The organism is Ochrobactrum chromiisoli, from assembly GCF_026241335.1.
Taxonomy (GTDB): Bacteria; Pseudomonadota; Alphaproteobacteria; order Rhizobiales; family Rhizobiaceae; genus Brucella; species Brucella chromiisoli.
Window position 1 is genome coordinate 1 of record NZ_JAPHAV010000006.1, and the last position, 56,291, is coordinate 56,291.

Genomic DNA, 56,291 nt, shown 5'->3' on the forward strand with positions numbered 1-56,291 from the left:
CCTTTTCTTCTGGCGCAGCGTCGATCTGGTCATACGCTTTGAAATCGCCGAAGTACTTGGTGATTGCTGCGGTCAGCGACGTTTTACCATGGTCAACGTGACCAATCGTGCCGATGTTTACGTGTGGTTTGTTACGTTCAAACTTGCTTTTTGCCATCGCCGTTGTTCTCTTTGTTCTAGAACCGCTCGAGCGCCAGCACAAAAATCAATCTGATTTTCAGGCCGACATTTATGCCAAAACGGAACGGCGAACCGCCCGTCGATGATTCCTTACACGCCTATCCGCTCTTGAAAAACTGGAGCGGGTAACGGGAATCGAACCCGTGTATTCAGCTTGGAAGGCTGCTGCTCTACCATTGAGCTATACCCGCATACTCTAAACTCTGATCCGAAAGTGGTGGAGGAAGTTGGATTTGAACCAACGTAGGCTTAGCCAACGGATTTACAGTCCGTCCCCTTTAACCGCTCGGGCATTCCTCCTAATATCACTATCAGCAGAGTCGAGTAACTAGGCATTTTCTGCAGAATGTCTGGTGTGCTGTGGAAGCGTTCCGTCGTTCTGCGAGGGCGCTTATGCCGATATGAACCGCTCCTGTCAACAGGATAAAATTGAAAAGAATGCATATCCTTCCAATAGTTGCAGGTGCCAGTGGCTGAGTGTACGGCAGAATTCCCGGAAATGCGCGCTTATCGGCACTTGGACAAGAAAAAATCTGACTTCATTTAGTTCTGATCAAGCTATCTTCGCCGCTGTGGACAGGATATAAGCAGCCCATGAACGATCAAAATTCTTCCCGTACCCCAAAAGATTCTCATTATGCGCGCCTGCGTCGCGAGCATCGCGACCAAAAAGCGGCTCATGAAGGCAAGGCGCCGCACAAGCCGCAGCGTGCGCCGATTCCTGCAGGTCGCGTTGCAGAAGGAACAGTCCGTCTTTACGGTCTGCACACCGTACGCGCAGCAGTAGAGAATCCCGCGCGCAAGATTTTGCGCATGCGCGCCACACGCAATGGCTTCGCTCGCCTTGAAATAGGTGAAGCGGAGGGCCTGCCCTTCCCTGTTGAAATCGTCGAGCCAAAAGACATCGACAAAGAGACCGGGTCAGATGCTGTGCATCAGGGCGTTATGATCGAAGCGGAACCGCTTCGGCACAAAAAGCTTTCAGAACTGAAAGAAAGCCCGCTTTTGCTGGTGCTTGATCAAGTGACTGACCCTCACAATGTCGGCGCAATCATTCGCTCGGCAGTTGCTTTTGGTGCAGGTGCGCTCATCACCACAAGCCGGCACAGTCCGCAGGAAAGTGGCGTTCTGGCCAAAGCGGCTTCCGGTGCGCTTGAATTGATTCCCCATATCGAAGTGCGCAATCTCGCAGATGCAATCGAAGAGCTGCATTCGCTCGGTTTCATGACCATCGGCCTTGATTCGGAAGGCCCACAGGAGATGGAATCAACACTGACCGGGGATCGCATCGCTCTCGTGCTGGGTGCTGAAGGCAAAGGCCTGCGCCAGAAGACGCGCGAAACAGTCAATGCGTTAGCGCGACTGGACATGCCCGGTGAAATCAAGTCGCTCAACGTTTCTAACGCAGCCGCTATTTCGCTTTATGCAGCGGAGCGTTACCTGCGCACGCACAAAAGCTCTTAAAGCAAACCCTATAATTGTCTGATATTCCGAATCTTGAGCGTTTTATACGCTCCAGATTCGGATCAGCCCTTTGCCCTTAAGCTGTCGCAATATAGCTGCGAATCTCTTCCGCTTCGCGTTCCACATCCTCAATGCGCCGCTTCACAACGTCACCGATTGAGATGATTCCCGCAAGTTTGCCATCTTCTTCCACCGGCATATGGCGAAAGCGGTTATGCGTCATGATCTCCATCACCTGATTGATCGTGTGATGTTCCCGGCATACCTGTACTTTCGACGTCATGAATTCAGAAACAGGTCGCGCTCCAACCTGCTCCTGCTGTGAAGCAATTGCGCGAACCACATCTCGTTCCGAAAGAATGCCTTTGATGTGTCCGGCTTCATCGCAGGCAACAATTGCACCGATTTTATGTTGGGCCAGAATAGCAATGGCGTGCGAAAGCGTGTCGTCCGGTCTGATGACGACAACATCCCTGCCTTTGTTTTCGAGAATCGATCTAACAGTCATGCCAAAATCCCTCCCAAGGTTCAGCAATCAATCACGAGAACACGTCTCATGATTGTAACGCAGCTCCTCCAGTTGCGTTCCAGCAATGGTGCGCTTTGATTGACTGCTTTGCAAGCGAACTAAATGGGGAGGAATCAGCTCAGCGCCTTAAAACGGCATCATAGTTTCGCGGCTTATCAAGCAGCGCGATTCCAAAAAAGCCGGCGATGAAGCCACCAATATGTGCTTCCCACGCAATCCCCGACAAACCGGCTCCACCTGTCGAATAAAGACCTGTGGCAAGATTGATAAGAAACCAGAAACCCACGAAAACCAGCACCGGCTTTAAGGTCAACGTCAAACCCACTGGCAAAACGGGTCCGGCAAACTCCGAACGGCGCCCATGCCCGACCCTGCGGAAACCATAACGCGCTGCAGCGCCCATCATACCGGAAATCGCACCCGAAGCGCCGACAAGCGGCGTAACGCTTTCGGGATAGATCGCATAATGCGTCAATCCGGCGACGACCGATGTGAGAACCCAGAAAGCAAGCATACGTCCGGTGCCGATACGACCAGCAAGCGGTGATCCGAAAGCCGCAAGCCAGATCATATTCACCGCAATATGGGCAAATCCGCCATGCATGAACGAATAACTGATAAGCGTGAATAGCGCCGCAGGATCGGTGAAGCCACCCGCCAGAGAAAACCGTGCCGGAATCAAAGCAAACTGCAACATGAATGCGTAGTTGCGCTGCTCGCTTATAAGATAATTCTGATAGATATAGACAGCGGCACACATACCCATCAGCGCGAGAATCACGCCCGGTATGTTGAATATCGGCTCACCACCGCCCGATCGTCTCGAATCATTCGTATGTTCGCGCATTTCAGGCTGAGGAATACTCATTAACCGCCGCTTTCCAGCTCGCTGCCTATTTTCAAAACAAGCATTCTAGATAAGTGACAATTGGTTAAAAATAAAGGCCGCCGGAGGGTCCCGTACGGCCTTGTCGCAAATGTCTGACATTTACGAGACAAAATCTGGAGATCAGGAAAAAGCCAACCAAGACAATGACTTCTTCTGACAACTCATAGAACCGCTACAAGCGAGTTTTTGCAACAATTACTTCTTGTTAACCTTAACGAGCAAGCACAGTGGATGAACAAAGCGTTAAGCTGGCATCCTTGCTGTTAATACTATTTTAATGCGCGGACCGACGGGCACTGTCCAAAACCAGTTAAACGGCCAGAGAGTAAGCAGCAGCGCATAATGAAAAACCGCAGCACGATGGCAATTTTCAGTGAATGGCAGCGACTGGCCTTACGTCAGAGCGGCAGCCTTCATGCGCCACTGCGCGAATCAATTGAGCCACGCAAGCTGGGACGTCATCTGTCAGACCTGTTTTTTCTTGAAGAAGACCAAACCGGCGAGTTGATATTCCGTCTTGCCGGTACCCGCCTCTGCGCTCTGTTTGGGCGCGAGCTCAAAGCGACACGCTTTCTTACGCTTTGGCCAGAACGAAATCGCCCTGCCCTCAATGAACTTGCGCGAAACGTCAATGCACTGTTGATTCCCGCTTTAAGCCAGAACGACGGTATCAGTCTCTCAGGACGCAGCCTGTCTTTTGAGATGCTGCTCGCTCCCCTCTCGCCAAGTGAGGGCGGAAAATGCAATCTGCTGGGTAGTATTGCCATTCTTGATGATGTCACCTGGGCAGGTGCTGATCCGCTTGTTCTTGGAAATCTCAACAGCGTGGAGCCGCTGGCACCTGATCTCATCGTGAAGCCGGAAATTCGTAAACCCTCCGTCATGACAATGAATGGTGCAGACGGCAGCCGCGGATGGGCACCCCTGCCACAACCGCGCGATATCCCTCGATTGCGGGTTATCCCCGGCGGCAAAGTCTAAAAGGTAAACGCGCACTAAGGTTACGGATTGGCAAACCCTATTTTTGGCCAGTTCAGGCATCAAAACGCCATAAATCATGCTATTATAGGCTCAAATGAGCTGTTTCTGAACAAAACCTTGCCAAACCCTGCGCAGTTTTATTCAAATTAGATTCGCATTTTCGCCTCTGAATTTTCCCACTCTCAAAGTCTTGCAAGCATTCTTGTTTCCAACAGGGAGACAAAAAGAATGACGAAGCAAACAATCATCGCAGCATTGCTGATCCTTCTGGGAACGGCTTTTGCGCAAGCCGCAAGCCCCGCATCAAAATCACACTGGATGCCGACCGGCGAACGCACATCGCAGCCAATCGGCCATTATGAATTTTGTCAGCGCCACGAATCGGAATGCAAAATCACCAGTTCCAACAGCGCGCCACTCACGCTCAATCAAAAGCTGTGGCAGGAAATCGTCGCTGTGAATGCGAGCGTGAACGAGAAAATCGCGCCGCGCACCGATATGGAAGTCTGGGGCCAGGAGGAATATTGGGAATATCCAACCACGGCTGGCGATTGTGACGACTATATGCTTCTTAAGCGGCGCGAGTTGATGGCTCTTGGCATTCCAGCCAACACATTGCTGATGACCGTTGTGCGTCAGCCCAATGGTGAAGGCCACGCTGTTCTGACGGTTAGAACCGACCGCGGCGATTTCATTCTCGACAATCTTGATCAACGTGTGCTTGCCTGGAACGATACCGACTACACATTCCTCAAGCGCCAGTCGACGGCAAACACCGGCACATGGGTGTCGATCAAGGCTGGCAGTGATCTGCTCGTCAGCGGCATCCGCAACTAAATGACCGAACAAAGCTGTGTGAGAGGGACAGGTGTCATTCCCCGTCCCTCTTTGCATGGGATTGATTCTTTTTTACGCCGGCTCCAGCCCGCGCATGAAAGACTGACCTTTTTCGACATAGTGCTGGGCCGAAGCTTTCAGTTTTTCAACGGCAACGAAATCAAGTTCCCGAATAGCCCGTGCTGGTGAGCCGACAATCAGCGAATTATCGGGAAACTCTTTGCCTTCCGTGACAAGCGTACCAGCGCCAATAAGACAATTATTGCCAATCTTCGCACCGTTGAGGATAATCGCCCCCATGCCAATCAGCGTATTGTCACCGATCGTGCAGCCATGCAGGATAGCACGATGCCCGATCGTGCAACCTTGCCCAATCGTCAGCGGAAAACCAATATCGGTATGCATGATGGTGTGTTCCTGCACATTGGTACCGGCACCCACCGTAATTGTTTCATTATCCCCGCGCAAAACAGCCCCGAACCAGAAACCTGCATTCTCGCCGACCACGACTTTGCCGATCAGCGTTGCATCCGGCGCGATCCAGTTGCTGGCACGGTCTGCAAATTCTGGCTTATGTCCGTTATAAACATAAATTGGCATCGGCTTCCCTCCATCACGAAATCTCCCGGCAGAATGCGCTATTTATCCTGAGAACGGAATGCGTGCGTAGAATAAAAAAAGCCCTCTCTGCCAAGCAGAAAGGGCGTCTCATTCAACGGCTACAAATCTCAGAGATCGACGTCGAGAATAGCCATTGAGAAATTATAGGACAGTTCGCCTTCGTCCTCATCCTTGTAGACAAGCCCCAGGAACTCGTCATCCAGATAGACCTCAGCGGAATCATCCTTACGTGGGCGCGCCTTAACCTGAAGGCCGGGATTATTGAAAGTCCGCTTGAAATAGGCGTCGAGTTTCTTGAGTTCTTCGGGTTTCAACCGGCTTCTCCTGCTACTGATTTAAGGCCGGTTTAATGCACCCGCCATTATCCAATGTAAAGCATTAACGCACGCGTCACGAAACGCATGCACGCATAGTTATGATTATGTAAGCATGATATAGGCCACCTCTGCTAAAAAGCCAGAAGGCGGTATTTTTGATCCATGAAGCGGTCAGATACCTTCGCCAAACATATGTTCTCCGAATGCCGCCTCACCCAGCATCTGGTCCATAACGCGGGATGGCTCGGAGCAACCGCTTTCGCCCACCACTTTTGCCGGAACACCGGCAACCGTCGCATTATGCGGAACAGGCTTCAGCACGACCGAACCCGCCGCAATCTTTGAGCAATGCCCCACTTCGATATTGCCAAGAATTTTTGCCCCGGCACCAATCAGAACACCGTGACGAATCTTTGGGTGTCTGTCTCCACTCGCCTTGCCCGTGCCGCCAAGCGTCACGCCATGCAGGATGGACACGTTATCTTCAATAACGGCTGTTTCACCCACCACAAGCCCGGTCGCATGATCAAGGAACAACCCGCTGCCAAATTGGGCGGCTGGATGAATATCGGTCTGGAAAATCGAAGACGAGCGGCTTTGCAGATAATAAGCAAAGTCCTTGCGGCCTTCTTTATAGAGCCAATGCGCCAAACGGTGTGTCTGAATGGCATGAAACCCTTTGAGATAAAGAATAGGGTCCATGAAGCGGCTGTAAGCCGGATCGCGATCATAAACCGCCTGAATATCGACGCGCACAATGTGCGACCACTGCGGATTGGCCTCCAGCATCGCGTCAAAAGTCTGGCGCAGAATATCAGCGCTCAAATCCGCATGACCAAGGCGTTCGGCGATGCGATGCATGACGGCATCTTCCAGCGTCGGCTGATTGAGAATCGTCGCGTAGAGAAACGTTCCAAGCACCGGGTCGTTCTTTGCCGCTTCCTCCGCTTCAGCGCGAATGGAATGCCAGATCGGATCAACTTGCCCCAGCGAAGGTGACAATTTTGCGTTCGAGCGAACGGACATCATGCATACTCCAATTTTGCTGATCGCAGATAGCAGACCACTGTCTTTGCCCTATGCCTGTCCTGCAATGCGCATTCGGCTGTTAACATATCTCAAAACGCTTCGCCTTGACACCGCGTAAATCTGGTTGATACCGTTGGTCAAAACTCAAAGAGGATGATCCTCCAGAAAGGTCAACACGCCTTTCTTATAGACTTTGTCCCCCACCGCCAACATATGATCACGGTCAGGAATGTCGAGCGCCTGACCGTTTGGCAGCATATCGGCCAATTCCTGAGCACTTCCGGCAATGTCATCTGTCGTGCCGACGGCAACAAGGACCGGCTGCATGATGCGTGCAATTGCCTCGGCAGAAACCAGTTCCTTGGAGGTAATGACACAGGCTGCCAGCGCAATACGATCGCTTTTGGTCTGATCCGCAAATTTGCGGAACATCAGCCCCCGCGGATGCGTGATTGTCGATGGATCGTCTGCAAGCAGCGCTTCGCCAATCGGCTCCCAGTCGCCCGCACCCGTCACCATACCAATGCCAAGTCCGCCAAAAACAACGCTGTGAACCCGTTCGGGATGCTCAATTGCCAGAAATGCGCTGATGCGCGCGCCCATGGAATAACCCATCACATGGGCCTTTTCGATGCCAAGATGATCAAGCAATGCGGCCGCATCGCCTGCCATAACGCTTGGCGTATAGTCCGCAGCATCATGGCTTTTGTCCGAAAAACCATGCCCGCGATTGTCAATGGCAATCACGCGATAGCCAGCTTCTGTCAAAGTGCGAAACCAACCCGGTGACACCCAGTTGACGAGGCTTGAGGACGCAAAACCATGAATAAGCAGGATGGGATCGCCCTCTCCGTCCTGACGATAAGCAAGACGCAAGCCATCATGTTCGAAATATTCAATATCGAGCGCGCTCAATTATGCATTCCCTTTGATTTCTCAGACAGCTTGGTTGCCGGCGGATTTAACCGCGACATTCACCACAAATCACTCTGTGGATCGCCCTGTCACCAAGCTTTATACCGGTTCGTTTAACAGTACCGGCCAGAAGTTCAACCACATATGCGGCCGGACCATGCGAAGAAATAATGTCTTCGGAAAACGGCACTGCGTTTTCATGGATAGCCGACACATGGCCGCTATCGTCCAGGAAAACCATGTCCAGCGGTGACGGCGTATTCTGCATCCACATCATCACATCGCGCATTTCACCAAAAACAAACAGCATTGCACGATCTTTAGGAAAATCGGTACGCCACATCAATCCGCGCATCCGCGCCTCATCGGTATCAGCAATTTCCAGCCTGAATGACGCCTTGCCCTGCGCCGTAATGAAAGTCAGCGGCTCTTTATCCAGTGGCAAAAGCATCGGCTTGGTTTCCTGCGCATGGGCGGAAACCGCAAAGAAGATAAATGCGAAAACAAAAAGTATGCGGCCCATATGTCGATTTATCCTGATTGCTCATATTCATGCCCGCTAACAGGCATCAAAAGGTCGTGCTGACGACCTGACGCTAAGATTGAGCGTCGAACATTATCAACGCGCTGCCAGCGCGACAAGCGCAGTCACGGGCTTGTGAAAGAGCATGAAACGGATGAAATCAGTGCGAAACGGGTATAACCGTACCAATATCCGGATGAATTTCGGCCGCCATCAACCCTTTATCGCCATTGCCGAAACGAATGAGGACGACCTGTCCGGGGCGCAGTTCCATCATACCAAAACGACGGAGCGTCTCCATATGAATGAAAATGTCTTCTGTGCCCTCGCCGCGCGTAAGAAAACCGAAGCCTTTGGTACGGTTGAACCACTTCACAATGACGCGCTCAAGACCGCTTGATGGCGTAACCGTCACATGTGTACGCTGCGGCGGCATCTCCGCAGGATGAATTGCGGTGGTTGTATCCATGGAAAGAACACGGAAACATTGCATCCCCCGATCACCGTTACGAACTTCGCAAACTATGCGCGCCCCTTCCAGCGCAGTTTGGAAACCATCACGGCGAAGCGTGGTCACATGCAAGAGAATATCGGAAACACCGGGCTGGTCGGGCACGATAAAACCGTAACCCTTTGCCACATCAAACCATTTAATGCGGCCCGACACTTCAACAAGATCGCCTAGCTCTTCTGAGGAGGCCTGACTGCGAAACTGGTCATTCGACACAGATTTATCTGCCATGCGCTCGCCCCTCCTCTTTGTGTTCCGTTGCGACTCTCACCTGATTCTTGCCCAAAGAATAACACTTCCTTAACCATAGGCGGCAAGTCTAAACTTTTACAGTTTTGAAGATGACCACAGGCTTTGTATATTCATCGTTAATTCCTAAATTTCCAAAATAGAAACCTTACCTGCCAAAAACATATGGCGGCATGGGCGTTCGACAACTTGTTGACTTGTCATTTTCACGCGCCACCTATCCATAAATTGCTTTATGATTGCTCCAACATGCGAAACAGGAGAAGACTATGCGCTATCTGCACACGATGGTCAGAATTAAAGACATCGATGAATCGCTCGACTTTTATGTGAACAAGTTTGGCCTTGAAGAAACACGCCGCACAGAAAATGAGAAAGGCCGATTCACGCTGATCTTTCTTGCCGCGCCGTCGGATAAAGACAAAGCCCAAGCAGAACGCGCACCGGAGCTTGAACTGACCTATAACTGGGACCCTGAAACCTATACGGGCGGCCGCAATTTCGGCCATCTCGCCTATGAGGTCGATAATATCTACGAAACCTGCCAGACGTTGAAAGATGCAGGTGTCACCATCAACCGTCCGCCACGCGACGGGCACATGGCCTTCATCAAATCACCCGATGGTATTTCTATTGAGTTGATTCAGAAGGGCGAACGCCTTGCCCCGCAGGAGCCATGGGCTTCCGCCGAAAATATCGGCAGCTGGTAAGCAAAAAGCCCGGTCTCGCGACCGGGCTTTTTATGTTTATCCGGTGCCTTGAATGGCCGACAGCAGCCAATTCCCACCATCGACACGCGTGAACGTCCAGACTTCTACGCTTTCAACCGGCTCATCAGGATTGCCTTCAACAACCGCGCCCGTATTGCGATCCAGCATGACGTCGATTGCGGAATAGCGCATAGCAACCGTCGCATAATCGACATTGCCTTCGCGCCATGCTTCGGAAACGTCACCCTGAAGCAGCTTCACATCTTTGACTTCATTACGCATACCGCTTGAGGCGATCTCGCCGAGTTCCTCAGCCAGATAAGACATGGCTTCCGGCGTTGCGAGCTTGCGCAGCGCCGCATAATCCTCGCGACCATAGGCGGTCTGGATTTCGGCCAGCATCTGCTCAAAACGATCAAGCTCTTCCTGACCAATTTCCAAAGGCGACTCCTCAACAGCGTTCGCCGCAGGTGTTTCGGCCTGCTTGACTTGAAAAGGATTGACCGATGGTGTGCGTGCACCAAAGCCTGCCTGCGGCGCAGCACTCTTGGCAGCACCGAACGGCTGCGCGCCTGCATTGCCAGCACCCGCTGCCGCCGTCTGACGACGATTGGCAAACATACGCATCACAAACATGGCAATGAGCGCAATGACGGCAACCTGCAACAACAGGCCAAACATACCGGCAAGACCGCCAAGGCCGTTACCGAGCAACATGCCAATCAGACCACCGACAAGAAGGCCACCGAGCATCGAACGGCCAAAATTGCCGAACATACCGCCTGAACGTGCTGCCGCTGCGTTCTGCGTGCCCGCTGCAGCGCCCGGACGATTGGTCTGTTGTGCACCCGTGTTGGGCGTCATCGAACGCTCAACCGGTGCTGCATTGTTTGGCGCAGTGCGTGTCGGCGCCGGTGCCTGATAGGTGCGCGCACCGCGACTACCAAAACCGCCCCCGCCTGCACGGCGAGCCTCGGCGAAATCGACAGCGGCAAAAGAGGCGATCAGCCCAAGGACCATTGCAGCGGTCAGTTTGGTCAGGCGGTTTCCGGAACCCGGCATAAGTATCTCCCAAGTGAAACATCACAGAATATTTTAGTCCGTGATTATATGGGAATTCATCCCCCGTTTTCACAAGAGCGTGAAGGCAAAAAAGTTGAGAAAATTCAAATAGGCACAGCCGCATCCAGAATCTGTATCTGAGGAGTGACTGAACCATTCCAGTGATTGAGCGACAGATTGCCAACAATATGGACGCTTTGACCGATATTATTGAACAAAAACCGCCCCAGATCGCCTTCGGCAGCGCGGAATGCGATAGCATTGACGCGTTTGCCGTCTGCACCGCGCAAGGCAACGCGCACATGGTCCCGTCCCACACCGCGAACATCGGCAAGAATGTGATGTGGGAGAGCCAGAACCGGCTGCGGATGCGCCGAACCGAATGGTCCCGCCTTTTGTAAAGATTCATAAAGCGAGACGGTCGCGCCTGATGCAGCCACCGCACCATCAATGGAAAGGCTCTGATTTTCCCGCAGACGCGCGACAATATCAGCCGATTCCTCCTCAAAATATGCGCGAAGCGCACCAAGTTTGCTGCGTTCAATGGTGATGCCAGCGGCCATGGCATGTCCACCGCCCTTAACCAGCAATCCCCGCTCCACAGCGCCGCGAACGAGTTTACCAAGATCAAGCCCGGAAATGGAGCGTCCAGACCCGGAACCAACACCATTCACATTAAATGAAATGGCAAATGCCGGGCGACGCGCTTTCTCTTTAAGACGTGACGCGAGAAGCCCGACAATACCCGGATGCCAGCGATCACTCGCCGTCACAATCACCGAGGCGCCAGCACCACCGGAAAGTTCAAGCGCGGCCTCCGCCTCCGCCTCAATCAGCATTTCGGCCTCCATCGCCTGCCGTTCCTGATTGAGCCTGTCGAGCTCAACCGCAATCGGATCGGCTGCAACAGGATCATCCAATGTCAACAGACGCGCGCCCAGTCCCGCATCGCCAATACGGCCACCCGCATTGATACGTGGGCCAATCAGATAGCCTAAATGAAAGACATTGAGCGGTTCGCCAATGCGCGAAACACGGCCAAGTGCTGCAAGCCCGGCATTGCTCTGGCTGCGCGCAACCAATAGACCTTTCACAACAAAAGCACGATTAACGCCCTTTAACGGCACGACGTCACAAACAGTAGCAAGTGCCACAAGATCCAGCAGCGAGAGAAGATCCGGCCCGGCTCCTTTGCCGCGCTCACGCAGGATTTTTGTCACCTGAACAAGTGTCAGAAACACCACACCAGCGGCGCAAAGATGCTCTTGCCGCGAAATATCGTCTTCCCGGTTCGGATTGACAATCGCCACCGCGTCGTCCGGCAAATCGCCACCAACCTGATGGTGATCGAGAACCACAACGTCGGCACCCGCTTCTTTCGCGGCAGTGATGGACGGTGCGCTGTTGGTGCCGCAATCCACCGTCACAATCAGTGATGCGCCTTTGCCAACCAATTCGCGCATGGCATCAGGGTTCGGACCATAGCCTTCAAAAATACGATCTGGAATATAGATCGAATGCGCAATGCCATAATGTTTCAGAAACCGCGCCATCAATGCAGATGAACACGCGCCATCGACATCATAATCGCCAAAAATTGCAACGGTTTCGCGTCGCATAATGGCGTCGGCAATCCGGTTGGCGGCCTTATCCATATCGGTCAGCGTAGCAGGATCCGGCATCAAATTGCGCAAGCTCGGATCGATAAATTCCGGCGCACCTTCCACCGTAACTCCGCGGCCTGCAAGCACCCGTGATACCAGATCGGAGATGCCATGATGCTGCGCTATGGCAAGCGCTATGTTGGCCTCACGCGGACCAAGCCGGTCCATCCATTTCTGGCCAGTGACTGATTTGCGGATACCAAGAAAATAGCGTTCTGTTGTCATGCGTTCTTAAAGACACAAAAGGCGGCATTTTTGCAATGCCGCCTTTGTTCATTCCGCCTTGTGTGATCTTAAAACTTTGAAAGATCCTGATGCCTCGCCTTGATTTCACGAACCGTTTGAGAGCTTGAGCGCATAACGATTGTATGTGTCTGAATATAATCTCGCGCAAATCTAACGCCTGACAGCATATTGCCATCGGTGACGCCAGTTGCAGCAAACAACACGTCACCCTTTGCCATTTCTTCCATCGTATAGATTTTCTTCGGGTCGGAAATGCCCATCTTCGCCGCGCGCGCAATCTTTTCATCGGAGTTGAGCTGAAGACGCCCCTGCATCTGACCACCCATACAGCGCAAAGCGGCCGCAGCCAGCACACCTTCCGGCGCACCGCCAATACCGATGTAAATATCGATCCCGGTTTCATCGGGGTTTGTCGTATGCATCACACCAGCAACGTCACCGTCACCGATCAGACGAATAGAAGCGCCCGTTGCACGCACTTCTTCAATCAATCGAGCATGGCGCGGGCGATCCATGATACAGGCCGTGATTTCGTGCGGCTGCACACCCTTGGCCTTGGCAAGCGCCATGATGTTATCCGTCGGCGTCGCATCAAGATCGACAACGCCCTTTGAATAGCCCGGACCAACAGCAATCTTTTCCATGTAAACATCTGGCGCATAGAGCAGATTGCCCTTTTCAGCGATGGCAATAACTGCCAGCGAATTCGGCAGGTTCTTGGCGCAAATCGTTGTGCCTTCCAGCGGATCAAGCGCGATATCGACATCAGGCCCCTGTTTGGTGCCAACTTCCTCACCGATATAAAGCATGGGCGCTTCATCGCGTTCGCCTTCACCGATCACAACCGTACCAGCAATCGGCAGGCGGTTGAGTTCCTGACGCATGGCATCAACCGCTGCCTGATCGGCAGCCATTTCATCGCCACGTCCACGCAGGCGCGCTGCGGCTACGGCTGCGCGCTCAGCCACGCGGACCAGTTCCAGCGTCAGAATACGATCAAGTCCATGAGCCAATCCATGAGGTTGCTGTTCTGCATTCTTAGCCATGTGAACAAAGTCCCGAATTTGAATTACGTTGCTGCGTTCGTATAACGCCAGTGTCGCTTCCTAGTGTCGCTGCCGATAGCGCCATTATGCCAATCTTTTGTCAAAGTCCCTCGCTCTCCGCAAGTGAAAGCGGCACGAGCAACGGAAAGAACGCTAAAAAGATTTAGCACTCAAGCTCTTAATCGATTTAGAGCTTGAGTCCTATCGGAGCGGGGCAAGGACCAGCAAGAGTATGCGCTTATCGACCTTGAGCGGCTTCAAAGAAAATCTCTGGACTATCCACCTCAATCAGCCTTTTTCTGTCAATTACCCAAAAACGATTGCCAACGTTACGCACGAAACTGCGGTCATGCGAGACAATCAGGCTCGCTGTTTCATCACTTAACAATTCCGCTTCCAGTGCTTCCTGGCCATCAATATCCAGATGATTGGTTGGTTCATCCAGAATATAGAAATTCGGCTTGGTCAGGCGCAAAACCAACATGGCAAGACGCGCCTTCTGCCCTCCTGAAAGCCGCGACAACGGCTTGGCCTGTAATTCCAGCGTCATGCCAGCGCCGGCAAGCAAGGATCGGGCGCGCTGGTCGCCAATATCGAAACGCTTCATGATCGTTTCAAAAGGCGTTGAGTTATCCTTAAGCTCGGATAAAGCCTGATCGCTATAACCCAGCACCAGCGACGGCGTCGCCTTGATGCCTGTAAGCGAGTGTTCCGGCTGAATGATTGCTTCGCGAACCAGTGTCGATAACCGCGTTTTGCCCGTGCCATTGGCACCCAGCAGCACGACTCTATCTCCGGGGTTGATCCAAAGCTGATCGGTTTTATAAAGAGAGCGGCCATCGGGCGTCGCAATCTCGGCCCGATCAATCATGATCAGCGCCTTGGCATGGCTGCCCCTTCCGTCGAGCTTGATCGTGCCAGCAGAACGCTCGATATGCGCTGCTTTTGCGCTTTCCTCGATTTTCTCGGCTCGCGCGCGCAGTTGCTTGGTTTTCACCACCAGCAAATCGCTGCCCGAATTGATGCCAATATTGTTAAGCTTCGCCGCCTGTCTTCGCAATTGCTGGACAATTTTCATGTCCTTTTCAAACTGACGCGCATCCGCAGCATCTATTTCATCAAGCGCCACACGCGCCTGACTATAGGGCAAAGCAAAAACAAACGACTTCTCCGCGCGCAGAAAAAGCGTGCGCTTCGTCACCTCATCAAGAAAAGCGCGATCATGGCTGCACACAATGACCGCCACCGAACGCGGAAGTGCAGCAAGCCAGTTTTCCAGCAAGTGCACTTTCTCAAGATCAAGATGGTTGGTCGGCTCGTCCAACAAAAGGACATCAGGCTCGGACACCCATGTGTGCGCCAGAAGCGCAAGTCGCTGCCAGCCACCGCTCAATTGCCGAATGGAGAGTTCACGCAGTTCTGCCGGAACATTGAGATCGTCGAGCACAATGTCGGCGCGCCAGCTTTCATAATCGCGTGCGTCTTCATCCAATCCTCCAAGCACAACGTCATAAAAGGACATGTCCATCAGGTCATCGGCAACATACTGGCTGACATAGCCGATTTTGAGTCCACGCGAGCGGGTAATGACACCGCTGGTCGGCTCCCCCTCTCCCACGATTAATCGTAAAAGACTGGTCTTTCCACGACCATTGGCGGCAACAATTCCTAACCGCTCGCCTTCACCAACGATGAAATCGAGGTTTGCAAAGAGTGTTTCATGAAGCGTAAGCGATAGATTCTGAACAGAAATAAGAGACATGGCAATGAGCCCAATTTTGCCAAGCACAAGTGAGCAGCGTCCAAAGCGCTTTATCGATGTACTTGCAAATGTCCGGCAACAGCATTTGAAGCTGCGCCTTCGGAAAAGGCAGAAAAAGACTTTTGTTTCAGTCTTAATCGGCCCTGCACAATTTACTGTTGCAGGGCAAAATCAGGGCCGTACTGACGATGATGGTCGTGACGTGTCACATCCATATTACAGCCCTCCTTTTCCGTGTTTGTCTCTCAGCCGGACAATTCCGACCGGGGTTTCTTAACAAAATCGTTGCCGCCCTTCAAGAGCGGCAACGTGACCGACGTTTCTCAGCCTGCGCGCTCGATACGGATCATCTGCGGCTTGTTGACAAGGTGATCATCCTTGAGAATGGCATCAAGCGCCTTTTTAACAGCGGCTTCCGTTGTCTCGTGGGTTACAAGAATGACCGTCTTGATGCCATCACTCACGTCACTGTCCATCAAAGGACGCTGAACGATGGATTCAAGCGAAATGTCATTTTCCGCCATGCGCTTGGCAATCGCGGCAAATGCACCAATGCGATCATAAACCGTCAAGCGAATGAAATAACCGCCGGCATGTTTGCGCATTTTTGCGCGCTTATAAGGCTGCAAGGCTTTTGCAGGCGTGCCGAAAACCGGGCCATGCTGGAATCCGGGACGGCTCTTGGCAATATCCGCGAGATCACCGATCACAGCCGAAGCCGTGGCGTTGCCGCCCGCACCCGGACCGGAAAGCAACAGTTCACCCAGAAGGTCGGTTTCGATTGCCACGGCATTGGTCACGCCATGCACCTGCGCAATAACCGATGAGGTGGGAACCATGGTCGGATGCACCCGCTGCTCAACGCCGGTGTCGGTTTTCTGCGCAACGCCAAGCAACTTGATTCGATAGCCAAGCTCGTCGGCAGCACGAATGTCGGCCAGCGATATGTTGCTGATGCCTTCAAGATAAATATCGTCAGCGGCAATGCGCGTGCCAAATGCAAGGCTTGTGAGCAGCGCAAGCTTGTGCGCGGTATCATTGCCCTCGATGTCGAAGGTGGGGTCAGCTTCCGCATAGCCAAGACGCTGGGCATCAGCGAGGCAATCTTCAAACGAGATTCCCTCTTCCCACATCCGGGTGAGGATGTAGTTACAAGTACCGTTCATGATGCCATAAACGCGCGAAACCGTATTGCCGGTCAGTGATTCACGCATCGCCTTGATGACAGGGATACCGCCAGCAACAGCCGCTTCAAAATTAAGAAGCACGCCCTTCTCTTCGGCAATCTCGGCAAGCGCCACGCCATGCTTTGCAAGAAGCGCTTTGTTGGCGGTCACAACGTGATGGCCAGCACGCAATGCAGCTTCAACAGATGCCTTAGCCGGGCCTTCATCGCCACCGATCAACTCGACGAAAACATCAATGCCAGCGCTTTTGGAAAGTTCAACCGGATCGTCAAACCATTCAATCCCACCAAGATCGACGCCACGATCCCGTGTGCGGTCGCGTGCACTGACAGCGGTAACGATAACCTGTTTGCCGCATTGACGAGTGAGCATTTCGGCCTTGTCACGCAGAATACGCAACACCGAAGCACCAACGGTGCCCAATCCGGCAACGCCGATCCGCAATGCATCACTCATTATCTCGACCTTCTGAATTGTTGATTTTGTATGGGAGGGAAACAAGGGCCGACCAGAAGACGCCCCTTGTTATGTTCGGTTAAAATCGCTTAGCGGCGACCTTCAAGCGGAATAACATTATGTAGATTCTCATCCTTTGTGGACAGGAAGCGCTTGATGTTACGCGCAGCCTGACGGATGCGATGTTCGTTCTCGACAAGAGCAATACGAACATATTCATCACCATGTTCGCCAAAGCCTACGCCCGGTGCCACGGCAACATCGGCCATCTCAACCAACAGCTTGGAGAATTCGAGCGAGCCCAGCGCACGAAAGCGCTCTGGAATCGGAACCCATGCAAACATGGTTGCAGCCGGCGGCGGCACATCCCAGCCAGCACGGCCAAAGCTTTCAACCAGCACGTCACGACGCTGCTTATAGACATTGCGGACATATGCAATGTCAGAGCCATCACCATTCAGCGCTGCGGTTGCCGCAACCTGAATAGGTGTGAACGCGCCATAATCCAGATAGGATTTTACGCGGGTCAAGGCTGCAATCAGACGCTCGTTACCCACTGCGAAGCCCATGCGCCAGCCCGGCATCGAGAATGTCTTCGACATCGAGGTAAATTCGACAGCCACATCCATTGCGCCCGGCACTTCAAGAACCGATGGCGGCGGGTTGTTTTCGTCGAAATAGATTTCCGAATAAGCGAGATCGGACAAAATAATGAGATCATTCTTGCGGGCAAAATCGACCACGTCCTTATAGAAATCCAACGTCGCAGTATAAGCCGTCGGATTCGAAGGAAAGTTGAGGATCAGCGCCAGCGGCTTTGGAATGGAGTGCTTTACCGCGCGATCCAGCGCACGAATAAACTCTTCATCCGGCTTAGCAGGAATCGAACGGATCACACCACCCGACATGATAAAGCCAAACGAGTGAATCGGATAGGTTGGGTCCGGACAAAGCACCACATCGCCAGGCGCTGTGATTGCCTGTGCCATGTTGGCGAAGCCTTCCTTGGAACCAAGCGTCGCAACAACCTGTGTATCCGGGTTAAGCTTTACACCAAAACGACGCGCATAATATTGCGCCTGCGCACGGCGAAGACCCGGAATACCCTTCGATGAAGAGTACCGATGCGCGCGCGGACCCTGAACAGCCTCACAAAGCTTATCGACAATGTTCTTAGGCGTCGGCAGATCGGGATTACCCATTCCAAGATCGATAATATCGGCACCGGCCGCTCGCGCCGATGCCTTCAGGCGGTTAACCTGTTCAAAGACATAAGGTGGCAAGCGACGGACTTTATGAAATTCTTCCGACATGATCCTGTTCCAGAAAGGGGTTGAATGAAACGGCGCGTATGCACCGGGTTAGGAGCTATACACCTGTTATCGAATCGGGTCGAGACTTGTTACGCCTCAGCGACGAAGCTTTTATATGTCAATAAAAGCCAATTATTCCCCGGATTCGATCTGCTTGAGGGTCGCGTCTGTTTCTTCCTGCGCCTGCTTACGCAACGCGGCAGCCTGCGCTGGTGTCAGTGTCGCAGAGGAAGAACGCGAAACCGCAAGGCGCGTCCGGTCAGAATCAAGCCCTGACGTGATCTGCGCTTTTTCTTCCGGCGTAATCTGCGTGGTTGCAGCTTTCGGCATACGACCAAAGGTCGGATAGGTATCGGTGCGCTTGGCACCTTCCTGCGGCGTGCCCCGAAATTCCGCCCCACCGGCACAGCCCGCAAGAAACGCCACGGCTGTTGCTGCCAGCATGAAATTGGCAATCTTCCGCGTGTTCTTGGTCATATGTCCGGTCCCAATTCTGATATTCTGCCTGCATCTGGCAATATGCCTGATGCGACACAGATAATATAATGCGAAATGGATAGCACCATCTCAATACGTCATGTCAACATGTGAGTTGAAAATGATAAGACTGGAAGCACTCGAGCGACACCCTCAGTAGCAAGTATAAACAAAAATTACGAATAGTAATATTGCGTTATTTCAATGCAATTTGAAGGTCATTTGCTCCATTCTAAAACATTGAGTGCTTTTCAGTAGTTGCCTTTGGCAGTTAAAAATCCTAAAAATTGGTTACAGTTTATCACTCGTTGATTTGTATCTTAGCGCTTTAAAGCGATGACAAAACTGATCTTTTCGCGATAAGGCGCTGAAAATATTCAAGCATTTCCAGAATGGGTTCGACAGGGCCTTGCATAGGAAGCGCTTAAAACAAAGTGATAGAGCGGTTTGAAAATCCGTCTTGATGGAAACCGCTCTCGTTATCTACCCCGGTCTTGGTGACTGGTTTCTGTGAGTAAATCTGCTTTCTATTGATTAGCGAAACTCACATGGAAGAGCTGGAGCAGACATTGAAACTTGCAGAGCCATCGCAAAAAACGACAAGAAAACTGCTTTGCGGCAGTGTAGCCCTGATTGCGCTTGTTCTGACATCCTGCACCTCTACGGGTAACGGCAATTCACCATTACAAATGACAAACAGCGCCGATGGTTCCATTATTGCGGATACGCTTCAGAGTGCCGCCGATCAGACAATCGCTGCCGAAGCAGCCCAAACAGGCGCAGCAACTCAAACACAAAAGCCGACTGCTGTTGCCGAAGCAAAACCGGTTGAAAACAGCACAAAGGCTGTAGCTTCAGCAACCTCGACAACCGGGACGGCTTCACAGGCACCGGACAGCTCTGTTCAGGTTGCGGCTCTTGCGACAGAAAGCAAACCCTCTTCTCTGTTCAGCATATTCGGCAAAAAGCCAACCGAATCCCCCGCTGAAACCGCCGCTGCAACAGAAGCGAAAAAGCCTGATCAGAAAGCTGAAGAGCAAACTGCAGCCACGCCCGAAGCCAAGCCGGAGGCAAAAGCTGAGGCGGCAGAAGCAAAACAGCCAGAGACACCCAAACCCGCAGAGCCGGAAAAACCAGTTCAGGTGGCGTCGCTCTTTGGCTCAGCAAAGAACGCCAATGCCTATGTCGCGCCCCAAAGCCCGGCGACGGCCGGCCAAGGCAGCATCGCGCGCCTGTTCAACGACGAGGATGCGGGCAACTCAAAAAATAAGAAACTTGCCGTTGTAAGACCTAACACAAAATCAACGCGGGACTATAATTATTCGCTTCCTGGCGTGCGCCCCAATGGCGGCTTTGAAATCAAGCATCGCAAAAGCATCTATGATGATAGCGACATTGATGCCAATGAATATGATGATTATGCATCCGTGCAACTTGCCTCGGCACCCGGATTGGCGCGCCTTGCGCCCAACGGCTTGAAAGTCCAGCGTGAAACGGTCGATGTGGCCTGCCTCAAGCCGCAGCTTGTGACAATGCTCAAGACGATGGAACGTCACTTCCGTCGCCCCGTCATGATCACATCCGGCTATCGCAGCCCGTCCTATAATCGCAAGGTCAATGGTGCACGCAAATCACTGCACATGATCTGCGCTGCTGCCGACATTCAGATTTCCGGTGTTTCAAAACACGAGATTGCACGCTTTGCACGCAACATGCCAGGACGCGGCGGCGTCGGCACCTATTGCCATACCACCGCAGTTCACGTGGACGTCGGCCCTGAACGTGACTGGAACTGGAGCTGCAAGAAATAATCCAAATGTTTAAAGCCGGGATCAGTTCCCGGCTTTTTCTTTAATTTTCATAGTGATAGCTACGTCATCAGCCATATGGCAGACGACAAAACCGGCCCCCGGCGAGTTTTTTTTAGAAAAGTTATATTAAGGGCTTGCGAGTCAGGTTCTTCCTGAATATAAGCCCACTCACACCAGCTACAGGCGCCCATCGTCTAGCGGTTAGGACAGCGCCCTTTCACGGCGCAGACAGGGGTTCGATTCCCCTTGGGCGTACCACTTGCTGGTTTTTCTTTCCAAAATCATGATTGCCAAAAAACCTCGAGCGACGATTTCGTCTGATGCGGTGTATCTCCGCTCTTCTTGGCATGCCCCCTCTATCCCTTTGTTTTCGCATGTTTCCTTTGACAAGCGCAGCCACTGAATTTTTCTTGAATATTTTCTCAAAAAGGACTTGCGTGGCAGAATTTTCCTGCCTATAAGCCGACCCACACCAGCAACAGGCGCCCATCGTCTAGCGGTTAGGACAGCGCCCTTTCACGGCGCAGACAGGGGTTCGATTCCCCTTGGGCGTACCACTTGCTGGTTTTTTATTACCCTAAAAATTGGTATGAATATAAGTGGTACTGCCTCTGGCATGATGTTACGCGTGGTCCGTTCAAACAGAAAACCGGACAGACATCATGGCCAAAACAACAGCAACCGTGTCCACCACGCATGCAAGCCGCTATTTGCAGCAACTATGCAAACATTGGGCGCATAAGTTCACAGTCGAATTTACGCCGGAAAGCGGTCGAATCGATTTGGGCGAGAATCGCGTTGTCATGCTCAATGCCACCGAACAGAATCTCACTGCGACCATAGAGGCTCCGGAAGCAACTCTCGAACAGATGGAAAACGTCGTTTCGAGCCATATTGCGCGCTTTGCGTTCCGCGAGGAGCTGATCTTCAATTGGATGCGGGAATAACTTGCAACGGCGCCCCCATAAACCTAAATCGGTGCATGCTTTTTCCAACGCCCCTTGTGACGGGTCGCCTTGAGCGACGCTATAAAAGATTTCTGGCCGATGTTACGCTTGATGATGGGCGTTTCATCACCGCTTCTGTTCCCAATACCGGTTCGATGCTTGGCCTGACCGCGCCCGGCTCCCGCGTTTGGCTCAGTGTCTCAGACGCTCCGCATCGCAAATATCCGCATACACTCCAGATCGTTGCAGCCGACAATACCCTTGTTGGCGTCAATACTGGCCTGCCAAATAAAATTGCCGAAGAAGCCATCTTGGCAGGCATGATTCCCGATTTGAAAAATTACGGGCTTCTCAAGCGCGAACAGAAATATGGCCGCAACTCACGCATCGATATTCTTCTTGATGAAGGGGACCGCCCCCGCGCCTATGTGGAAGTAAAAAATGTGCACTTCATTCGCACCCCTTCCCTGGCCGAATTTCCCGACACCGTCACTGCGCGCGGTGCAAAACATCTTGATGAACTCATTGATGTTGTATCCGCTGGCCATCGAGGCGTGATGGTGTTTATTATCCAGCGGAGCGATTGCAACAGATTCAGCATCTCCGGCGATCTTGATCCGGCTTATGCACGCGCATTTGAACGCGCACGCGCGGCAGGGGTTGAGGCCTGGGCGATTCGATGCCAAATATCAGATAAAGGCATCCATGCTGGGACTTTGGTGCCAATAGTATATGAGAAAGACGAGTTGAGATGGTGACTTATATTGAGGCGACGAGCGCACCGATGAAATACACGGGGCAAATCAGGCTTTACGGCCCCGAAGCCTTTGAAGGTATGCGCAAGGTCTGCAACCTGACCGCCCGTTGCCTCGACGCGCTCAACGACATCGTCAAGCCAGGTGTGACAACCAATCAGATAGATCGTTTTGTGTTTGAGTTCGGCATGGACCATGGCGCTTTTCCGGCGACACTGAATTATCGCGGTTATACAAAATCGACCTGCACATCCATCAATCATGTGGTTTGCCACGGCATCCCTGACGACAAGCCACTGCGGGAAGGTGAAATTGTCAATATCGACGTTACCTATCTGCTTGATGGCTGGCACGGCGACTCAAGCCGCATGTATGCGGTGGGTGAAATCAAGCGAGCCGCTGAACGCCTTCTGGAAGTAACCTATGAAAGCCTCTTGCGCGGTATTGCTGCGGTCAAGCCCGGTGCGAAGACCGGCGCGATTGGTGCCGCAATCCAAACATATGCAGAAGGTGAACGCTGCTCAGTCGTTCGGGATTTCTGCGGCCACGGCGTCGGTCAGCTTTTTCATGATGCGCCCAATATTCTGCATTATGGCACCCCTAATGAAGGCGTCGAGATCAAGGAAGGCATGATCTTTACGATTGAGCCGATGATCAATCTCGGCAAGCAGGGTGTCAAAGTTCTGGCAGATGGCTGGACTGCGGTTACACGCGACCGTTCGCTGACCGCACAATATGAACATACTGTCGGCGTCACCAACGATGGTTGTGAAATTTTCACACTGTCGCCGAAGAATATATTCGGGCCGCCATCCATGCGGTAAAAAGAGAATGAATTCTGTTTCTGCGGGGGTTCAAACAGAATGGCACCCAAAAATAAGAAACCGGGAAGTTTTGACCTTCCCGGCTTTAATGAAGGTATTCATTTAACGGCTCAGGTTGAAAAGCCGCATCATATGGGGCATCGCGAGCGGCTGCGGCAACGCTTTAAAGCAGCGCCCGATGCACTGGCCGATTACGAACTGCTTGAATTGCTGCTTTTCCGTGTTATCCCGCGCGCAGACACAAAGCCACTCGCGAAGTCTTTGCTCATCCGTTTTGGCTCTCTTGCAGAGGTTCTGGGCGCACCGGAAAAGCTTCTCGCGGAAACGCCGGGAATCGGCCCTTCAATCGCCCTTGAGCTTAAAATCGTTGAAGCTATGGCCAAACGCTCAGCCCGTAGCACCGTGATGGAGCGTGAAGTGCTTGGCTCGTGGAGCCAGGTTATTCAATATTGCACAACGGCCATGGCCTATGAAACGCGTGAGCAATTCCGGGTATTATTTCTCGACAAAAAGAACCGCCTCATTGCCGATGAAGTTCAACAGCAGGGCACCATCGATCACACACCCGTCTATCCGCGCGAGGTCGTAAGGCGCGCACTTGAGTTGTCTGCGTCAGCAATTATCGTTGTTCACAATCATCCGTCCGGCGATCCCACGCCATCGCGTGCCGACATCGAAATGACCAGGATTCTGATTGACGCCGCAAAACCAATCGGCATTGCGCTGCACGACCACATAATCATCGGCAAGCACGGTCATATCAGCATGCGTGGTCTGAAGCTGATCTAAAGCGAACCCGAAAAATGGGAACCAGCTTTCGGAACAGGTTAGGCTTGAAAACAAAAAGAAATGCTTTGGGTATGGTTACCTTTCATTAAGCATGTGAACGAAAACGCATGCTTACATCGACCGACCCGTTCGAATTTTCTTAAATTTAGACACAATCACAGGCGACGAGAGAGGCAGTCCGGGATCCGGGTTTCCGCCCCGCCCCGAAAAGAGTTCAAGCATATTTCCCGGCAGCGTTTTGACGGGAAAACTGGAGTAAAAAATGTTGAAGCGTTTCTATACCGCCGCTGCTTTCGGTGTCGCACTTGTTGCTTTTTCTGGGCCGTCATTTGCGGCCGACATAATGGACAACAACGACTATACCTATAACGAGCCCGCAGCATCGGGATCACACGACTGGTCAGGCAACTATATCGGCGCACAGATCGGCGCCTCCTCGTCGCGGGTTCCGGGTCCATTCACCAACCGCACAGGTTTGCTCGGCGGTGCCGTGATTGGTAAAAACATGCAGAGCGGCAATCTTGTTTTCGGCGGCGAGCTGGAAGGCAATTTTGCGGAAGCCGAACATCGTATCGGCAACGGTGGCAGCCTTCAGCAGTCGTGGAACGGCAACGCCAAAGGCAAGGTCGGCTATGCAATTGACAAGACGCTTATTTATGGCACCGCCGGCTATGGCGTCACGAAGTTCAAGGCAAAAGACGCAACCACCTCGGCACCCGGCTGGCAGGGCGGCGCATTGATCGGCGCAGGTGTTGAGCAGGCTATCTCCGGCCCTATCTCGGTCAAGGCTGAATATGACTTCCAGCGTTTTAACGACGTGAAGTCAAAGGTAAACGGCGTTACGCAATATAACAATCTTAAGAACCATTCGATCAAGGCCGGTGTAAACTACCGCTTCTAAAGCATGTCGCGGAAAAGTGGGAACTGCCTTCGCGTGGAAATCAGTCCGCCGGGCTGATTTCTATTCCCACTGCGAACCATAATATAATTGTCCACACAGCCAGAGCATTTCCTGTTTTGATTGAACCTTCGGAAATGCTCTGGCCGTTTTTTTTACGCATTATCCCACGCAAAACCGCTTCACACTTTTGCTGGAAATGCTCTAGTCTTCGGGGCCGCGGCGGGCATTATCGCCATCATAGCCGCGCCGCCAGTAAGCAACGATCAACTGCTTATCTTTCGGAATATGACGCTCTTTGCGCATATAGGTTCGGATTGCGCGAAAAGCGTTAAATTCGCAGCCTGCCCAAACATAGATATTTTCTTCACCTTCAGGCAATTCAACCGCACGAACAGCGTCCTGCAAAAGCGTTGTCGTTCCGGCTTCCTGGCCGTTGCGATGCAGCCATTGCAGATCAACATCAGCCTTTGACGGAATGCTCTGCTCTTCCGCAGCACTATCAATCTCAACACGGACAACGGCCTTAACGCCTTCTGGAAGGCGTTCCAGAATGCGCCCGATTGCTGGCAGCGCTGTTTCGTCACCGGCCAACAAGTACCACTGTGCATCGTGAGCTGCATCACCGCCACCGGGGCCGGTCATGCCGACAATATCACCCGGCTTGACGCTCATTGCCCAACCGGACCCCGGCGCATCACAATCATCGCCATGGACAACCATATCGATATCAACCCAACCGGCATCCACATCGATCCGGCGAATTGTATAAACACGCGCCACGATCTGCGCTTCACCTTCCGGCCAGACCGGACGGCCGTCCTCCCCCATGAGTGGCCATTGCGGCTGAGCCAATGCTTTTTGCGGGAAAAGTAGACGGATATGAAGGCCATGTTGCGAAAAACGTTTCAGATTTTCACCCTGCAAACGCACACGGCGCATATGCGGCGTTACATTGGAAACCGAAACAACCTTCATTTCGCGGAAATAAGGCAGCAACTCTCCGGCAGCGCCATCACCCACCCAGCGGATCTTCGGCAGAGTATCGTTCTTATCGAGAAATTCCAAAATATGCGAAGCAATCGACAGCTTCATATAGGCAAGGCCGGTATCATCGTCGCTGCGCACATCAACATCAACCGCTTCGTCATTCCAGCGCACATTTGCCTGTCCAAATGTCAAAACGAGCTTAGCGCTGCTTTCGTTACGCTCCACATCACCATGCTCGTCAAAATGATCCAGCAACTGCTTGACGATACGATCGGGGTTGTCGAGTGCGATACGAGCGTTGGCGTTCAGGCTCAATTCGGACATGCCTGTCTCCTCATCAGAAATAACGACCAAGCAGTAACCGAATATAACATGACGATTCAAGTCATCATTTATCTTTGATACCGCAATAAATTGTGACGGGCAGTGCCTGACGCCATGCATCAAAAGAACCAAGTGCGCCCGCATGGGCGACTTGCAACCGCGTCAACTCACCACCATGCTGTTGACGCCAATTGAAAAGCTGCATTTCACTTTGTAATGTAACTGCATTGGCAACAAGACGCCCACCGGGTTTTAACGCTGCCCAGCAGGTTTCAATCACACCTTTGTCTGTCACGCCTCCACCGATGAAAATTGCATCTGGCGGTTCAAGACCCCGCAGCGCTTCAGGCGCATTGCCGTTCACCAGCTGTAAACCAGGTACGCCAAGCGTGCGTGCATTGCGCTCAATGATGCCCTGCCGTGTTTCATCAGCCTCAATAGCAATCGCCCGGCATGATGCATGCACGCGCATCCATTCAATACCAATCGAACCACAACCCGCACCCACATCCCATAAAAGCTCATGCGGCAGCGGCTGCAACCGCGACAGCGTCACGGCGCGGATATCGCGTTTTGTCAGCTGGCCGTCATTCTCAAATGCCTGATCCGGCAAACCGCTGACGGGTGAAAAAACGACGGCACCGCGTGAAGCGATACATTCAATTGCCAGCACATTGAGATCGGCGCAGGTTTCATGTGACCAATCATCAGCATTACAGCTGATAGATTTTTCCTTCGGTCCGCCGAGACGCTCAAGCACCGTCAAGTGGCTTTGGCCAAAACCTTTTTCTTTGAGCAGCGATGCGGCTTTTGCAGGCGTCGTGCCATCATTGCTCAGCACGAGAATTTTCTCGCCGGGCAAGACGTGCGCTGCCAACAGTTCAAACGGGCGCCCGTGAACACTAACCACGCGCACCTCTTGCAACGGCCATGCCATACGGCTTGCGGCAAGCGACAAGGACGAAGGAAAAGGAATGATCTGCATATCCTGTTTCGAGAAATGACGGCTCAGCGATGCGCCCATGCCATAAAACATAGGATCACCGCTCGCCAACACCACAACCTGCCGCCCGCGCTGTGCCTCGATCATCGGAAATGCATTTTCAAAAGGCGACGGCCATGCAATCTGCTCGGCGTTAATACCCTCATTGAGAAACGCCAGATGCCGCTTGCCGCCAAAAATCACATCAGCATTGATAAGCGCGTTGCAGGCATTCTGTCCAAGACCCGCAAGCCCATCTTCACCAATACCAATAATTGTCAGCCAGCGCCTCATAAGCCTTGCTCCTTTTCCTTGTTCGTATGGCGACGCTGTAGCAAGTGCAAGCACGAAGGCGTATAAGACCAATATGTTGAGCCAGCAAAACAGCCAGACTATTGCTACCAGACCCGACCGGCGCAATGCCTGTCCGGGGCTTTCGCGCATGGTGATGAGCAAGGACGGCGCGATTGCCCGCATCAAGCTGAAACTCGGACGGCTCAGTGTGGCACAGGCTCAAGCCATCGCAGACATCGCCGAACGCTTTGAAACGGGTGCAATTGAATTGTCGATTCGCTCCAATATCCAGCTTCGTGGCATTCATCCCGATGTCTGGCCCGATGTGATTACCGCACTTCATGAGGCGGGGCTGGGTGCCAAAAATGCGGCAGCCGATGATGTTCGCAATGTCATGGTCAGCCCGACTACCGGCATTGATCGCGGCCAGATCTGCGATGTGACCGGCCTTGCTACAAATCTGCTCTCCGTCGTGCAGGAAAACAAAACCTATCATGCGCTGTCGTCCAAATTCTCGATCCAGATCGATGGCGGCGAAGATTGCGCGATGGTTTCGCATCCCGGCGACATCTGGCTGTCAGCAATTGATTGCGGCAAAGCCTATGTGTTTGGACTGGCGTCCTCGCCAGACAAACAGGCGCATGGGGCAGTTTCAAGCCAAAATGCCCTGCCCTTCATCGAAGCGCTGTTACAACATTTCCTTGCGGCTCGCCAAAAAGGCATCGCACGGATGAAACACCTCTTCGACATAATGCCGGTTGAAGAATTTCTTCGAACACTTCCATTTGAATTTGATGCACCGCCAAATTGGCAGCGCAAAGCCCCCACCGCGCACGCGCATCTTGGTTTGCATCAACAGATCGGCGGCAAGTTTTATATTGGTGCGATGCCACTGCTTGGTCGCCTGACACCGCAGCAACTACGAGGATTGGCCCGGCTTACAAAACACGCGCTGCACCTCACGCCTTGGCAAGGCATTCTGATACCGCATATTGCGGAAGCGGAAGGGCAGAGCATCCTAGGCAAACTTCACGCGCTGGGCCTCGCGACCGAGCCTACCTCGCCAGCGGCCCGCCTTCGCGCTTGTTCCGGCTCCAAAGGCTGCGCTTCTGCGCTCGCAGATACCCAGGCAGACGGTGAAGCGCTTGCACGCCAATTAAAAAGCGATACCGCGCAGATTCACATCACCGGCTGTGCCAAATCCTGTGCCGCGCTTTCACCCTTGCCTCACACACTTCTTGCGCTCTCCCCAACGCATTACGACCTATTTTTGCAAGACAAGGCTGGACCAGCACGCTTCGGGCGGCTATTGGCGTCAAACATCACCATTGATGAAACAGCAAAGCTGCTGAACAAATAAAAAAGCGGGCGCCATGACAGTTTATATCCGCGACGGGCAAGCCATTTATGACCGCTCCTTCGCCATCATCCGCGCTGAAGCCGATTTGAGCCGCATACCTGCGGATCTCGAAAAGCTTGCCGTGCGCGTGGCACACGCATCTGGCATGGTCGATATCGTTGAAGACATCGTCTTCTCAGAAGGTGCAGGACAGGCCGGACGCGAAGCTCTAGCGAAAGGTGCGCCGATCCTCTGCGATGCGCGCATGGTTGCAGAAGGGATCACCCGTTCACGTCTGCCAGCCAATAATGAAGTGATCTGCACGCTGAACGACCCGTCGGTCCCTGAGCTGGCGAAAGGGATCGGCAACACACGCTCTGCCGCAGCCCTTGATCTCTGGCTCCCGCACCTTGAGGGCAGCGTTGTTGCTATCGGCAACGCGCCAACCGCCCTCTTCCGCCTGTTTGAAATGCTGGATAGTGGTGCGCCCAAGCCCGCTCTTATCATCGGCATGCCGGTTGGCTTTGTCGGTGCAGCTGAATCCAAAGACGAACTGGCTGAAAACAGCCGTGGTGTCCCTTTCGTGATCGTACGCGGACGGCGCGGCGGCAGCGCCATGACCGCAGCCGCCGTTAATGCACTTGCTTCGGAGCACGAATAATGGCCCCAAAAGGCAAGCTCTATGGTCTGGGCGTCGGCCCCGGCGATCCTGAACTCATCACGCTCAAAGCGCTGCGACTGCTCAAATCCGCTCCTGTCGTCGCCTATCACGCAGCCAAGGGCAAAAAGGGCAATGCACTGACGATTGTCGAAACCTATCTGTCATCCGAGCAGACTTTGGTTCCGCTCATCTATCCGGTGACGACCGAAAAACTGCCGGCGCACATGGATTATGAGCAGATCGTGAGCGATTTCTATGTCGAGATCACAACGACGATTGCAAGCCATCTTGATGCAGGCCGTGACGTGGCCGTGATCGCGGAAGGCGATCCGTTCTTCTATGGATCGTTCATGTATATCCATGACCGATTGGCCGAAAAATACGAAACGGAAGTCGTACCTGGCGTTTGCTCTGTTTTGGGCGCTGCTGCCGTGCTCGGCGCGCCTTTGGTCTATCGCAACCAGACCTTGTCGATCCTTTCGGGCGTTATGAGTGCGGAAGAGCTGAAAAACCGCCTCGCAGCTACAGAGGCCGCAGCCATCATGAAACTCGGCAAAAATCTCGACAAGGTACGCGCTGTGCTGACCGAACTTGGGTTGATGGATCGTGCGCTTTATATCGAGCGCGCAACCATGCAGAACCAGCGGATTGCCCCTTTAACCGAGGTCAGCGGCAGCGATTGCCCATATTTTTCGATCATTCTCGTTCCGGGCAGCAAATGGAACGGTGCATGAAGCCTGCAATTTTGATCTTGAGCGAAGCAGCAATCGCCACAGCACGCAACGTGCAGTCAGCACTTGAAAATGCGGAAGTCCTGGGACTTGAAAACCGCGTTACGAGCGCAGACAAGCATTTCACGCATTTTGGCGATACAATCCGCGCACTTTATGAAGAAGGCCGACCTGTTATCGCTTTGTGCGCTTCCGGCATCATTATTCGCGCGCTTGCATCCCTTCTGCAAAACAAGCGCATAGAGCCTCCGGTTCTGGCCGTTGCAGAAGATGGCAGCGCGGTCGTGCCATTGCTTGGCGGGCTGTCAGGCGTCAACGATCTGGCACGCACTATCGCTGATGCGCTGAAGGTCGCCCCCGCCATAACAACGACGGGCGAGTTGCGCTTCGGCATCAACCTGCTTCATCCTCCGGCAGAACTAACACTCGCCAATCCGGACAATGCCAAGACGTTCATGTCCGACCTGCTGGCAGGGCAAAAGCTACAAATCAATGGCAAATCCCGCTGGCTTGCGGCATCAAAGCTGCCGCTTGCTGGCGATGGGCAACTGATAATCAGCATCACGCCTGAAATCCGCACGCCACAGGCCAATGAGCTGATCTATCATCCACGAACGGTTGCGATCGCTATCGAAAAGCCGACCGAAGACCTGACGAGCCTCATCAAGCAAGCCTTCGACAATTCTGACTTGTCTATAGACTCACTGGCTTTGCTTCTCGCTCACGAGAAAGATTGCGCATCGTTACATATTCATCAGGCAGCAAAAACACTGAAAGCGCCATTGCGCTTTGTTGCAAGCGATGCCGATCTCGTGACGGCCTCTATCGAAAACCCTGTTCACCACACAGTGACTGAAACCCTGACGATGGCCGTTGCATCTACTCCTGCCGATGTTCTGTTTATCGGGCGTAAGCGCGGCAAGCTTACTGTTATTGGTCTTGGACCCGGCTCCCGTGATCTGATGACACCAGCGGTCCAGCGTGATCTGGAACAAGCCGAAGACGTGCTCGGTTATGAAACCTATGTCCGCATGGCGGGCCCTTTCCGCGACGATCAACTCATCCATATGACCGACAATCGCGAAGAAATGCAGCGTGCACGCCATGCATTTGAGCTCGCAGTTTCTGGTCGCAATGTGGTTATGGTATCTTCCGGCGATCCGGGCGTATTTGCCATGGCAGCAGCGGTTGTCGAGGCATTGCATGAATCAAACGATCCGGCATGGCATGGTGTTGAATTGGTCATTCAGCCGGGTATTTCCGCAGCAATGGCCGCAGCGTCCCGCATTGGTGCACCGCTCGGACACGATTTCTGCATCATTTCGCTTTCGGACAATCTCAAGCCTTGGGATGTGATTGAGAAGCGTCTGGCGCTGGCAGCGCAAGCCGATCTTGCCATGGCGTTCTACAATCCGATTTCCAAAGCTCGCCCGCATCAGCTGGGCCGCGCACTGGAGATTCTGCGCCAATATCGCGACGCAGAAACGCCGGTCGTGCTTGGTCGTGATATTGGCAGACCCGCAGAAACAACCCGTGTGGTCACTTTGGGCGAACTCACACCCGATGATGTTGACATGCGCACAGTGGTGATTATCGGCTCATCACACACGGTGCGTTTTCCCCGCGCGGAAGGCGGAGAGTGGGTTTACACGCCACGCTGGTACGGCGAAAAACCGGACAAATGAAAAACAAAAAGGCAGGGAAATCCCTACCTTTTTCGCAACTTACAATGATTTATTGAATCAATTCTTCTTCGATTTTTTCGGTGCTGGCGCAGCCGATGCGGCCTTAGCAGCAGCAGCTTCCGCAGCCACCTGATCAGCGCTCTTTGGCGACGTATCAACAACAGAGCGAACGGAACCATTCGCAGAGACCTGACAAACCGCCGTGCGCAGATCAACCTTAAGGTCAACGATTGTACCACCACCAGCTGCCGGACGTGAGTTAACAGCGCTGATAACGCGCTCAGGCAGGAAATACTTGTTCGCAGCAGCGGTAATGCAAGGCTGTGCCAGCGAAGAATCAACTGTCGATGTCGGAATAAAACGCGGCAGGGAAATGCTGGAAGCTGTTACCGGCGCTTCAGACTTGCCGGGAACCGTTGCGTTCTGCGTCGTTGTTGTACAAGCGGCAGCCAATGGAGCCAGCATCGCAATAAAAAACAAACGGGCTCCGTTGCGGGTGCATCCGTACATGATCAACCTCTTATGGTCTGCTGATTGGTTAAAAATTTAATTTTGATAACTATTCGCTTTTAGCCAATTGTCGAGTGGCAGGAAGGCCACAATGCCGGTTTTTCGTTGAGCATCCCCAACGACCTCATCATTGTTTCGTGAATATCCAGTTCAGCATCTCGCGCCAGTCGCTCATGCGGATGGGCGTGCCATGATTGCCACTCTCAAAGCGACGGAACTGTACCGGATAACCCGGTGAGCGTTTGCCGATATCCCGGTAAAATGCTTCCTGCTTATCGATGGCGAAAACCGGATCGCGACTGCCATGGCCGAAAAACACCGGCACCCGCTTTTTGAAAGCTGGCGACTTGAAAAAGCCATCGTCCCACAGCGATCCCAACAGGATAAGGCCTGAGAGCTGATTGCCGGCTTTTTCGTTAGACGCTATGCGCCAGCAAAGCGCCCCGCCCTGCGATCCGCAAGCCAAAACGAGTGGCGCAGATGGCGAAGTCGCTTTCGCGGCTTCGATAAGCCCAGCAATCTGTGCCTCCCCCATTGCCCCAAAGTCCTTGAAGTCTGGCGTCAGATAAAGCCCACCATTCAGAGCTGCCAGATTTTTAATGCGGTTGAAATTGCCGCCAAAGGTAAAATCATTCACGCCCTGCAAACGATTTCCGCCACGCCCGTGCAGATAGATGACGATAAAGGATGCGCCTTCGCGCTTCCCCACAGCCATGGCCTTAACCGGACCTGCGGCCGTTTGAAATGTGACGTCCTTTTGATAGGCACGCGCCTTTAGCGAAACATAGGCATCTTTCACGCGTTTTTCAGGCACGGCATCACGACCGTTGATGTCGCGCATTTCATTGTAATCAATGACTTTGTAATTGCCATTATCCGCACTGCTAAGCACAGAAGGGTAGGCAAAATAATTATCTTTAAACGGCGGAAGCGGCCCTTGCGCGAAGGCAGACGTGTTGAAGGCCAGCAGAAGCCCTGCACATAATCCAACGCGTTTGCGCATTGTACCTCCCAAAGAACCGTTCAAAGTTCCAGCCTGTGATAACGGCGATTGAGATAGATTAGCGCTTCTTCATCACCATTGGAGCGCAATCCCACCACTTCGCCGAATAGCACATGGTGTGTCGAATGATCCTGCACGCTCAAAACCCGGCAATCGAAAACCGCCAATGCGCCTTTCAGCGTCGGCGCGCCTGTTGCAATCACGTCCCACTCGGCAAGCTGAAAGCGTTCATCCTGCGTAAGACCGATACGGCCTGAAAATGCGTCAGCAAGCTGCTGGTGTGTTCCCGCCAGCGTATTGACCGCAAAAACACCATTTTCCATGAAAATCTGGTTTTCTGGATGGGATTTTTGCAAGCAAACCAGAACCGTGGGTGGATTATCCGAAACCGAGCAGGCAGCGGTCAGTGTAAGCCCACGACGGCCAGCCGAGCCAGCAGTCGTAACAAGCTGAACAGCTCCAGCATAATGGCTCATCGCATCGCGATAAGTCTTTGGTTCGACCGATACAATAGTTGAGGTAGTGTCTTTATCCGTTTGCACGTCAGCAAGCATCCGTATTATCTGTCAGGCTTCCTGAAATTATTGTCTCTTTGCCTGTATACCTATACGGGCATTGCACAAAGGCGAGGAAACCGCTACCCACTTTTCGTTGAATTATCCATGAAATATTTAAAGAAGATAAAGCGCGTGATGAAGTTAAAGCCATTGCCGGAAAAAATAACAGCGGTTTTCCGCCTGCAATTGCGTATGCTCAGCCGGAAAAAAATCGTCACTCTGTCTCTATTGGCTTTTACACTGTTTTGCTTGCCAGTCTCAGCGCAAGAAAATGCAACTGACATGCGCATTGGCATTGCAGCCCCTTTAAGCGGTAGCTTTACCCCGCTCGGAAACCAACTCGTGGAGGGCGCGCGCGTAGCAGCAGCTGCAAAACACGCCGAGCTTGTTGTTGCAGATGACCGGTGCGATGCGGAAGGTGGCAAGGCAGCAGCAGAAACTTTTCTCAAGGAAAAGGTGACGATTGCGACGGGCTTTCTTTGTTCTGAGGCGCTGGAGGCAGCCCTTCCCATTTTGCAAGAGCGAGATATTCCCGTTATCACCTCTGGTATAAGCGATCCAACGCTGACTGAAAAACGTGCCTCAATCCCGTTTGCTGTTTTTCGGCTTACAACGGGGCTGGATAAGGAAACGCGTGCAACCGGCAGTTTTCTGGGAAGCCTCTGGCGCGCACAACCCTTTGCCGTGATCGACGATGGCACCATCGAGGGTCGTGAACGTGCCGGACAGGTTCTGGCACACCTGAAAGACCAGCAACTCCAGCCTGTTTTCACGGATACCTACCGACCTGGCCTCGAAAATCAGAACGCGCTTGTCGCGCGACTGCGTCGCGCAGGCGCAACACATGTCTATGTTGGGGGCGAGCGCGATGACATTGCAGCCATCGGCAAAAGCGCTGCAGCGCTCAAATATCCACTGGTCATCGCAGGCGGCAGCGTGCTCAATGCGGCGCCCGGCGCTCAACCACTGAGCACTGAAACGCTGATGATTGCACCTTTAAAGCCGCAGGATCTCGCGACAGCAAAATCGGCCGTCGATGCAATCACTCAGGCAGGCAAGCTGGCAGAAGCTTATTCCGTCACGGGCTTTGCCACCATTGAACTTGCAGCTTCCGCGCTCAACAAAGCCGCAGAACAAAAGCAACCGCTCATGGATATCTTGCGCGACAGTTCATTTGAAACCGCACTTGGCACAATCAAATTCGATGGCAACGGTATGCGCAGCGATAATCCCAATCGCCTGCAGCGATACAATGGTCAGCATTTTATACTATCCGACCAATAAGCCCTATCAGACTGGCGGCGATAATAAGCCCGGTCATGATGCTCATCATGGACCAATACAGCGAAATTGCTGCGTCTATATCGGCTGCATCAGCGTCGCGCTTACCCTCACCGTAAAACAGCGGCGCTTCAACCTTTTCCGATCCATATTGGCGCGGTCCGGCAAGTGCCAGTTGAAGCGCACCGGCAAAAGCCGATTCCGGCCATCCTGCATTGGGTGAACGATGCAGTCGCGCATCGCGCCACATAATGGCAAGTGTTCTTTTTCCGGCTTCTTTATCGACAGTAAATGCAGCAGCCACTGCGGCCAGCAATCCCGTCAAACGTGCCGGAATATAGTTTGCGACATCATCCAAACGGGCAGCGAAGCGCCCAAAATGACGATAACGGTCACTGCGATGACCAATCATCGAATCGGCTGTATTGATGAGTTTATAGGCAAACAGCCCCGGCAATCCGCCCACCAGAAACCAGAAAGCAGGGGCAACGATGCCATCCGACGCATTTTCCGAAAGGCTTTCAATCGCCGCGCGACTGACGCCCCCTTCATCCAGCTGCTCCGGGTTGCGCCCAACAATCATCGAAACAGCTTTGCGACCCCCCTCGATGCCATTTTCACGCAAGCCAGCGGCCACCGCTTTCACGTGATCAGCAAGGCTTTTCTGTGCCAGAAACACCGCGACGATGACGATCTCGACCAGCGCGCCTGCGGTGCCGAGAAAAGGCAGCAGGTAGCCCAGCGCCAGCCCCACAAGGATACAGGAAATCACCAGACCAATGATCAGCCACATACCATTGCTGCGCAGTGCATTAACGGAAAGACTGTGATCATTGAGACGTTTTTCGCCCCAACTGATTGCCTTGCCGAACAGAACCACCGGATGCGGAATTCTCTGCCAGAGTTGCGGGGGATCGCCCACAACCCGATCCAGAACAAGCGCTAAAGCAAGAATAATCAGCTTTATTTCCATGGACTTGATGCGCTTTCCTGAATCATTTTCTTATGCGGAGAATATCCCGCAATGCCTGTTCCAATCGCATAAGACCAGCCTGATCAGGCGCCAGTCCGATGCGCAACCAGTCAGGTGCATAGGCAAACTTTCGGACAAGAATATGCCGCTCACAAAGCGCATCGTAAATTCCATGCGCATTTTCATGGGCAACGAGCGCAAAAAGCGCCGTGCCACCGACTTCTATGAGCTGACAATGAGCGAGCGTTGTAGCCAACTCAGCTCGTCTTTTATCAATGCGTTGGTGAAATGCCTCAAGCTCAACACCACCCTCAAAAGCGTTGAGCGCAATGGCAAGCGTCGGCCCTGCCACGGCCCATGGACCGAGCCTGTCTGCAACGCGCTTCACAAGGTCATCATTTGCCAGCAGGAACCCAAGTCGAACGCCTGCAAGGCCAAAGAACTTGCCAAAGGATTTGAGCACGACCAGCGGCGCATGCGCCGCATGTCGCGCAATACTCACCTCCGGATGTGGATCGGCAAAAGCCTCATCCACAACCAGAAAACCACCACGCTCACCAAGCTTTCGCGCAAGCCCCAGCAAATCAGGCCGCGCAACAATCCGCCCATCCGGGTTATTCGGGTTGACGATTGTGACCACCCGAGCATCTTCTGGAATGTCGTCAAGGGTCGCACATTCGACCACATTCCAGTCAGCCGCTGAAAAAGCTGCTGCATGTTCCTGATAGGTCGGTCCCAAAATAGCGACAGTTGAAGGCGCGCACAATGTTGGAATAAGCTGAATGAGCGCCTGCGTTCCGGGGCTGGCAACGATTGGCGCATTCTGATCTGCTTCGTAATAGACACGCGCCGCATTAAGAACCCGCTCTAACAACCCCTCGTCCGGCAAGCGGTTCCACAAGGGGGCTGTCAATTCCGGCAACGGAAAATGTTCGGGATTGATGCCCGTTGAAAGATCAAGCCAGTCTTTCGCCGCGCCGCCAAAACGCGCAATAGCCCTATCTAGCGCTCCACCATGCTCAATAGTCATCTTCAGGCATTCTCTCCAGAAAAATCAATCACATGCATGAAGGACCCCGCAACTGACCCTACGCGCAACCCCGCCTCTCCCAGCCCTTCACCCAACGCATCGCGCACGCGGAACAGCCGTTCAGCCTCACCTTCTCGCACGATGCTTGCATAGTGAAACTCATGTGCCGAAAGTGGCACCTGCCATGGCGAACCCGCGAGAGGCTCCAGCTTGCGATAACCGAGGTGCATTTTGCGTTTGGCAAAGCTTGTTTCAAGCGGCAGCAGTCCAAGCATCGGATACTTCACGCGAGAGGAATCTTCCAGCGTCTCACCCAGCACCATATAGCCACCACACTCGCCGTAAATGCGCACGCCACGACCCCCAGCGCGTCTCATGCCATGTTGAAAGTGCTTCGCCTGGCTCAGTTTTCCGGCATAAAGCTCAGGATAGCCACCGGGCAGATAGATAGCGTCAGCGCTCTCATCAGGCGCTTCATCGCCAAGTGGTGAAAAGAAAGAAAGCTCTGCACCACGCCTGCGCCAACCTTCAAAAAGATGCGCATAGGCAAAGGCAAAAGCATCGTCGCGTGCCACTGCAATGCGGCTTCCAAGCGGCGTGAGGCGCGGAACATTGGCCATTGCGGCATGCTGCTTCGGCCCAGACCAGATATGCTCTAACGCCGAAAAATCAATACGCGCATCAACCACATCCGCAGCATGCTCAAGGAAACGTTCCAGATCACCATGCTCACCTGCCTGAACAAGACCAAGGTGACGCGATGGCAGAACCAGCGCTTCATCGCGCGGGACTGCACCAAGAACGCTAATACCAAGCGGCTTGATGGCTTCGCGCAGCATAGCCTCATGCCTGCCGCTGCCAACGCGGTTAAGGATTACACCCGCAATCAGCACATCTTTGCGAAACTGACTGAAACCCGAAATGAGTGCCGCAATCGAATGAGATTGGCGCGCGCAATCGACCACCAGCACCACCGCCAAATCAAGCGTTCGCGCCAGATCGGCCGATGAACCCTTCCCGTCAAGCGCCCCGTCGAAAAGCCCCATCATACCTTCGACAACAAGCAGCTTGTTGCCCTCAGTCATGCGGGATGAAAGCGCACTGATCAGCTCTGGCCTCATGGCCCATGGGTCAAGATTAAAGCAATCCACACCGCTCGCAGCCTTATGGTAGGCAGGATCAATGTAATCAGGACCGGCTTTTGCCGGTACCAACGCCTCACCGCGCCGCTTGAGCGCACGCAACAATCCAAGCGTCAAAGTGGTTTTGCCTGATCCAGAAGCAGGGGCTGCAATCAGAAAACCTTTCATGCGCTCTCCTCCTTGTTAAGATGAAGCGGATCATTGGTCAGCTTTCGTCCCTGAGACGCACCAAGCCAGTCAAGTCCGGAACGAAGTTTTACAACCTCGCCCACAACCACGATTGCCGGAGGCTTGAGACCTGACTTTTCCACATCTGCAACCGCACGCGACAATGTTGTCTCCAGAACAACCTGCTCAGGCAAGCTGGCATTACAGACGAAGGCCATCGGCTCATCCGGTGAGCGCCCTGCTGCCATCAATCGGCCGGTGATAAGGTCGATATGCTTCATCGCCATATACATCACGATAACCGGAGAAGACTGCGCGACACCTTCCCAATTGATACGATCCGGCATCAGTCCCGTCGCATCATGACCCGTGAGAAACGTCACCGACTGGTTGATGTCGCGATGCGTGGCCGCAATTCCCGCATAGGCGAGACCACCAATACCCGCAGTAATGCCCGGCACGATGCGAAATGGCACGCCGTGTTCAACAAGCGTCAGCGCTTCCTCGGCACCGCGCCCAAAAACAAACGGATCACCGCCTTTCAAGCGCAGAACCTTCTTGCCTTGTTTAGCCAACTCCACCAGTCGCAACGAAATATCGCGCTGTTTTGGCGAAGGCTTGCCGCCGCGTTTGCCTGCATATTCAACACATGCCTCATCCCGCTTCAAGGAAAGGCAGGCTTCATCGACCAGCGCATCATAGACGATCACATCCGCCTCCCGCAGCGCATTGACTGCGTGCAGTGTCAGCAAACCCGGATCACCCGGCCCGGCACCAACAAGCCAGACATGCCCCGGCTGCATCGAAGGCAAGCGCACTTTGCTCTTCGCAACAATACATTCCGGCGTATGTTCGGGCTTATTCATCGTCATCAACCATAATTCTATCTGGCGGCACAGCTATCAGATACATTATAAGGCGTCCATGAACGATGAAACCGCCCCTTCGAATAAAAGCCCGGAAAAAACAGAGCTGCGTCGCGGCTGGACGACGGGCGCCTGCGCCACAGCCGCAACAAAGGCCGCACTGACTGCGCTGATTACCGGCGAATTCCCCGATCCTGTCGGCATCATACTGCCAAAAGGCGAGGTCCCCTATTTCCAGCTTGAATATGAAGGGCTGGGCGAAGGCTATGCCATGGCAGGTATCGTCAAGGATGCAGGCGACGACCCGGACGTCACACACGGCGCGACAATTATCTCAACGGTTTTCCCTGCCCCTCCCGGCACTGGCATTGTGTTTCAGGCAGGCGAAGGCGTCGGCACAGTCACGCGTCCCGGTCTGCAAATCCCGCCGGGTGAAGCAGCGATCAATCCAGTTCCGCGCCGTATGATGACCGAAATTTGTGAACAGATTTGCGCTGAATATGGTCTGCCTGCCGATCTGGTGATTACGATCTCTGTTCCGGGCGGCGAGGAAATCGCGCAAAAAACGTGGAACCCGCGCCTTGGTATCGTTGGCGGCATTTCGATCCTGGGCACAACAGGTGTTGTGCATCCCTTTTCCTGCTCGGCTTGGATTCATTCGATCCATCGCGGCATCGATGTGGCGCGTGCTGAAAAGCAAAAGCATGTGCTCGCTGCGACAGGCTCAACGTCCGAAGACGCAGCACAGGCACTTTATAATCTGCCGGATTTTGCCATTCTCGATATGGGCGACTTTGCGGGTGGTGTGCTCAAGTATTTGCGCGAACACCCCATCGACAAGCTCACCATTGCAGGCGGCTTTGCGAAGCTGACAAAGCTTGCTCAGGGCGAACTTGATCTTCACTCCTCGCGCTCACAAGTCGATAAAAACTTTCTCTGGACCATTGCCGAAAAGGCCGGTGCGCCAAACGACATGAAGGACCGGATTCTTTTTGCCAACACTGCACTGGAAGTGCTTGAAATGACTCAAGGCATCGACATGGCGACGCCGATCGCCGAAAAAGCCAAGCAAGTCGCGCTTGAAACCCTGCGCGGCGCGCCTGTTGAAGTCGAAATTATCGTGACGGATCGCAAAGGCAATATCCTTGCCCGCCTCTAAAATACTCATTCTTGGCGGCACAGCGGAAGCAGCAAAGCTTGCTTCCGCACTCAATGTGCTGCCCGTCGAAGCCATCACGTCCCTTGCGGGCCGAACAGCCAATCCAGCTGCAATCAACGGCAAAGTGCGCACAGGCGGCTTTGGCGGCGCAGAGGGACTGGCCACCTATCTGGCAACCGAGAAGATTAATCTTCTGATTGATGCAACACATCCCTATGCAACGCGCATTTCACACAATGCTGTTTGGGCGTCCAGTATGGCAAAAATTCCGCTATTGCGGCTCGAACGCCCGGCATGGGAAAAGGAAAACGGCGATAACTGGATTGACGTCGCAAATGAAGCGCAGGCCGCAACGATAATCCCCGCTGGCGAGCGTGTTCTGCTCGCACTGGGCCGACAACATATTGCGCCCTTTGCAGAGCGAAGCGATGTTCACTTCATCATGCGGATGATCGACCCGCCGGAAGTAACATTGCCTCGCGATTGTGAAATCGTTCTGGCAAAGCCCGAAAGCTATGAATCCGAGAAACAATTCCTGAGCGAACGAAAGATCGGCCTGATTGTCAGCCGCAATTCCGGCGGCAGCATTTCTTACGCAAAAATCAAAGCAGCGCGTGATCTTGCCATACCCGTCATGATGATCGCTCGCCCCCCCGTGGAAGCCAAAACCGTTGTCGCTACCGTAGAAGAAGCAATTGAATTTACACGTTCCGTTTTAAGGTTTTGAGCGCGCAATATGGCTGTGCGCTTCATGATAAAGCGCTGAATCACGGAAGTTTTGGGGATCAAGTCCGCGCCCGACAAACACCATTGCCGTTCTTTTCACGCCTGAAACTGCAACTTTCTCAACAATATCCGACAGTGTTCCGCGCAAGATCTGCTCATCTGGCCAACCCACGCGATAAGCAACGACCACCGGGCAATCTGCCCCATAAAGTGGCGCCAGCTCCGCCTCAATCTTCGCAAGATTGCGGATCGACAGATGAATCACCAAAGTCGCACCGGATTTGCCCAATGTGGCAAGATCTTCACCTTCCGGCATGGCGGATGATTTTACCGAAGTGCGCGTGAGGATAATGCTCTGATTGACTTCGGGAATCGTCAGTTCCTGCTTCATGGCAGCCGCAGCCGCAACAAAAGCCGGGACGCCCGGCGTCACATCATAAGGAATGCCCAGCGCATCAAGCCGGCGCATCTGTTCAGCCATCGCGCCGTAAATCGACGGATCGCCTGAATGGACGCGTGCAACATCATGCCCTTTGGCATGAGCGGCCTCAATTGCTGCAATGATTTCATCCAGCGTCAGCGAGGAACTATCAATCAGCAACGCGTCTTCTGGTGCAGATGCAACAACCTCTTTGGGCACCAGCGAGCCTGCATAAATGCAGACCGGACAGTTTTCTATCAGTCGCAGACCACGCACGGTGATGAGATCTGCGGCACCGGGACCGGCTCCAATGAAATGAACTGCCACGTTTTCTTCCTCTGTTCAGGCATTCCGAATGCCTGGCAGGCAGCAGAAAAGTCAATCTTTTTCAGGCAAAAGTCCTTGAATATCATTAAAGATCGACTGCCACTCTTCCGGCGTCAGCTCGAAGAAGTTGAAGCTTCTGAGCAGAAATGCACCCTCATTGGCAATAAACGCCAGTCGCGCGCGCCTGCCTTCTGGCGTTGAAACATCAAGACCATCCCACTGTTTGCGATACCATGTCCGGGTTTCATCAAGATACTGGGAGTTGGGAATAAGGCTCGCGATCATAGCGGCAAACCGAGAATCGTCCTCAGCATCGCTTTCGCGTGTCACCGCGATATGGGCTGCGATGTGCGAAATCGCGTCTTGCTTATGCTGCTTGCGCGCTGTCACCAGATCGTCGAACCGGCCGCCCCACCGCTCGATCATGGCTTTCATCAACCCGTCTTTGTTACCAAAACAATATTGCACGCCGCCTTTTGTGACGCCGGAAGCTTGCGCCACCGCATCCATGGTCAGAGCAACGATGCCACCTTCGGCAACCAGCTTCTCGGCCATATCAAGCACATGATCACGGTCGATTGAGCGCGGACGGCCAGTTCTTTGCAATTTCTTACTTTCCATACAGGTGGATTTATATTATGTCAGCCACCCTGACAAGTTTGAATACGTTCGTATTGAAAAGGTATAATCCAATGTTGCCGCAAAATCGCTGGCTCGTTCTCGCAATAGTTTCCAGCGCACTTTTCCTCATCGTTGTGGATATGACAGTGCTTTATACAGCATTGCCACGCCTCACCCATGATCTCGCGGCAAGTGCTTCCGAAAAGCTCTGGATCATGAATATCTACCCGCTGGTGGTGGCAGGACTGTTGCCGGGCCTTGGCACACTGGGCGACAAGCTCGGCCATAAGCGCATGTTCATGAATGGTCTGGCCGTGTTTGGCCTTGCATCGCTTTGCGCGGCTTATTCTCCAAACCCGGAAGTGCTGATTGCAGCCCGCGCATTCCTTGCCTGTGGTGCGGCGATGATGATGCCTGCCACACTGTCGATTATCCGGCTGACCTTCACCGATGAAAAAGAACGCTCGCTTGCCATTGGTATCTGGGCGGCAATTGCTTCGGGTGGCGCTGCCATCGGTCCTGTCGCAGGCGGTATCCTGCTCGAATATTTCTGGTGGGGTTCCGTATTTCTGATCAACGTGCCCGTTGTTTTGGTGGCGCTTGCTCTTTCGGCCTTCAACCTCGAAAATCGCCCACTTGGCTCCCAGCGCAAATGGGATCTCATCGGCTCGATCCAGATCATGATCGGCCTGATCGCGCTGACCTACTCCATCAAGGAGCTCGCCAAGCGCGACGCATCAATGGCTGTCTTTGCGAGCGCTTTGATTATCGGTCTCATCGCAACGACCATTTTTGTGCGCCGTCAGCTTTCAAGCAGCGAACCGTTGATTGACTTCTCGCTGTTCAAAAACCGGCTTTTCGCTACAGGTGTGTTTGCGGCGCTTGTTGCATCGGGTTCGATGACCGGCATGGAGCTGGTTTTCAGCCAGCGTATGCAGTTGATCGAAGGCATGACGCCGTTGCAGGCTGGTCTGATGATCCTGCCAATTCCGCTTGCAGCTTTCGTCGCAGGGCCGCTGGCTGGCATGATGTTGCCACGTCTTGGTGCAGGCAAGGTGCTCTGGGCGTCGCTCGGCATCACTGCTCTTGGCGTAGTGATCTATATCCTCACCTACAAGCTCTCAGCGCATTTCTATCTGGCAGGGCTTGCAGTCTTAGGTTTTGGCGTTGGCTGTGCAATGACAGGCGCATCGTCATCAATCATGAGCAACGCTCCAGCCGAGAAGGCTGGTATGGCTGCCTCTGTCGAGGAAGTGTCGTTTGAACTTGGCAATGCGCTGGGCGTGACAATTTTCGGTAGCATTCTGTCGGCCTTCTATACCGCCAGCCTTATTTTGCCGGTCAGCGCGGATATTCCGTCTGTTGCACGCGATAGCCTTGATGAAGCGCTTATCGTCGCACAATCAATGCCTGCTACCGATGCAGATAGCTTGATTGCGCTTGCATCGCAGGCATTCGAAAATGCCTATGTGGCCGTCATTATGACCACCGCTGCTTTGCTGATCGTTGCAACCGTTGCAACTTACATCGCGCAACGCCGCAAATTGCTCTGATTAGGAAGTGCCATCGCCAGCGCGGCGGTGGCACGACCTTCCACCGTCTTCTCGATAATAAGAGCGGCATTCGTCCCTGCGGCAGCAAGTGCTGCAGATTCCGCAACGCCATGGCACCCCACCGACGCAAACACCACGTCCGACGGATTTTTCAACCTTGGTGTTTCTTGCTCAAGTTGCCCGGCATCAAAAAATCGCAGCTCACAGCCATAATGCGCAGCAAGCTCCAGCCAGACCGGATCACCCTGCTTGGTGGCAAGCGTTGCAATGACTGTCGGTCGATTCAAACCTGCTTTGCTCAGAACCCTGTCTGCCAACGAAACGAGTTCTTCCAAGCGCACGCCTGACGAACAGCCCATCCCAAGAGCGGCGCGTTTTTCCTTAGACCGCACGAGGGGCCGGATTATGCGCTTCTCTGATATCTTCAGCTGTAATGCCGAGAATATCAGCAATGCGCTTGATCATTGCTGTTTCCGACTGATCAACATGATCATCCGCACGCGCAATCCGCACCAGGTCACGAAGCAGTGACGAACGGCGCTCAGGCGCCATTTCAGCCAACATCGAAGCCGCCTGCTTTGTAGTCGTCTCATAGCCAAAGTCTTTGAGATATTCTGTCACTTCCGGCAGTTCTTCTGCTGAAATGCCAAAGTTCTCGGAGACAATCTGCCTGAAAGCCGCAATTTCTGCCGGGTGACGATCACCATCGGCAAAAACCACATGAAGCAGAAGAAGCAGTTCCGAAGCGAGTGCCGGATCTTCGGCAACACGCTGCACAGCACTTTTTTTGCTGAGAAACGCAGTAATACGTTCGAAAATGCTTTCGCTCATGGATGATCGTCTCCTGATATCAAATAGACTTGCATTGATAATGCTGCGCGAACCGAAAAACAACGCTGGCCTTCATTGGTTCCCTAAAATAGCTGTCTGGCGCAATGAGACCGTCTGCACTATGTTGCCTCAACTTTTGGCGGATCCTCTCCATGCTTGAATTTTTCGATACCTTGACGCTCCTTTTGACCATGGCCGCTTTCATTGCGGGCATCATCGATTCTATTGCAGGCGGAGGCGGCATGATCACGATACCCGCGCTGCTGCTCGCTGGCATCCCACCTGTCGAAGCACTCGGCACAAACAAGCTGCAAGGCCTGTTCGGCTCTTCCTCTGCAACCATCGCCTACGCGCGCAAAGGGCATGTGAACATCAAGGAACAATGGCCGGAAGCCATTGCATCACTGGTCGGTTCTGTTCTGGGCGCGCTTTTAGCAACCGTCCTGCCCGTCGATATCATGCGGGCAGCATTGCCAATTCTGCTGATCGCGATTGCCATTTATTTTGCAGTGAAACCAAGCCTTGGCGACGTGGATCGCGCACGCCGTATGGGACCATTCCTGTTTGGCGTTACGCTGGTGCCACTGATCGGCTTCTACGACGGACTGTTCGGACCCGGCACCGGCTCATTCTTCATGTTAGCGTTCGTAGCCCTTGCAGGCTATGGCGTGCTGAAAGCCACCGCTCATACCAAGCTGCTTAACTGCGCATCCAATATCGGCGGCTTTGCCACCTTCGCGCTTGTTGGCACAATCAACTGGAAAATTGGCATCTGCATGGGCATTGCGCAGTTCATTGGCGCACAGATTGGCGCGAGCCTCGCTATGAAGATCGGCTCGCGCATTATCAAGCCACTGCTCATCGTGGTGAGCCTAGCACTCGCCGTGCGGCTTCTGATGGAACCAAGCAATCCACTCCGGCAATGGCTGGGCTTCTGAATGCGCGAAGCGATAATGTCAGAATTCAATTCCCTTCTGTGCCTTCACACCTGAACGGAAAGGATGCTTGATCAATTCCATCTCGGTAACGAGATCGGCAGCGTCAATCAGCTCGTCCTTGGCATTGCGGCCCGTGATGATGACATGCTTCATCTCAGGTTTAGCGGCAAGCACTTCGATTACCTCTTCAACAGGCAGGTAATCATAGCGCAGCACGATGTTGAGTTCGTCGCAGAGCACCATATCGTAGCTTTCATCAAGGATCATGGCTTTGGCTTGCTCCCAAGCGTCACGGGCCATGGCAATATCGCGGGCGCGATCCTGTGTTTCCCACGTAAAGCCCTCGCCAAGTGCGGAAATCGTCACCTGTTCAGGGAATTTCTCCAGCACCCACCGCTCGCCAGTATCCCATGAGCCTTTAACGAACTGCACGACGCCAACCTTCATGCCGTGACCAAGGGCGCGGAAAACCATGCCGAAACCAGCCGTTGATTTGCCTTTGCCCTTGCCTGTATGAACAATCACAAGGCCTTTTTCGTCGGTCTTGGTGGCTTGAATCTTGTCGCGCGCCGCTTTCTTCTTGCGCATCTTATCTGCATGGCGGGCATTCAATTCCTCTTCCGTCATTGAAAGAAGTTTTGCAGATTTCTCAGCCATTTAATGCCCTTTCCGGAATCATTTTCATAAGATTTTCGAGCTCAAACCGCGCTGAATTGGAACGCGGCACCCAGAAGCCGCGTTCAATCGCATCGTTGAGTTTGGACGCTGTTTCGGCGAGTGCCGCCGGATTTTTATCAAGCATGAAATCATGCACTGCTCTATCGGCAATATAGGCCTGATAGACTGCTTCGAAGTGATGGTTACCGACTTTGCCGGTGGTCGCCGCGAAAGCGAAAAGATAATCAACCGTGGCTGCAATTTCCGCAGCGCCCTTGTAGCCGTGGCGCATCACGCCCGCGATCCACTTGGGATTGGCCGCACGACCACGCACAACGCGCGCAAGCTCTTCTTCAAGTGTGCGGATCACCGGCTTTTCAGGCTTCGAATGATCGTTGTGATAGACGGTCGGCATCGCGCCCGTCAGTTTTTCAACCGTTGCAGCCATGCCACCTTCAAACTGATAATAATCATCGCTGTCGAGCAGATCGTGCTCGCGGTTATCCTGATTTTGCACCACCGCCTGCACAGAACGCAGCCGCTCTTCAAGAAGCCCGCGCTCCGCTTGGCCCTCTTCGCCCGCACCATAGGCATAGCCGCCCCAGACAAGCCAGGCTTCCGCCAGATCATTGCGCCCAGCCCAACCATTCTCATCCATCAGTGCCTGCAAGCCAGCGCCATAAGCACCCGGTTTTGAACCGAAGACGCGATAGCCCGCGCGACGTTCGGCGGTCTTTTCATCCGCACCCGTTGCGATAAGCCGTGCTTGTTCGGTCTTTATGCGGCTAGCAATCGGATTGTCCTCCGCCTCTTCATCAAGCGCGCCGACAGCTCGCACGGCCTTGTCAAACAGTGCAATCTGTTCCGGGAAAGCATCACGAAAGAATCCGGAGATACGCAGCGTCACATCCACACGCGGACGGCCAAGCTTGGCAATCGGCACGATCTCGTACCCGGTGACTCGACGCGAAGCCATATCCCATAAGGGTTTTACACCGATCAGCGCCAACGCCTGCGCAATATCATCACCGCCAGTGCGCATGTTGGATGTGCCCCATGCGGTCAGACCAAATGAGGTCGGCCACTCGCCATGATCCTGCGTGTAACGGGTGATCAGCAGTTCCGCTGATTTGCGGCCCAGCTCCCACGCCGCTGGTGTTGGCACGGCACGGCTATCGGTCGAAAAGAAATTGCGCCCGGTCGGCAAAACATCTGGCCGTCCACGCGTTGGCGCACCCGATGGGCCCGGCGGCACAAAGCGCCCGGAAATAGCGGATAAGAAACCTTCAATCTCCGAAGGTCCACAGGATGTCACCATGGGGCGCAAATGATCCTTAATCGACTGCAGCACGGCATTGGTCTGTGTCCAATCTGCCGGACACTCGACTTCGCCCTCCACAAACTGCGCAGCCAGCAATTCGATACGCTCGACCGTATCACCAGCAATACGCCAACTTGCAGGACTTGCACCTACCAGCAATTCAGGCTTCGCCCCAGTCCAGGGGTCGGCCATTGCACAATCGAGCGGATCAAACTCTTCGCCAAGGCCTGCGTCTCTGGCGATAGCGCGCTGCAGGCTCTGCTCGCCCGGCAAGCCACCCAGCGCAACGGGAATACCGCGTGGAACACGCGCCAGTGCCACCAGCAAATCGGTGAGCAAGCGCCCTTGAGGGGCCAGACCAAAAATATGCAACCCATCGCGGATCTGCATTTCCTTGAGATCACAAAGATAGGCATCAAGCTTTTGCAACGCCATATCTTCATCATCATGGTCATGAATACCCGCATCGCGGTCGAGACCAATATCGCGTACCAGATCAAGGATCTGCACTTTCAACCGCAACAGGCGACGCGGATCAACGCCCGAAGCCTCGTAATATTCATCGACCAATGCTTCGAGATCCTTGAGCGGACCGTAGCTTTCAGCGCGCGTTAACGGCGGTGTCAGGTGATCGATGATCACAGCACCCGCACGGCGCTTTGCCTGCGTGCCTTCACCTGGATCATTGACGATGAACGGATAGACATGCGGCGTTGGGCCGAAAACAGCTTCAGGATAACAGTTTTCCGACAGCGCTAAGGCTTTACCCGGCAGCCATTCCAGATTGCCATGCTTGCCCATATGCACGATAGCATCGATCTTCGCCACATCGCGCAGATAAGCATAGAACGCGATATACCCATGCGGCGGCACCAAATCAGGCGAGTGATAGGTCTCTTTCGGATCGATATTATAACCACGTGCAGGCTGAATACCGGCTATTGTTTCGCCAAAGCGCATCAGCGGCAGCGCAAAACCTTCAAGCCTCTTATCAAAGAACGGATCATTTTCCGGCCCACCCCAACGGGTTTCAATTTCCTCCTGAATCACATTCGGAAGCTTTGCAAAGAAAGCCTTGTATTGATTCAAAGAAATGACTTCACGGATGACACGCCCATCACGCGCCGCATTGGTTGGGCCAGCCATCAAAAGCCGAATGAAAGCATCGCCATCGGCAGGAACGTCACCAACCGGATACCCCTCGCCCGCCATGGCGCGCAGCACTTCCACTGTTCCGGCAGGCGTATCAAGCCCGACGCCATTGCCCAGCCTGCCATCACGGTTCGGATAATTGGCAAGGATCAGCGCCACACGGCGCTCTTCTGGCTTTTTACGCTTAAGGCGCACCCAGTTTGCAGCCAATTCGGCGACGAAAGCCACGCGACCCAAATCCGGCTCGTGGGTGACGATATTGGCTTCAACAGTGCTATCGAATTGCTTTGCCGATTTGAAAGACACTGCACGCGACAGCACGCGGCCATCAATTTCGGGCAGTGCGACATTCATCGCAAGATCGCGCGCCAGCAAACCCTGCTGCGATGCTTCCCATGTGGCTTTTGGCGTACCGGAAAAAATCACCTGCAAAACCATATTGCCGCGCTTATCCAGCACGGTCGGTTTACGCTCCGCACCCGGTGACGAAATCGCAAAGCCGGTTGCATTGAGCATAATATCCGGCTGGCAATCGTCAAACAGGCCATCAACCACTGCTGCTGAAAGCCTGTCCTTGAGGCTGGAAACAAAGATCGGAACCGGATTAAGTCCCTTAGCCTGCAATGCACTGATCAGTGCTTCAACCGGCTGCGTCTGTCCGCTTTGCACAAGCGCCCGATAAAAAATGATCGCCGCAGCAGGTGCATCAGCGTCCTGCCATTGCTTACGGATGAGAGCAAGCGATGGCGTTGCCATATTTGGCCACCACAGCCCGGCTTTGAGAAGCGGTGCCGCCTCTTCCGGTTTCTCGCTCTCATCAATCAATGCTGTGCAATAATTGAGAAAGCGGGATGTATTGGCAGCCCCGCCCTCAATTAAATATTGCCAGAGCGCATCGCGCTCCGGTGCGGAAATGGTGGAGAACCGTTCAAGCCCATAATCAGGCTTATCATCACCTGGCAACACCGCAATTTTAATGCCGAGCGAAACAGCACAGGCATGAAGCGCCTCAAGCCCATAAGGCCAATAGGTCTCGCCACCAATAATCCGCACAACAATAAGCTTCGCATGTTGTGCCGTGCGCTCAATATAAGCATCGACCGACATGGGATGTGTCAGGCTCAGGAAATTGGCGAGCCGGAGACTTGGCCCTTCTTTCACAAGCTTGTAGGCGTGAGAAAGACTGGCCAATTCCGTATCGGCGGCGGAAAGGAACAAGATATCGCCCGGCGTCTGACCGAGGTCGACGGCCTCATTGCCGTCGCTGATCGTTCCCTTCTGGGCAAGTAAGAGATGCATTACGAGGTCGCATCTTTCACGGCTTTGATGATCGCCTGTTCATCGATCTCATGCAGACCAATGACGACAAGACGCGTATTGCGCACTTCATCCTTACCCCATGGGCGGTCGAAATAATGCTCAATACGCGGGCCAACGGCCTGCACAACCAGACGCATCGGCTTGCCCGGCACATCGACAAAGCCTTTGAGACGCAGAACATCGTGCGCAGCAATCACCGCCTTGAGCTTCTCGGTAAATGCCTTCGGATCGGTAACCGAGCCTGCTTCAACGACAAAGCTTTCAAACTCATCGTGATCATGCTCATGGCCGTCGGCATGATGGATTTCATGATGCGACTTGCGGTTGGCAATATCGTCTTCCGTCCCCACTCCAAGGCCGAGCAATACGTCTGCACCAAGCTTGCCAAAGCTTGCTGGCACCATGTTGACGCGACGCTTTGAGCGTTCAGCCACATCGGCCTTCACGCTATCGAGTTTCGACGGATCAACGAGATCGGCCTTATTGAGAACAATCAGGTCAGCTGCATGAATCTGATCCTCAAAAAGTTCCTCTAAAGGGCTTTCATGATCAAGAGATTCGTCCGCTGCGCGCTGCGCATCCACCTTATCGTGGTCATCCGCAAAACGACCTTCGGCAACGGCAGCGGCATCGATAACCGTCACCACGCCATCAACCGTGACCTGCGTCTTGATTTCAGGCCAGTTGAAAGCTGCGACCAGCGGCTGTGGCAGCGCCAGACCGGAGGTTTCGATAACGATATGATCTGGGCGGTCTGCACGGTCGAGAAGTTTGGTCATAGTCGGAATGAAATCATCAGCAACGGTGCAACAGATGCAACCATTGTTGAGTTCGATCACGTCTTCCTCACGGCAGCTTTCAATGCCGCAGCCTTTGAGAATTCCACCATCGACGCCCAGATCGCCAAACTCATTGATGATAAGCGCAATACGCTTGCCATTGGCATTTTCCAGCAGATTACGGATCAGTGTCGTCTTGCCGGAACCTAAGAATCCGGTGATCACCGTTGCTGGAATTTTCTGTCCCTGCATCAAATTAACCCTTCATTTTGAGCGACAGACCTGCCGCCATGAAATAAACTTCATCTGCCACTGATGCCACAGCCTGATGCAAAAACCCGGCTGAATCGCGAAACGCGCGCGCCATCCGATTTTCCGGCACAATGCCTAAACCAACTTCGTTGGAAACGAAAACAACCGGCCCTGAAAGCTCAGGCAATGCCGCTATCAGCGTCTCAGTTTCAGCAGCGATATTCTGCTCTGCCATCATCAGATTGGTGACCCAGAGCGTCAAGCAATCGACCAGCACAAAGCGGTCATGCCGCACGCATTTTTCAAGCGCGCCCACAAGGTCGAGCGGCTCCTCCACCGTCTGCCATTCACGCCCGCGACGATCGCGGTGAATGGAGATGCGGCTTTCCATTTCTTTGTCGAATGCGCGCCCTGTCGCAAGATAGACGGGTTGAAGACCTGAGCCTTCAACCAGTTTCTCCGCATAAGACGACTTACCGGATCGGGCTCCGCCAAGAACGAACGTGATTTTTGCATTTTCATTTCGGGGCAGAGCCATGCCTATCAGCCTTCAATATCCGACTTTGCATAGGTCTGAATAAACCAGCCCAGCGCAAGACCAATCACTGCCCACATGAACAGGTTTGTTGCAAGCGATGCGACGGCATATTGCGAAGCAAGCAGCGCTGGAATTGGTGATGCAATATCGTGCGGATGCGGTGCACCATAAAGATGTGGGGCGATAATCAGCACCAGTCCAAGGATTTTAGAAACAATCTCAGCACGCAAAACCAGCAGATAGATGCCGACACCACTCAACACCACGGTCAAGATCCACCAGAGCTGACGCTGCGCCAGATCGGCGGCAGGCATCGCAGGCAATTCCGGCGAAAGCCCTAAAGCTGGCAAGAAAGCGACCGCAAAAAAGCCGGCTATCCCCCAGAGGATACCATTCTGCGGTGTAATACGGCGACCGAGAAGAAGCGCAACCCCACCCAGAAGCAGGGCAAAACCTGCACCGGCCACGAGATTGGCAAGCAATGTGTTGCCAAGACGACCAAACAGCAGTTCAGCGCCCTCTTCTTCTCCGCCATCACTGGCAGCCACCGCAGCATGGTCGTGTGGCGCAGCCGCTTCGGCGTCACCATGGCTATGACCGCCACCGGCGTCTTCATAAGTTTCCGCCTGAATGATCAACGGAACGGTTTTCAAATACATGGCAGGCGTCACGAGAAGCCCTGCCAGAAGGCCAGCAACAAGCGTGGCCAGAAGATAACGGATCAACATTTCATTCCCTCAACAGCAATCCCGCTTCGATGATTGTCCCCCATCGAGCGCTGCTTATTTCCTGTTTTAAAAGCTAAAGGCTTAGTGGCAGGGAAAACCGTATGAATGACGCGTGTCATGCGCCGAATCATGCAGCATATCAGAATGGGCTATCCCAACGCCGTAAATCAGAAATGCGCCGAGCATGAGCGACACCACTGCCGTTCCAAGACGAGCAGCAAGGGAGAGAGGGAGTGTATTGGAAAGTGAATTTTCGTTACGCGCAGCCATGACAACCTCCGTGCAGGCAGCAGGGAAAACCTCCCAAGGGGTGCGGACAGAATGTCCTTCACGCAACAGGCAGGTCTCCTGGCTCACGGGTCGTGGGGAGTGATGCACCTTCCCAGAAACGCTGATGTTTCCAGTGGTTGCCGGTTGCCCGGCTTGCCTCATCCCTCTCCGCTCTACAGTCGCGGGGTCGGCTGCGATAAAGACGCCCGGATTGGGTCCGTCCGTCGCATTCCCTTTTTGGTATCGCCGGGATTCGTTCCGGCAAAGACCTATTGCATAAAGTGACATTAGGCGTTCACTGTTGCGGCGTCAATCGAGTGCAAACAACCCGTCAATATCAAGGCAGGACTCAAGGCCATCAGCCAGTTCATCAAGCGCGGTTTCAATACTTTCGCGATAGTTCCCACCTGAACCGCACACCCCGAGCCCCGCCAGAAATCTATGCCGGAACGCATCTGCACTGAAAGCACCATGCAGATAAGTCCCCATGATACGTCCGCTCGCAGAAACGGCGCCATCATCATGATCACCGATCCGCGAAAATGGCCGGATCACATCAGGGCCAGTGGTACGCCCGATATGAATCTCATAGCCATCAAGCTTAGCATCATAAAGCTGTGAGTGCGCGACAACATTGCGCACGACTTTCTCAGGCTCCATCATGGTTTCGACGTCCAGCAGTCCCAACCCGTCGATGTTGCGCACCTGTCCCTCGATACCGTCCGGGTCGCTGATCCGTTTGCCGAGCATCTGAAACCCGCCACAAATGCCAAGCACGTGCCCGCCGCGCCGCACGTGAAGCTGCAAATCGCGCTCCCAGCCGTTTTCACGAAAGGCAATCAGATCGGCAATCGTCGATTTCGTCCCCGGCAAAACCACAAGCCCTGCATCATGCGGCAGTGGCTGGCCGGGCGGAACCATCACAACTTCAACCTCACACTCCGCTTTCAGCGGATCAAGATCATCGAAATTCGCAATGCGCGGCAACATGGGAACTGCCACTTTCAACGCCTTGGCATCACCCCGCGTTGCGCGTTCCAGCACCACCGAATCCTCCGCAGGCAAACGCGACACGGCTTTAAGCCACGGCACGACACCAAACGATCGCCAGCCCGTAAAACGGGTAATTGCCTCAAGACCATCATCAAACAGCGAAACATCGCCACGAAACTTGTTGATCAGAAAGCCACGCACCATGGCACGGTCTTCTTCGGCCAGAATTGTATGCGTTCCGACCAGCGATGCAATCACTCCGCCCCGATCAATATCTCCCACCAGCACCACCGGCACATTTGCACGTGTGGCAAAGCCCATATTGGCAATATCACCGGCGCGAAGATTAATTTCGGCAGGCGACCCCGCCCCTTCAATCAACACCAGATCAGCACCTTCACTGATAAGATCAAAGGATTCCATCACCGCGGCCATCAGCTGCGGCTTCAATTGTTGATAATAACGCCCGCGCGCCTCGCCACGCACTTTTCCCTGCACGACGACCTGACTGCCCATATCGGTCTGTGGTTTCAGCAGAACCGGGTTCATATGCACCGATGACGGCACACCGCACGCCAGAGCCTGAAGCCATTGCGCGCGACCAATCTCACCGCCATCCTCGCTAACGGCTGCATTGTTTGACATATTTTGCGGCTTGAATGGCCGGACTTTCAGCCCCCGATTGCGTGCCACACGGCAAAGACCGGCAACAAGCACGCTTTTGCCGACATCCGAACCCGTTCCCTGAAACATGATTGCGCGTGTCATGCGAGCTTGCCTATCCCAAGTTTATGCCACTGGCAATCACCAGCGATTGCGGCAAGCTTATATGCAAAAATGCGCATCAGTTTATTACAAAAGTGAGCAACATTATTCCAAAGCAGCGTTGGCAGCCGCGCGCCATTGTGATCTAGTCGCTTCAGGAGGATGCGGTGCTCATAGGGAGGAAACCATGGATACTGCCGACCAGAACCAGTTTGAACTCAACGAGGATCAGCGCGCCATTCAGGATATGGCCCGCGGCTTTGCATCCGATTGCGTTGCGCCTTATGCACTGCAATGGGATCGCGAGAGACATTTCCCGATTGACGTCATAAAAGAAACCGGCCCACTCGGCATGGGCGGCATCTACGTTCGCGAAGACGTGGGCGGATCAGCACTCAAGCGCTCAGACGCGGTCCTTATTTTCGAGGCAATCGCCGAGGCCTGCCCCGCTTTTTCAGCCTTTATCTCCATCCACAACATGGCTGCATGGATGATCGATACGTTTGGCGATGAAAGCCAGCGCCAGACATTCCTGCCCAAGCTCACATCAATGGACTGGCTTGCGAGCTATTGCCTGACAGAACCCGGATCCGGTTCCGACGCAGCCGCACTTTCCACCCGCGCGCAGCGCGATGGCGATCATTATGTGCTTAATGGCACCAAGCAGTTTATTTCCGGTGCAGGCGCCACTGACCTGTATGTCACAATGGTGCGTACCGGCGAGGACGGCCCGAAGGGCATTTCTGCCATTGTTGTGCCGAAAGATGCGCCCGGCCTGTCATTTGGTGCCAATGAGCACAAGATGGGCTGGAACATGCAACCCACCCGAACGGTGATTTTCGACAATTGCTGCGTGCCAGTTGCAAATCGTCTGGGTGACGAGGGCACCGGTTTTAAGATCGCTATGGCAGGCCTTGATGGCGGACGCTTGAACATCGCCGCATGCTCGCTGGGCGGCGCACAATCGGCACTGAACAAGGCACTGGAATACTCAAGCCAGCGCAAGGCTTTCGGCCAGACAATTGATCGCTTTCAGGCATTGCAGTTCCGCCTGGCGGATATGGAGACCGAGCTCTCGGCAGCACGACAGCTTCTTTACTCGGCTGCAAGCAAGCTTGATCGCAAAACCCATGATGCCGGCAAATGGTCAGCCATGGCCAAACGCTTTGTTACTGACACTGGTTTTGATGTGGCCAATGACGCGCTGCAAATTCTGGGCGGCTATGGCTACCTTCATGATTACGGCATCGAAAAACTTGTCCGCGATCTGCGCGTTCACCAGATTCTTGAAGGCACAAACGAGATCATGCGCGTCATTGTTGCACGCCATATGATCGGACGCTGATACATATCTATATGGGAGAAAATCATGGCCACTATCGCTTTTATCGGCCTTGGCAACATGGGCGGAC

General features: G+C 53.6%; 58 protein-coding genes, 4 tRNA genes and 1 riboswitch (1 of these 63 running past the window's edge). Of the genes, 24 read left to right on the forward strand and 38 right to left on the reverse strand.

The features are described from left to right. From OPR82_RS12865 to OPR82_RS12875, 3 genes are all read right to left on the reverse strand, one after another. On the reverse strand, positions 1 to 157 hold a 157-nt coding region (locus OPR82_RS12865; RefSeq protein ID WP_265985477.1), incomplete at its 3' end, for a GTP-binding protein. Between the two features lie 140 nt (positions 158 to 297). Further along, positions 298 to 371: transfer RNA gene (locus tag OPR82_RS12870), tRNA-Gly, on the reverse strand. 24 nt (positions 372 to 395) lie between these two features. After that, positions 396 to 480 (reverse strand) — tRNA-Tyr (locus OPR82_RS12875). A 294-nt stretch (positions 481 to 774) separates the two neighbouring features. Between OPR82_RS12875 and rlmB the strand changes: the two genes are divergently transcribed. Then, positions 775 to 1,644, forward strand: coding sequence for a 23S rRNA (guanosine(2251)-2'-O)-methyltransferase RlmB (gene rlmB, locus OPR82_RS12880; protein WP_265985234.1), 870 nt, complete (start codon positions 775 to 777; stop codon positions 1,642 to 1,644). 76 nt (positions 1,645 to 1,720) lie between these two features. On the opposite strand, the gene OPR82_RS12885 is transcribed toward rlmB, so the two are convergent. Continuing rightward, positions 1,721 to 2,152, reverse strand: a complete 432-nt coding sequence (locus OPR82_RS12885; RefSeq protein WP_265985236.1) for a CBS domain-containing protein — start codon at positions 2,150 to 2,152, stop codon at positions 1,721 to 1,723. A 139-nt stretch (positions 2,153 to 2,291) separates the two neighbouring features. Further along, on the reverse strand, positions 2,292 to 3,041 hold the full coding sequence (locus OPR82_RS12890; protein ID WP_265985238.1) for a rhomboid family intramembrane serine protease: 750 nt from the start codon (positions 3,039 to 3,041) through the stop codon (positions 2,292 to 2,294). Positions 3,042 to 3,404: 363 nt separating this feature from the next. On the opposite strand from OPR82_RS12890, the gene OPR82_RS12895 reads away from it, so the two are divergent. Both OPR82_RS12895 and OPR82_RS12900 read left to right on the forward strand, forming a co-directional pair. Further along, positions 3,405 to 4,043 (forward strand): PAS domain-containing protein, encoded by a 639-nt coding sequence (locus tag OPR82_RS12895; RefSeq protein ID WP_265985240.1) that lies wholly within the window; start codon positions 3,405 to 3,407, stop codon positions 4,041 to 4,043. Between the two features lie 228 nt (positions 4,044 to 4,271). Further along, a complete protein-coding gene (locus OPR82_RS12900; protein WP_265985242.1) occupies positions 4,272 to 4,880 on the forward strand; it encodes a transglutaminase-like cysteine peptidase in 609 nt (202 codons plus the stop codon). A 72-nt stretch (positions 4,881 to 4,952) separates the two neighbouring features. Here the strand turns inward: OPR82_RS12900 and OPR82_RS12905 are convergent, their stop codons facing one another. The 6 genes from OPR82_RS12905 to OPR82_RS12930 form a co-directional block, all read right to left on the reverse strand. Next, positions 4,953 to 5,480 carry a gamma carbonic anhydrase family protein gene (locus OPR82_RS12905; protein WP_265985244.1) on the reverse strand — a complete coding sequence of 176 codons (528 nt, stop codon included), beginning with the start codon at positions 5,478 to 5,480 and terminating at the stop codon, positions 4,953 to 4,955. A 128-nt stretch (positions 5,481 to 5,608) separates the two neighbouring features. Beyond that, complete coding sequence (locus OPR82_RS12910; protein WP_007875463.1) at positions 5,609 to 5,815, reverse strand: DUF3126 family protein; 207 nt, start codon at positions 5,813 to 5,815, stop codon at positions 5,609 to 5,611. Positions 5,816 to 5,989: 174 nt separating this feature from the next. Further along, entirely contained in the window at positions 5,990 to 6,844 is an 855-nt protein-coding gene (gene cysE / locus OPR82_RS12915; protein ID WP_265985478.1) for a serine O-acetyltransferase, read from the reverse strand. Between the two features lie 147 nt (positions 6,845 to 6,991). Continuing rightward, the gene (locus OPR82_RS12920) at positions 6,992 to 7,762 is read right to left on the reverse strand and encodes an alpha/beta fold hydrolase (RefSeq protein ID WP_265985247.1); all 771 of its coding nucleotides are present in this window, start codon (positions 7,760 to 7,762) and stop codon (positions 6,992 to 6,994) included. Between the two features lie 46 nt (positions 7,763 to 7,808). Then, the gene (locus OPR82_RS12925) at positions 7,809 to 8,285 is read right to left on the reverse strand and encodes a DUF192 domain-containing protein (RefSeq protein WP_265985249.1); all 477 of its coding nucleotides are present in this window, start codon (positions 8,283 to 8,285) and stop codon (positions 7,809 to 7,811) included. A gap of 160 nt (positions 8,286 to 8,445) precedes the next feature. Then, positions 8,446 to 9,027 (reverse strand): cold-shock protein, encoded by a 582-nt coding sequence (locus tag OPR82_RS12930; protein ID WP_265985252.1) that lies wholly within the window; start codon positions 9,025 to 9,027, stop codon positions 8,446 to 8,448. A gap of 287 nt (positions 9,028 to 9,314) precedes the next feature. Here OPR82_RS12930 and gloA point away from each other — a divergent pair, with 287 nt between their 5' ends. Continuing rightward, positions 9,315 to 9,755 (forward strand): lactoylglutathione lyase, encoded by a 441-nt coding sequence (gene gloA, locus OPR82_RS12935; protein ID WP_265985254.1) that lies wholly within the window; start codon positions 9,315 to 9,317, stop codon positions 9,753 to 9,755. 36 nt (positions 9,756 to 9,791) lie between these two features. On the opposite strand, the gene OPR82_RS12940 is transcribed toward gloA, so the two are convergent. The 4 genes from OPR82_RS12940 to OPR82_RS12955 form a co-directional block, all read right to left on the reverse strand. After that, positions 9,792 to 10,817, reverse strand: coding sequence for a Tim44 domain-containing protein (locus tag OPR82_RS12940; RefSeq protein ID WP_265985255.1), 1,026 nt, complete (start codon positions 10,815 to 10,817; stop codon positions 9,792 to 9,794). A 104-nt stretch (positions 10,818 to 10,921) separates the two neighbouring features. Further along, positions 10,922 to 12,706, reverse strand: a complete 1,785-nt coding sequence (gene recJ, locus OPR82_RS12945) for a single-stranded-DNA-specific exonuclease RecJ (protein WP_265985257.1) — start codon at positions 12,704 to 12,706, stop codon at positions 10,922 to 10,924. A 68-nt stretch (positions 12,707 to 12,774) separates the two neighbouring features. Beyond that, on the reverse strand, positions 12,775 to 13,773 hold the full coding sequence (gene glpX, locus OPR82_RS12950) for a class II fructose-bisphosphatase (protein ID WP_265985259.1): 999 nt from the start codon (positions 13,771 to 13,773) through the stop codon (positions 12,775 to 12,777). A 238-nt stretch (positions 13,774 to 14,011) separates the two neighbouring features. After that, positions 14,012 to 15,535 (reverse strand): ABC-F family ATP-binding cassette domain-containing protein, encoded by a 1,524-nt coding sequence (locus tag OPR82_RS12955; protein ID WP_265985261.1) that lies wholly within the window; start codon positions 15,533 to 15,535, stop codon positions 14,012 to 14,014. A gap of 4 nt (positions 15,536 to 15,539) precedes the next feature. On the opposite strand from OPR82_RS12955, the gene OPR82_RS12960 reads away from it, so the two are divergent. Beyond that, a complete protein-coding gene (locus OPR82_RS12960; protein ID WP_265985263.1) occupies positions 15,540 to 15,812 on the forward strand; it encodes a hypothetical protein in 273 nt (90 codons plus the stop codon). A 46-nt stretch (positions 15,813 to 15,858) separates the two neighbouring features. On the opposite strand, the gene OPR82_RS12965 is transcribed toward OPR82_RS12960, so the two are convergent. From OPR82_RS12965 to OPR82_RS12975, 3 genes are all read right to left on the reverse strand, one after another. Next, positions 15,859 to 17,178 carry a homoserine dehydrogenase gene (locus tag OPR82_RS12965; protein WP_265985265.1) on the reverse strand — a complete coding sequence of 440 codons (1,320 nt, stop codon included), beginning with the start codon at positions 17,176 to 17,178 and terminating at the stop codon, positions 15,859 to 15,861. 89 nt (positions 17,179 to 17,267) lie between these two features. Next, entirely contained in the window at positions 17,268 to 18,491 is a 1,224-nt protein-coding gene (locus OPR82_RS12970; RefSeq protein WP_265985267.1) for an LL-diaminopimelate aminotransferase, read from the reverse strand. Between the two features lie 132 nt (positions 18,492 to 18,623). Next, positions 18,624 to 18,968 carry a hypothetical protein gene (locus OPR82_RS12975; protein ID WP_265985269.1) on the reverse strand — a complete coding sequence of 115 codons (345 nt, stop codon included), beginning with the start codon at positions 18,966 to 18,968 and terminating at the stop codon, positions 18,624 to 18,626. A gap of 569 nt (positions 18,969 to 19,537) precedes the next feature. On the opposite strand from OPR82_RS12975, the gene OPR82_RS12980 reads away from it, so the two are divergent. The 8 genes from OPR82_RS12980 to OPR82_RS13015 all read left to right on the forward strand — a co-directional run bounded on the left by OPR82_RS12980 (position 19,538) and on the right by OPR82_RS13015 (position 24,995). Beyond that, positions 19,538 to 20,779 (forward strand): YcbK family protein, encoded by a 1,242-nt coding sequence (locus OPR82_RS12980; RefSeq protein WP_396997793.1) that lies wholly within the window; start codon positions 19,538 to 19,540, stop codon positions 20,777 to 20,779. A gap of 183 nt (positions 20,780 to 20,962) precedes the next feature. Next, positions 20,963 to 21,037, forward strand: a tRNA-Glu gene (locus tag OPR82_RS12985). A 224-nt stretch (positions 21,038 to 21,261) separates the two neighbouring features. Then, a tRNA-Glu gene (locus OPR82_RS12990) sits at positions 21,262 to 21,336 on the forward strand. A 105-nt stretch (positions 21,337 to 21,441) separates the two neighbouring features. After that, a complete protein-coding gene (locus OPR82_RS12995; RefSeq protein WP_265985273.1) occupies positions 21,442 to 21,726 on the forward strand; it encodes a DUF2218 domain-containing protein in 285 nt (94 codons plus the stop codon). A 35-nt stretch (positions 21,727 to 21,761) separates the two neighbouring features. Continuing rightward, positions 21,762 to 22,484 carry a DNA/RNA nuclease SfsA gene (sfsA, locus tag OPR82_RS13000; RefSeq protein ID WP_265985275.1) on the forward strand — a complete coding sequence of 241 codons (723 nt, stop codon included), beginning with the start codon at positions 21,762 to 21,764 and terminating at the stop codon, positions 22,482 to 22,484. Next, positions 22,478 to 23,305, forward strand: coding sequence for a type I methionyl aminopeptidase (map, locus tag OPR82_RS13005; RefSeq protein WP_265985277.1), 828 nt, complete (start codon positions 22,478 to 22,480; stop codon positions 23,303 to 23,305). The genes sfsA and map overlap by 7 nt, the downstream gene beginning before the upstream one ends. Before the next feature lie 39 nt (positions 23,306 to 23,344). Beyond that, the gene (radC, locus tag OPR82_RS13010; RefSeq protein ID WP_265985279.1) at positions 23,345 to 24,094 is read left to right on the forward strand and encodes a RadC family protein; all 750 of its coding nucleotides are present in this window, start codon (positions 23,345 to 23,347) and stop codon (positions 24,092 to 24,094) included. 262 nt (positions 24,095 to 24,356) lie between these two features. Further along, complete coding sequence (locus OPR82_RS13015) at positions 24,357 to 24,995, forward strand: outer membrane protein (RefSeq protein ID WP_265985281.1); 639 nt, start codon at positions 24,357 to 24,359, stop codon at positions 24,993 to 24,995. A 201-nt stretch (positions 24,996 to 25,196) separates the two neighbouring features. Here the strand turns inward: OPR82_RS13015 and OPR82_RS13020 are convergent, their stop codons facing one another. Continuing rightward, positions 25,197 to 26,306, reverse strand: a complete 1,110-nt coding sequence (locus OPR82_RS13020; RefSeq protein WP_265985283.1) for a siderophore-interacting protein — start codon at positions 26,304 to 26,306, stop codon at positions 25,197 to 25,199. 64 nt (positions 26,307 to 26,370) lie between these two features. Beyond that, a complete protein-coding gene (gene cbiE, locus OPR82_RS13025; protein ID WP_265985285.1) occupies positions 26,371 to 27,582 on the reverse strand; it encodes a precorrin-6y C5,15-methyltransferase (decarboxylating) subunit CbiE in 1,212 nt (403 codons plus the stop codon). Positions 27,583 to 27,655: 73 nt separating this feature from the next. Between cbiE and cobG the strand changes: the two genes are divergently transcribed. Genes cobG through cobJ form a run of 4 tightly spaced genes read left to right on the forward strand, consistent with a single transcriptional unit; the run spans position 27,656 to position 31,998 of the window. Next, positions 27,656 to 28,942, forward strand: a complete 1,287-nt coding sequence (gene cobG / locus OPR82_RS13030) for a precorrin-3B synthase (RefSeq protein WP_265985287.1) — start codon at positions 27,656 to 27,658, stop codon at positions 28,940 to 28,942. 13 nt (positions 28,943 to 28,955) lie between these two features. Further along, positions 28,956 to 29,582: a precorrin-8X methylmutase gene (locus tag OPR82_RS13035; RefSeq protein WP_265985290.1), complete on the forward strand. Its 627-nt coding sequence runs from the start codon at positions 28,956 to 28,958 to the stop codon at positions 29,580 to 29,582. After that, the gene (locus OPR82_RS13040; RefSeq protein WP_265985292.1) at positions 29,582 to 30,316 is read left to right on the forward strand and encodes a precorrin-2 C(20)-methyltransferase; all 735 of its coding nucleotides are present in this window, start codon (positions 29,582 to 29,584) and stop codon (positions 30,314 to 30,316) included. Before OPR82_RS13035 ends, OPR82_RS13040 begins: the two co-directional genes overlap by 1 nt. Beyond that, complete coding sequence (gene cobJ / locus OPR82_RS13045; RefSeq protein WP_265985294.1) at positions 30,313 to 31,998, forward strand: precorrin-3B C(17)-methyltransferase; 1,686 nt, start codon at positions 30,313 to 30,315, stop codon at positions 31,996 to 31,998. Before OPR82_RS13040 ends, cobJ begins: the two co-directional genes overlap by 4 nt. Positions 31,999 to 32,055: 57 nt before the next feature. Here the strand turns inward: cobJ and OPR82_RS13050 are convergent, their stop codons facing one another. The 3 genes from OPR82_RS13050 to OPR82_RS13060 all read right to left on the reverse strand — a co-directional run bounded on the left by OPR82_RS13050 (position 32,056) and on the right by OPR82_RS13060 (position 34,065). Beyond that, complete coding sequence (locus tag OPR82_RS13050; RefSeq protein WP_265985296.1) at positions 32,056 to 32,508, reverse strand: hypothetical protein; 453 nt, start codon at positions 32,506 to 32,508, stop codon at positions 32,056 to 32,058. Between the two features lie 127 nt (positions 32,509 to 32,635). Beyond that, positions 32,636 to 33,511: an alpha/beta hydrolase gene (locus OPR82_RS13055; protein ID WP_265985297.1), complete on the reverse strand. Its 876-nt coding sequence runs from the start codon at positions 33,509 to 33,511 to the stop codon at positions 32,636 to 32,638. A 20-nt stretch (positions 33,512 to 33,531) separates the two neighbouring features. Next, a complete protein-coding gene (locus OPR82_RS13060) occupies positions 33,532 to 34,065 on the reverse strand; it encodes a flavin reductase (RefSeq protein ID WP_265985299.1) in 534 nt (177 codons plus the stop codon). A 195-nt stretch (positions 34,066 to 34,260) separates the two neighbouring features. Between OPR82_RS13060 and OPR82_RS13065 the strand changes: the two genes are divergently transcribed. After that, positions 34,261 to 35,352, forward strand: coding sequence for a branched-chain amino acid ABC transporter substrate-binding protein (locus tag OPR82_RS13065; protein ID WP_396997795.1), 1,092 nt, complete (start codon positions 34,261 to 34,263; stop codon positions 35,350 to 35,352). Here the strand turns inward: OPR82_RS13065 and cbiB are convergent. From cbiB to cobA, 4 genes are read right to left on the reverse strand one after another with little or no spacing between them, the layout of a single operon-like run. Continuing rightward, positions 35,333 to 36,322 carry an adenosylcobinamide-phosphate synthase CbiB gene (cbiB, locus tag OPR82_RS13070; protein WP_265985304.1) on the reverse strand — a complete coding sequence of 330 codons (990 nt, stop codon included), beginning with the start codon at positions 36,320 to 36,322 and terminating at the stop codon, positions 35,333 to 35,335. The genes OPR82_RS13065 and cbiB overlap by 20 nt on opposite strands. A gap of 22 nt (positions 36,323 to 36,344) precedes the next feature. Beyond that, positions 36,345 to 37,358: a threonine-phosphate decarboxylase CobD gene (gene cobD / locus OPR82_RS13075; protein ID WP_265985479.1), complete on the reverse strand. Its 1,014-nt coding sequence runs from the start codon at positions 37,356 to 37,358 to the stop codon at positions 36,345 to 36,347. Next, complete coding sequence (locus tag OPR82_RS13080; RefSeq protein WP_265985306.1) at positions 37,355 to 38,662, reverse strand: cobyrinate a,c-diamide synthase; 1,308 nt, start codon at positions 38,660 to 38,662, stop codon at positions 37,355 to 37,357. The genes cobD and OPR82_RS13080 overlap by 4 nt, the downstream gene beginning before the upstream one ends. After that, positions 38,659 to 39,528: a uroporphyrinogen-III C-methyltransferase gene (gene cobA, locus OPR82_RS13085; protein ID WP_265985308.1), complete on the reverse strand. Its 870-nt coding sequence runs from the start codon at positions 39,526 to 39,528 to the stop codon at positions 38,659 to 38,661. Before cobA ends, OPR82_RS13080 begins: the two co-directional genes overlap by 4 nt. A gap of 58 nt (positions 39,529 to 39,586) precedes the next feature. Here cobA and OPR82_RS13090 point away from each other — a divergent pair, with 58 nt between their 5' ends. Together OPR82_RS13090 and OPR82_RS13095 are read left to right on the forward strand one after the other, a co-directional pair. Continuing rightward, positions 39,587 to 40,687, forward strand: a complete 1,101-nt coding sequence (locus tag OPR82_RS13090) for a cobalt-precorrin-5B (C(1))-methyltransferase (protein WP_265985310.1) — start codon at positions 39,587 to 39,589, stop codon at positions 40,685 to 40,687. Then, on the forward strand, positions 40,674 to 41,414 hold the full coding sequence (locus tag OPR82_RS13095) for a cobalt-precorrin-6A reductase (protein WP_265985312.1): 741 nt from the start codon (positions 40,674 to 40,676) through the stop codon (positions 41,412 to 41,414). Before OPR82_RS13090 ends, OPR82_RS13095 begins: the two co-directional genes overlap by 14 nt. Here OPR82_RS13095 and cobM read toward each other — a convergent pair. Both cobM and OPR82_RS13105 read right to left on the reverse strand, forming a co-directional pair. After that, on the reverse strand, positions 41,403 to 42,161 hold the full coding sequence (cobM, locus tag OPR82_RS13100; RefSeq protein ID WP_265985314.1) for a precorrin-4 C(11)-methyltransferase: 759 nt from the start codon (positions 42,159 to 42,161) through the stop codon (positions 41,403 to 41,405). The two genes, OPR82_RS13095 and cobM, sit on opposite strands and share 12 nt — an antisense overlap. A 51-nt stretch (positions 42,162 to 42,212) precedes the next feature. Next, a complete protein-coding gene (locus tag OPR82_RS13105) occupies positions 42,213 to 42,767 on the reverse strand; it encodes a TetR/AcrR family transcriptional regulator (protein ID WP_265985316.1) in 555 nt (184 codons plus the stop codon). 86 nt (positions 42,768 to 42,853) lie between these two features. Between OPR82_RS13105 and OPR82_RS13110 the strand changes: the two genes are divergently transcribed. Further along, a complete protein-coding gene (locus OPR82_RS13110) occupies positions 42,854 to 44,335 on the forward strand; it encodes an MFS transporter (protein WP_265985318.1) in 1,482 nt (493 codons plus the stop codon). Here the strand turns inward: OPR82_RS13110 and OPR82_RS13115 are convergent. Continuing rightward, positions 44,305 to 44,694, reverse strand: coding sequence for a cobalamin biosynthesis protein (locus tag OPR82_RS13115; RefSeq protein WP_265985480.1), 390 nt, complete (start codon positions 44,692 to 44,694; stop codon positions 44,305 to 44,307). The two genes, OPR82_RS13110 and OPR82_RS13115, sit on opposite strands and share 31 nt — an antisense overlap. A 22-nt stretch (positions 44,695 to 44,716) precedes the next feature. Continuing rightward, positions 44,717 to 45,166, reverse strand: coding sequence for a tellurite resistance TerB family protein (locus OPR82_RS13120; RefSeq protein ID WP_265985320.1), 450 nt, complete (start codon positions 45,164 to 45,166; stop codon positions 44,717 to 44,719). 152 nt (positions 45,167 to 45,318) lie between these two features. Here OPR82_RS13120 and OPR82_RS13125 point away from each other — a divergent pair, with 152 nt between their 5' ends. Then, positions 45,319 to 46,104, forward strand: a complete 786-nt coding sequence (locus OPR82_RS13125) for a TSUP family transporter (protein ID WP_265985322.1) — start codon at positions 45,319 to 45,321, stop codon at positions 46,102 to 46,104. Between the two features lie 18 nt (positions 46,105 to 46,122). Here the strand turns inward: OPR82_RS13125 and cobO are convergent, their stop codons facing one another. The 7 genes from cobO to OPR82_RS13160 form a co-directional block, all read right to left on the reverse strand. Next, a complete protein-coding gene (gene cobO, locus OPR82_RS13130; RefSeq protein WP_265985324.1) occupies positions 46,123 to 46,761 on the reverse strand; it encodes a cob(I)yrinic acid a,c-diamide adenosyltransferase in 639 nt (212 codons plus the stop codon). Continuing rightward, positions 46,754 to 50,533, reverse strand: coding sequence for a cobaltochelatase subunit CobN (cobN, locus tag OPR82_RS13135; protein ID WP_265985325.1), 3,780 nt, complete (start codon positions 50,531 to 50,533; stop codon positions 46,754 to 46,756). Before cobN ends, cobO begins: the two co-directional genes overlap by 8 nt. Next, the gene (gene cobW, locus OPR82_RS13140) at positions 50,533 to 51,585 is read right to left on the reverse strand and encodes a cobalamin biosynthesis protein CobW (RefSeq protein WP_265985326.1); all 1,053 of its coding nucleotides are present in this window, start codon (positions 51,583 to 51,585) and stop codon (positions 50,533 to 50,535) included. Before cobW ends, cobN begins: the two co-directional genes overlap by 1 nt. Positions 51,586 to 51,589: 4 nt before the next feature. After that, positions 51,590 to 52,123 carry a bifunctional adenosylcobinamide kinase/adenosylcobinamide-phosphate guanylyltransferase gene (gene cobU / locus OPR82_RS13145; RefSeq protein ID WP_265985327.1) on the reverse strand — a complete coding sequence of 178 codons (534 nt, stop codon included), beginning with the start codon at positions 52,121 to 52,123 and terminating at the stop codon, positions 51,590 to 51,592. A 5-nt stretch (positions 52,124 to 52,128) separates the two neighbouring features. Further along, positions 52,129 to 52,851, reverse strand: a complete 723-nt coding sequence (locus OPR82_RS13150; RefSeq protein WP_265985328.1) for a CbtA family protein — start codon at positions 52,849 to 52,851, stop codon at positions 52,129 to 52,131. An 81-nt stretch (positions 52,852 to 52,932) separates the two neighbouring features. Then, positions 52,933 to 53,121: a CbtB domain-containing protein gene (locus tag OPR82_RS13155; protein WP_265985329.1), complete on the reverse strand. Its 189-nt coding sequence runs from the start codon at positions 53,119 to 53,121 to the stop codon at positions 52,933 to 52,935. Between the two features lie 51 nt (positions 53,122 to 53,172). Further along, a riboswitch (cobalamin riboswitch) is annotated at positions 53,173 to 53,409 on the reverse strand. A 21-nt stretch (positions 53,410 to 53,430) separates the two neighbouring features. Next, positions 53,431 to 54,882 carry a cobyric acid synthase gene (locus OPR82_RS13160; RefSeq protein WP_265985330.1) on the reverse strand — a complete coding sequence of 484 codons (1,452 nt, stop codon included), beginning with the start codon at positions 54,880 to 54,882 and terminating at the stop codon, positions 53,431 to 53,433. Positions 54,883 to 55,066: 184 nt separating this feature from the next. Between OPR82_RS13160 and OPR82_RS13165 the strand changes: the two genes are divergently transcribed. Both OPR82_RS13165 and mmsB read left to right on the forward strand, forming a co-directional pair. Next, the gene (locus OPR82_RS13165) at positions 55,067 to 56,224 is read left to right on the forward strand and encodes an isobutyryl-CoA dehydrogenase (RefSeq protein WP_265985331.1); all 1,158 of its coding nucleotides are present in this window, start codon (positions 55,067 to 55,069) and stop codon (positions 56,222 to 56,224) included. 24 nt (positions 56,225 to 56,248) lie between these two features. After that, a protein-coding gene (gene mmsB / locus OPR82_RS13170; RefSeq protein ID WP_265985332.1) for a 3-hydroxyisobutyrate dehydrogenase crosses the window boundary here: on the forward strand, positions 56,249 to 56,291 show its 5' end (the start). 860 nt of this gene lie beyond the right edge of the window; the window shows 43 of its 903 coding nt (coding positions 1-43); its start codon is at positions 56,249 to 56,251; the stop codon falls past the right edge of the window.

Bases quoted from the DNA above. Each gene is read 5' to 3' on its own strand.
- cbiB (WP_265985304.1), bottom strand. From the start codon at position 36,322: ATGGAAATAAAGCTGATTATTCTTGCTTTAGCGCTTGTTCTGGATCGG.
- OPR82_RS13155 (WP_265985329.1), bottom strand. From the start codon at position 53,121: ATGGCTGCGCGTAACGAAAATTCACTTTCCAATACACTCCCTCTCTCC.
- OPR82_RS12900 (WP_265985242.1), top strand. From the start codon at position 4,272: ATGACGAAGCAAACAATCATCGCAGCATTGCTGATCCTTCTGGGAACG.
- OPR82_RS13015 (WP_265985281.1), top strand. From the start codon at position 24,357: ATGTTGAAGCGTTTCTATACCGCCGCTGCTTTCGGTGTCGCACTTGTT.
- OPR82_RS13060 (WP_265985299.1), bottom strand. From the start codon at position 34,065: ATGCTTGCTGACGTGCAAACGGATAAAGACACTACCTCAACTATTGTA.
- OPR82_RS13120 (WP_265985320.1), bottom strand. From the start codon at position 45,166: ATGAGCGAAAGCATTTTCGAACGTATTACTGCGTTTCTCAGCAAAAAA.
- OPR82_RS12940 (WP_265985255.1), bottom strand. From the start codon at position 10,817: ATGCCGGGTTCCGGAAACCGCCTGACCAAACTGACCGCTGCAATGGTC.
- sfsA (WP_265985275.1), top strand. From the start codon at position 21,762: ATGCTTTTTCCAACGCCCCTTGTGACGGGTCGCCTTGAGCGACGCTAT.
- OPR82_RS13050 (WP_265985296.1), bottom strand. From the start codon at position 32,508: ATGTACGGATGCACCCGCAACGGAGCCCGTTTGTTTTTTATTGCGATG.
- OPR82_RS12970 (WP_265985267.1), bottom strand. From the start codon at position 18,491: ATGTCGGAAGAATTTCATAAAGTCCGTCGCTTGCCACCTTATGTCTTT.
- OPR82_RS13125 (WP_265985322.1), top strand. From the start codon at position 45,319: ATGCTTGAATTTTTCGATACCTTGACGCTCCTTTTGACCATGGCCGCT.
- OPR82_RS13065 (WP_396997795.1), top strand. From the start codon at position 34,261: ATGCTCAGCCGGAAAAAAATCGTCACTCTGTCTCTATTGGCTTTTACA.
- OPR82_RS12995 (WP_265985273.1), top strand. From the start codon at position 21,442: ATGGCCAAAACAACAGCAACCGTGTCCACCACGCATGCAAGCCGCTAT.
- gloA (WP_265985254.1), top strand. From the start codon at position 9,315: ATGCGCTATCTGCACACGATGGTCAGAATTAAAGACATCGATGAATCG.
- OPR82_RS13115 (WP_265985480.1), bottom strand. From the start codon at position 44,694: ATGGGCTGTTCGTCAGGCGTGCGCTTGGAAGAACTCGTTTCGTTGGCA.
- OPR82_RS12905 (WP_265985244.1), bottom strand. From the start codon at position 5,480: ATGCCAATTTATGTTTATAACGGACATAAGCCAGAATTTGCAGACCGT.
- cobN (WP_265985325.1), bottom strand. From the start codon at position 50,533: ATGCATCTCTTACTTGCCCAGAAGGGAACGATCAGCGACGGCAATGAG.
- OPR82_RS13110 (WP_265985318.1), top strand. From the start codon at position 42,854: ATGTTGCCGCAAAATCGCTGGCTCGTTCTCGCAATAGTTTCCAGCGCA.
- OPR82_RS12975 (WP_265985269.1), bottom strand. From the start codon at position 18,968: ATGACCAAGAACACGCGGAAGATTGCCAATTTCATGCTGGCAGCAACA.
- recJ (WP_265985257.1), bottom strand. From the start codon at position 12,706: ATGACAACAGAACGCTATTTTCTTGGTATCCGCAAATCAGTCACTGGC.
- OPR82_RS13035 (WP_265985290.1), top strand. From the start codon at position 28,956: ATGACAGTTTATATCCGCGACGGGCAAGCCATTTATGACCGCTCCTTC.
- OPR82_RS13090 (WP_265985310.1), top strand. From the start codon at position 39,587: ATGAACGATGAAACCGCCCCTTCGAATAAAAGCCCGGAAAAAACAGAG.
- OPR82_RS13020 (WP_265985283.1), bottom strand. From the start codon at position 26,306: ATGTCCGAATTGAGCCTGAACGCCAACGCTCGTATCGCACTCGACAAC.
- cobA (WP_265985308.1), bottom strand. From the start codon at position 39,528: ATGAATAAGCCCGAACATACGCCGGAATGTATTGTTGCGAAGAGCAAA.
- OPR82_RS12960 (WP_265985263.1), top strand. From the start codon at position 15,540: ATGAGCCCAATTTTGCCAAGCACAAGTGAGCAGCGTCCAAAGCGCTTT.
- OPR82_RS13165 (WP_265985331.1), top strand. From the start codon at position 55,067: ATGGATACTGCCGACCAGAACCAGTTTGAACTCAACGAGGATCAGCGC.
- OPR82_RS12890 (WP_265985238.1), bottom strand. From the start codon at position 3,041: ATGAGTATTCCTCAGCCTGAAATGCGCGAACATACGAATGATTCGAGA.
- cobU (WP_265985327.1), bottom strand. From the start codon at position 52,123: ATGGCTCTGCCCCGAAATGAAAATGCAAAAATCACGTTCGTTCTTGGC.
- cbiE (WP_265985285.1), bottom strand. From the start codon at position 27,582: ATGAGGCGCTGGCTGACAATTATTGGTATTGGTGAAGATGGGCTTGCG.
- OPR82_RS12955 (WP_265985261.1), bottom strand. From the start codon at position 15,535: ATGTCTCTTATTTCTGTTCAGAATCTATCGCTTACGCTTCATGAAACA.
- OPR82_RS13040 (WP_265985292.1), top strand. From the start codon at position 29,582: ATGGCCCCAAAAGGCAAGCTCTATGGTCTGGGCGTCGGCCCCGGCGAT.
- OPR82_RS13160 (WP_265985330.1), bottom strand. From the start codon at position 54,882: ATGACACGCGCAATCATGTTTCAGGGAACGGGTTCGGATGTCGGCAAA.
- OPR82_RS12885 (WP_265985236.1), bottom strand. From the start codon at position 2,152: ATGACTGTTAGATCGATTCTCGAAAACAAAGGCAGGGATGTTGTCGTC.
- OPR82_RS13080 (WP_265985306.1), bottom strand. From the start codon at position 38,662: ATGAAAGGTTTTCTGATTGCAGCCCCTGCTTCTGGATCAGGCAAAACC.
- cysE (WP_265985478.1), bottom strand. From the start codon at position 6,844: ATGTCCGTTCGCTCGAACGCAAAATTGTCACCTTCGCTGGGGCAAGTT.
- OPR82_RS13150 (WP_265985328.1), bottom strand. From the start codon at position 52,851: ATGTTGATCCGTTATCTTCTGGCCACGCTTGTTGCTGGCCTTCTGGCA.
- OPR82_RS13055 (WP_265985297.1), bottom strand. From the start codon at position 33,511: ATGCGCAAACGCGTTGGATTATGTGCAGGGCTTCTGCTGGCCTTCAAC.
- glpX (WP_265985259.1), bottom strand. From the start codon at position 13,773: ATGGCTAAGAATGCAGAACAGCAACCTCATGGATTGGCTCATGGACTT.
- OPR82_RS12930 (WP_265985252.1), bottom strand. From the start codon at position 9,027: ATGGCAGATAAATCTGTGTCGAATGACCAGTTTCGCAGTCAGGCCTCC.
- OPR82_RS12895 (WP_265985240.1), top strand. From the start codon at position 3,405: ATGAAAAACCGCAGCACGATGGCAATTTTCAGTGAATGGCAGCGACTG.
- OPR82_RS12925 (WP_265985249.1), bottom strand. From the start codon at position 8,285: ATGGGCCGCATACTTTTTGTTTTCGCATTTATCTTCTTTGCGGTTTCC.
- cobG (WP_265985287.1), top strand. From the start codon at position 27,656: ATGTTGAGCCAGCAAAACAGCCAGACTATTGCTACCAGACCCGACCGG.
- radC (WP_265985279.1), top strand. From the start codon at position 23,345: ATGGCACCCAAAAATAAGAAACCGGGAAGTTTTGACCTTCCCGGCTTT.
- cobW (WP_265985326.1), bottom strand. From the start codon at position 51,585: ATGCAGGGACAGAAAATTCCAGCAACGGTGATCACCGGATTCTTAGGT.
- rlmB (WP_265985234.1), top strand. From the start codon at position 775: ATGAACGATCAAAATTCTTCCCGTACCCCAAAAGATTCTCATTATGCG.
- cobO (WP_265985324.1), bottom strand. From the start codon at position 46,761: ATGGCTGAGAAATCTGCAAAACTTCTTTCAATGACGGAAGAGGAATTG.
- OPR82_RS12965 (WP_265985265.1), bottom strand. From the start codon at position 17,178: ATGAGTGATGCATTGCGGATCGGCGTTGCCGGATTGGGCACCGTTGGT.
- map (WP_265985277.1), top strand. From the start codon at position 22,478: ATGGTGACTTATATTGAGGCGACGAGCGCACCGATGAAATACACGGGG.
- cobJ (WP_265985294.1), top strand. From the start codon at position 30,313: ATGAAGCCTGCAATTTTGATCTTGAGCGAAGCAGCAATCGCCACAGCA.